The 57,671-nt window shown below is 70.4% G+C and carries 44 protein-coding genes (1 of these 44 only partly in view); 21 read left to right on the forward strand and 23 right to left on the reverse strand.

Features of this window, described 5'->3' with window-relative positions; translation table 11 throughout:
* From FHU35_RS11475 to FHU35_RS11500, 6 genes are all read left to right on the forward strand, one after another.
* Nucleotides 1-6,737, forward strand: the end of a protein-coding gene (locus FHU35_RS11475; RefSeq protein WP_186459382.1) for a non-ribosomal peptide synthase/polyketide synthase. It extends 11,851 nt beyond the left edge of the window; only the last 6,737 of its 18,588 coding nucleotides appear in the window; the start codon falls outside the window, past its left edge; its stop codon occupies nucleotides 6,735-6,737.
* A 29-nt stretch (nucleotides 6,738-6,766) separates the two neighbouring features.
* Nucleotides 6,767-9,949 carry a non-ribosomal peptide synthetase family protein gene (locus FHU35_RS11480; RefSeq protein WP_186459383.1) on the forward strand — a complete coding sequence of 1,061 codons (3,183 nt, stop codon included), beginning with the start codon at nucleotides 6,767-6,769 and terminating at the stop codon, nucleotides 9,947-9,949.
* Complete coding sequence (locus FHU35_RS11485; protein WP_186459441.1) at nucleotides 9,946-11,367, forward strand: FAD-dependent oxidoreductase; 1,422 nt, start codon at nucleotides 9,946-9,948, stop codon at nucleotides 11,365-11,367. The genes FHU35_RS11480 and FHU35_RS11485 overlap by 4 nt, the downstream gene beginning before the upstream one ends.
* Nucleotides 11,368-11,451: 84 nt before the next feature.
* Nucleotides 11,452-12,246: an enoyl-CoA-hydratase DpgD gene (gene dpgD / locus FHU35_RS11490; protein WP_145738484.1), complete on the forward strand. Its 795-nt coding sequence runs from the start codon at nucleotides 11,452-11,454 to the stop codon at nucleotides 12,244-12,246.
* 571 nt (nucleotides 12,247-12,817) lie between these two features.
* A complete protein-coding gene (locus FHU35_RS11495) occupies nucleotides 12,818-15,172 on the forward strand; it encodes an ATP-binding protein (protein ID WP_145738486.1) in 2,355 nt (784 codons plus the stop codon).
* A 67-nt stretch (nucleotides 15,173-15,239) separates the two neighbouring features.
* A complete protein-coding gene (locus tag FHU35_RS11500; RefSeq protein ID WP_222429345.1) occupies nucleotides 15,240-15,578 on the forward strand; it encodes a nuclear transport factor 2 family protein in 339 nt (112 codons plus the stop codon).
* 38 nt (nucleotides 15,579-15,616) lie between these two features.
* Here FHU35_RS11500 and FHU35_RS11505 read toward each other — a convergent pair whose 3' ends face one another.
* Nucleotides 15,617-16,816, reverse strand: a complete 1,200-nt coding sequence (locus FHU35_RS11505; RefSeq protein WP_246110248.1) for a macrolide family glycosyltransferase — start codon at nucleotides 16,814-16,816, stop codon at nucleotides 15,617-15,619.
* A gap of 107 nt (nucleotides 16,817-16,923) precedes the next feature.
* Here FHU35_RS11505 and FHU35_RS11510 point away from each other — a divergent pair, with 107 nt between their 5' ends.
* On the forward strand, nucleotides 16,924-17,694 hold the full coding sequence (locus FHU35_RS11510) for an FkbM family methyltransferase (protein WP_145738488.1): 771 nt from the start codon (nucleotides 16,924-16,926) through the stop codon (nucleotides 17,692-17,694).
* Between the two features lie 87 nt (nucleotides 17,695-17,781).
* Here FHU35_RS11510 and FHU35_RS11515 read toward each other — a convergent pair whose 3' ends face one another.
* A complete protein-coding gene (locus FHU35_RS11515) occupies nucleotides 17,782-18,726 on the reverse strand; it encodes a fumarylacetoacetate hydrolase family protein (protein ID WP_145738490.1) in 945 nt (314 codons plus the stop codon).
* Nucleotides 18,727-18,865: 139 nt separating this feature from the next.
* Here FHU35_RS11515 and FHU35_RS11520 point away from each other — a divergent pair, with 139 nt between their 5' ends.
* The 7 genes from FHU35_RS11520 to FHU35_RS11550 all read left to right on the forward strand — a co-directional run bounded on the left by FHU35_RS11520 (nucleotide 18,866) and on the right by FHU35_RS11550 (nucleotide 26,025).
* The gene (locus tag FHU35_RS11520) at nucleotides 18,866-19,771 is read left to right on the forward strand and encodes a LysR family transcriptional regulator (RefSeq protein ID WP_145738492.1); all 906 of its coding nucleotides are present in this window, start codon (nucleotides 18,866-18,868) and stop codon (nucleotides 19,769-19,771) included.
* A 74-nt stretch (nucleotides 19,772-19,845) separates the two neighbouring features.
* Nucleotides 19,846-20,802, forward strand: coding sequence for a fumarylacetoacetate hydrolase family protein (locus FHU35_RS11525; protein ID WP_145738493.1), 957 nt, complete (start codon nucleotides 19,846-19,848; stop codon nucleotides 20,800-20,802).
* The gene (locus tag FHU35_RS11530; RefSeq protein WP_145738494.1) at nucleotides 20,799-21,707 is read left to right on the forward strand and encodes an MBL fold metallo-hydrolase; all 909 of its coding nucleotides are present in this window, start codon (nucleotides 20,799-20,801) and stop codon (nucleotides 21,705-21,707) included. Before FHU35_RS11525 ends, FHU35_RS11530 begins: the two co-directional genes overlap by 4 nt.
* A gap of 26 nt (nucleotides 21,708-21,733) precedes the next feature.
* Complete coding sequence (locus tag FHU35_RS11535; protein ID WP_145738495.1) at nucleotides 21,734-22,771, forward strand: VOC family protein; 1,038 nt, start codon at nucleotides 21,734-21,736, stop codon at nucleotides 22,769-22,771.
* Nucleotides 22,768-23,895, forward strand: coding sequence for an FAD-dependent monooxygenase (locus FHU35_RS11540; RefSeq protein ID WP_145738496.1), 1,128 nt, complete (start codon nucleotides 22,768-22,770; stop codon nucleotides 23,893-23,895). Before FHU35_RS11535 ends, FHU35_RS11540 begins: the two co-directional genes overlap by 4 nt.
* A 35-nt stretch (nucleotides 23,896-23,930) precedes the next feature.
* Nucleotides 23,931-24,944, forward strand: coding sequence for an amidohydrolase family protein (locus tag FHU35_RS11545; RefSeq protein WP_145738497.1), 1,014 nt, complete (start codon nucleotides 23,931-23,933; stop codon nucleotides 24,942-24,944).
* Nucleotides 24,945-25,101: 157 nt separating this feature from the next.
* On the forward strand, nucleotides 25,102-26,025 hold the full coding sequence (locus tag FHU35_RS11550; RefSeq protein WP_145738498.1) for an aldo/keto reductase: 924 nt from the start codon (nucleotides 25,102-25,104) through the stop codon (nucleotides 26,023-26,025).
* Nucleotides 26,026-26,120: 95 nt separating this feature from the next.
* On the opposite strand, the gene FHU35_RS11555 is transcribed toward FHU35_RS11550, so the two are convergent.
* From FHU35_RS11555 to FHU35_RS11595, 9 genes are read right to left on the reverse strand one after another with little or no spacing between them, the layout of a single operon-like run.
* Nucleotides 26,121-27,044 (reverse strand): NADase-type glycan-binding domain-containing protein, encoded by a 924-nt coding sequence (locus tag FHU35_RS11555; protein WP_145738499.1) that lies wholly within the window; start codon nucleotides 27,042-27,044, stop codon nucleotides 26,121-26,123.
* A gap of 4 nt (nucleotides 27,045-27,048) precedes the next feature.
* Entirely contained in the window at nucleotides 27,049-27,609 is a 561-nt protein-coding gene (locus tag FHU35_RS11560; protein WP_145738500.1) for a phage tail protein, read from the reverse strand.
* Nucleotides 27,606-29,561 carry a putative baseplate assembly protein gene (locus FHU35_RS11565; RefSeq protein ID WP_145738501.1) on the reverse strand — a complete coding sequence of 652 codons (1,956 nt, stop codon included), beginning with the start codon at nucleotides 29,559-29,561 and terminating at the stop codon, nucleotides 27,606-27,608. Before FHU35_RS11565 ends, FHU35_RS11560 begins: the two co-directional genes overlap by 4 nt.
* Nucleotides 29,561-29,971, reverse strand: a complete 411-nt coding sequence (locus FHU35_RS11570) for a GPW/gp25 family protein (RefSeq protein WP_145738502.1) — start codon at nucleotides 29,969-29,971, stop codon at nucleotides 29,561-29,563. Before FHU35_RS11570 ends, FHU35_RS11565 begins: the two co-directional genes overlap by 1 nt.
* The gene (locus tag FHU35_RS11575; protein WP_145738503.1) at nucleotides 29,968-30,279 is read right to left on the reverse strand and encodes a PAAR domain-containing protein; all 312 of its coding nucleotides are present in this window, start codon (nucleotides 30,277-30,279) and stop codon (nucleotides 29,968-29,970) included. Before FHU35_RS11575 ends, FHU35_RS11570 begins: the two co-directional genes overlap by 4 nt.
* A 13-nt stretch (nucleotides 30,280-30,292) precedes the next feature.
* Complete coding sequence (locus FHU35_RS11580; RefSeq protein ID WP_145738504.1) at nucleotides 30,293-32,089, reverse strand: VgrG-related protein; 1,797 nt, start codon at nucleotides 32,087-32,089, stop codon at nucleotides 30,293-30,295.
* Nucleotides 32,089-32,799, reverse strand: coding sequence for a CIS tube protein (locus tag FHU35_RS11585; RefSeq protein ID WP_145738505.1), 711 nt, complete (start codon nucleotides 32,797-32,799; stop codon nucleotides 32,089-32,091). Before FHU35_RS11585 ends, FHU35_RS11580 begins: the two co-directional genes overlap by 1 nt.
* A gap of 10 nt (nucleotides 32,800-32,809) precedes the next feature.
* A complete protein-coding gene (locus tag FHU35_RS11590) occupies nucleotides 32,810-33,235 on the reverse strand; it encodes a phage tail protein (protein ID WP_145739927.1) in 426 nt (141 codons plus the stop codon).
* A 17-nt stretch (nucleotides 33,236-33,252) separates the two neighbouring features.
* The gene (locus tag FHU35_RS11595) at nucleotides 33,253-33,711 is read right to left on the reverse strand and encodes a hypothetical protein (protein WP_145738506.1); all 459 of its coding nucleotides are present in this window, start codon (nucleotides 33,709-33,711) and stop codon (nucleotides 33,253-33,255) included.
* Nucleotides 33,712-33,760: 49 nt separating this feature from the next.
* On the opposite strand from FHU35_RS11595, the gene FHU35_RS29255 reads away from it, so the two are divergent.
* Complete coding sequence (locus FHU35_RS29255; protein ID WP_186459384.1) at nucleotides 33,761-33,928, forward strand: hypothetical protein; 168 nt, start codon at nucleotides 33,761-33,763, stop codon at nucleotides 33,926-33,928.
* 1,905 nt (nucleotides 33,929-35,833) lie between these two features.
* Here FHU35_RS29255 and FHU35_RS29260 read toward each other — a convergent pair.
* The 9 genes from FHU35_RS29260 to FHU35_RS11635 all read right to left on the reverse strand — a co-directional run bounded on the left by FHU35_RS29260 (nucleotide 35,834) and on the right by FHU35_RS11635 (nucleotide 47,145).
* Entirely contained in the window at nucleotides 35,834-35,992 is a 159-nt protein-coding gene (locus FHU35_RS29260) for a DUF6760 family protein (protein ID WP_186459385.1), read from the reverse strand.
* Complete coding sequence (locus tag FHU35_RS11600) at nucleotides 35,989-36,444, reverse strand: hypothetical protein (protein WP_145738507.1); 456 nt, start codon at nucleotides 36,442-36,444, stop codon at nucleotides 35,989-35,991. Before FHU35_RS11600 ends, FHU35_RS29260 begins: the two co-directional genes overlap by 4 nt.
* A complete protein-coding gene (locus FHU35_RS11605) occupies nucleotides 36,441-36,881 on the reverse strand; it encodes a phage tail protein (RefSeq protein WP_145738508.1) in 441 nt (146 codons plus the stop codon). The genes FHU35_RS11600 and FHU35_RS11605 overlap by 4 nt, the downstream gene beginning before the upstream one ends.
* An 18-nt stretch (nucleotides 36,882-36,899) precedes the next feature.
* Nucleotides 36,900-38,411: a phage tail sheath family protein gene (locus FHU35_RS11610; protein ID WP_145738509.1), complete on the reverse strand. Its 1,512-nt coding sequence runs from the start codon at nucleotides 38,409-38,411 to the stop codon at nucleotides 36,900-36,902.
* Nucleotides 38,412-38,594: 183 nt separating this feature from the next.
* A complete protein-coding gene (locus FHU35_RS11615; RefSeq protein ID WP_246110249.1) occupies nucleotides 38,595-40,607 on the reverse strand; it encodes an eCIS core domain-containing protein in 2,013 nt (670 codons plus the stop codon).
* Nucleotides 40,608-40,674: 67 nt separating this feature from the next.
* Nucleotides 40,675-42,660 carry an ATP-binding protein gene (locus FHU35_RS11620; RefSeq protein ID WP_145738510.1) on the reverse strand — a complete coding sequence of 662 codons (1,986 nt, stop codon included), beginning with the start codon at nucleotides 42,658-42,660 and terminating at the stop codon, nucleotides 40,675-40,677.
* Nucleotides 42,657-43,331, reverse strand: a complete 675-nt coding sequence (locus FHU35_RS11625; RefSeq protein ID WP_145738511.1) for a Pvc16 family protein — start codon at nucleotides 43,329-43,331, stop codon at nucleotides 42,657-42,659. Before FHU35_RS11625 ends, FHU35_RS11620 begins: the two co-directional genes overlap by 4 nt.
* A complete protein-coding gene (locus FHU35_RS11630; RefSeq protein ID WP_246110250.1) occupies nucleotides 43,328-46,372 on the reverse strand; it encodes a hypothetical protein in 3,045 nt (1,014 codons plus the stop codon). The genes FHU35_RS11625 and FHU35_RS11630 overlap by 4 nt, the downstream gene beginning before the upstream one ends.
* Before the next feature lie 149 nt (nucleotides 46,373-46,521).
* Nucleotides 46,522-47,145: a helix-turn-helix transcriptional regulator gene (locus FHU35_RS11635; RefSeq protein ID WP_145738513.1), complete on the reverse strand. Its 624-nt coding sequence runs from the start codon at nucleotides 47,143-47,145 to the stop codon at nucleotides 46,522-46,524.
* 263 nt (nucleotides 47,146-47,408) lie between these two features.
* Between FHU35_RS11635 and FHU35_RS11640 the strand changes: the two genes are divergently transcribed.
* Both FHU35_RS11640 and FHU35_RS11645 read left to right on the forward strand, forming a co-directional pair.
* Nucleotides 47,409-48,668: a COG1470 family protein gene (locus tag FHU35_RS11640; protein ID WP_145738514.1), complete on the forward strand. Its 1,260-nt coding sequence runs from the start codon at nucleotides 47,409-47,411 to the stop codon at nucleotides 48,666-48,668.
* A gap of 306 nt (nucleotides 48,669-48,974) precedes the next feature.
* Entirely contained in the window at nucleotides 48,975-50,015 is a 1,041-nt protein-coding gene (locus FHU35_RS11645; protein ID WP_186459386.1) for an FAD-dependent oxidoreductase, read from the forward strand.
* A gap of 4 nt (nucleotides 50,016-50,019) precedes the next feature.
* Here FHU35_RS11645 and FHU35_RS11650 read toward each other — a convergent pair whose 3' ends face one another.
* Entirely contained in the window at nucleotides 50,020-50,658 is a 639-nt protein-coding gene (locus FHU35_RS11650; RefSeq protein WP_145738516.1) for a DUF2585 family protein, read from the reverse strand.
* A 292-nt stretch (nucleotides 50,659-50,950) separates the two neighbouring features.
* Here FHU35_RS11650 and FHU35_RS11655 point away from each other — a divergent pair, with 292 nt between their 5' ends.
* On the forward strand, nucleotides 50,951-52,051 hold the full coding sequence (locus tag FHU35_RS11655) for a glycoside hydrolase family 172 protein (protein ID WP_222429346.1): 1,101 nt from the start codon (nucleotides 50,951-50,953) through the stop codon (nucleotides 52,049-52,051).
* A gap of 59 nt (nucleotides 52,052-52,110) precedes the next feature.
* Here FHU35_RS11655 and FHU35_RS11660 read toward each other — a convergent pair whose 3' ends face one another.
* Nucleotides 52,111-52,692, reverse strand: a complete 582-nt coding sequence (locus FHU35_RS11660; RefSeq protein WP_145738518.1) for a TetR/AcrR family transcriptional regulator — start codon at nucleotides 52,690-52,692, stop codon at nucleotides 52,111-52,113.
* A 63-nt stretch (nucleotides 52,693-52,755) separates the two neighbouring features.
* Here FHU35_RS11660 and FHU35_RS11665 point away from each other — a divergent pair, with 63 nt between their 5' ends.
* Complete coding sequence (locus tag FHU35_RS11665; RefSeq protein ID WP_145738519.1) at nucleotides 52,756-53,991, forward strand: NADH:flavin oxidoreductase/NADH oxidase family protein; 1,236 nt, start codon at nucleotides 52,756-52,758, stop codon at nucleotides 53,989-53,991.
* 29 nt (nucleotides 53,992-54,020) lie between these two features.
* Entirely contained in the window at nucleotides 54,021-55,226 is a 1,206-nt protein-coding gene (locus FHU35_RS11670; RefSeq protein WP_145738520.1) for a saccharopine dehydrogenase family protein, read from the forward strand.
* 267 nt (nucleotides 55,227-55,493) lie between these two features.
* Here the strand turns inward: FHU35_RS11670 and FHU35_RS11675 are convergent, their stop codons facing one another.
* Nucleotides 55,494-56,414 carry a LysR family transcriptional regulator gene (locus FHU35_RS11675; protein ID WP_186459387.1) on the reverse strand — a complete coding sequence of 307 codons (921 nt, stop codon included), beginning with the start codon at nucleotides 56,412-56,414 and terminating at the stop codon, nucleotides 55,494-55,496.
* 101 nt (nucleotides 56,415-56,515) lie between these two features.
* On the opposite strand from FHU35_RS11675, the gene FHU35_RS11680 reads away from it, so the two are divergent.
* Complete coding sequence (locus tag FHU35_RS11680; RefSeq protein ID WP_145738522.1) at nucleotides 56,516-57,331, forward strand: SDR family NAD(P)-dependent oxidoreductase; 816 nt, start codon at nucleotides 56,516-56,518, stop codon at nucleotides 57,329-57,331.
* Nucleotides 57,332-57,671 lie beyond the last annotated feature (340 nt).

The raw sequence follows: 57,671 nt of genomic DNA on the forward strand, positions 1-57,671 counted from the left end.
ACCACATCGCCTCCGACGGCTGGTCGATGGCCCCGATGCTGCGCGACCTCTCCGCGGCCTACACCGCTCGCCGCGCCGGGAGCGCCCCGCGCTTCGATCCGCTGCCGGTGCAGTACGCCGACCACGCGCTGTGGCAGCGCGAACTCCTCGGCGACTCGGACGACCCGGGCAGTCCCCTCAACCACCAGGTGGCCTACTGGAAGGACGCGCTGGAGGGCATCCCGGAGGAGCTGTCGCTGCCCACCGACCGGCCGCGGCCCGCGGTCGCGAGCAACGAGGGCGGCTGGGTGCCGCTGCACGTGCCGGCCGAACTGCACGGTGCGCTGGCAGAACTGGCCGCCGCGCAGGGCGTCACGATGTTCATGGTCTGGCAGGCGGCCCTGTCCGTGCTCCTGTCCCGGCTCGGCGCGGGGGAGGACATCCCGCTGGGCAGCCCCATCGCGGGCCGCACCGACGAGGCCGCCGACGACCTGGTCGGCTTCTTCGTCAACACCCTCGTGCTGCGCACCGACCTCTCCGGCGATCCCACGTTCGCCGAGGTGCTGGGCCGCGTGCGCAAGTCCGCGCTGGGCGCGCTGGGCCACCAGGAAGTGCCGTTCGAGCGACTCGTCGAGGAACTGGCGCCCGCGAGGTCCACGGCCCGCCACCCGCTGTTCCAGGTGATCCTCTCCGTGCAGAACGTGCCCGCAGCCGCGGTGGACCTGCCCGGCGTGCACCTCGAACGGCTCGACACCGACGTGCCCGGCGCCAAGTTCGACCTCGACTTCCAAGCCGCCGAGCAGTACGACGACCAGGGCGCTCCCGCAGGCGTCGACGGCGGTCTCACCTACGCCACCGACCTCTTCGACCGCGCGACCGCCGAGGCGCTGGTGGCCCGGCTGCTGCACGTCCTGGGCGCCGTCGCCGCCGACGCCCGGCAGCGGGTCCACGGCATCGATCCCCTCGACGCCGTGGAACGGGGCCGCGTCGTGGGCGAGTGGAACGCGACCGACCGGTCCGAACCGGCCCAGACCGTGACCGCCGGGTTCCGCGCGCAGGCCGCCCGCACCCCGGACGCCACCGCTCTGGTCGCCGACGGGTTCCGCATGACCTACGCGGAACTCGACGCCCGCACCGACCGGCTCGCCGGGTACCTGCTGCGCCACGGCGCCGGGCCGGAGCGGACCGTCGCGGTCGTCATGGAACGCTCGCCGGAGATGGTCATCGGGCTGCTGGCAGTCCTGAAGACGGGTGGCGCGTACATCCCGGTGGACACCCAGTACCCGTCCGCCCGCATCGAGATGATGCTCGACGACGCCGCCCCGGCTCTCGTGCTCACCACCGCCGACGTGGTCTCGCGAGTGCCCGGCTCGGGGGTGCGCGTCGTGCTGGACGACCCGGCGACCCGTGCCGCAGTGGACGCCGAGGACGCCGCAGCGCCAGAACCGGTGCCGCACCTGGAATCCGCCGCCTACACGATCTACACCTCCGGTTCGACCGGAAAGCCCAAGGGCGTCACCGTCACCCACCGCGCCATCGACCGGCTGGCCCGCCCCGCCGACTACGCCGACGTGCGCGCCGGGGACGTGGTGTCGCACGTCGGGTCGGTGTCGTTCGACGCTGCCACCTTCGAGATCTGGGCGGGCCTGCTCAACGGATCCACCCTCGCCGTCGGCCCTCCCGGATCGCCGTCCGTGGCGTCGCTGCGCGAGTTCTTCACCACGCACGGAGTCACGGTCGCCCTGCTGGCCACCGGGTTGCTGCACCAGGTCATCGACGTCGACGTCCACGCGCTGCGCGGGGTGCGCTCGTTGCTGACCGGCGGCGACAAGCTCTCCGTCGAGCACTCCCGCACCGTGCTCGACGAGTTGCCCGGCACCGTCCTGTCCAACGGCTACGGCCCCACCGAGAGCACCACCTACACCCACACCCATCCCGTCGGCCGCGCGGACGTCGACAGCGGCCGGGACATCCCGCTCGGGCGCCTGCTGGCCCGCACCCGCGCGTACGTCCTCGACAGCGCCTTGCGCCCGGTGCCCGTCGGCGTGCCCGGTGAGCTCTACGTCGCCGGCGACGGATTGGCACGCGGTTACGCCCGGCGCCCCGGGATGACGGCGGAGCGCTTCGTGGCCTGCCCGTTCGAGGACGGGGGCTCCCGGATGTACCGCGTCGGTGACGTGGTGCGGTGGCGGGCCGACGGGGTGCTGGAGTTCGTCGGCCGTGCCGACGACCAGGTCAAGATCGCCGGTTTCCGCGTCGAACCCGGCGAGGTGGAGGCCGTCGTGTCCGCGCACGAGGACGTGGCGCAGGCCGTGGTCACCGTCCGCGAGCACGGCGTGAGCGACAAGCGCCTCGCGGCGTACGTGGTGCCGTCGGGCCGCACCGGTGGCGATGAATTGGCCGCCGGGGTGCGGGAGTTCGTGGCCGAGCGGGTGCCGAGCTACCTGGTGCCGTCGTACGTGACGGTGCTCGACCGGCTGCCGGTGACCGTCAACGGCAAGGTGGACCGCGCCGCCCTGCCCGATCCCGAGCCCGCCGCGCCGACCGACCTCGTGCGCGCTCCCGCCTCCCCGCGCGAGGAACTCCTGTGCACCTTGTTCGCCGAGGTGCTCGGCGTGCCCCGCGTCGGTCCCGACGACGACTTCTTCGCGCTGGGCGGGCATTCCCTGCTGGCCGTGAAGCTCGTCAGCCGCATCCGGGCGGTCTTGGGCGCGGAGATCTCCGTGCGAGCCGTGTTCGAGGAACCGGTCGTGGCCGGGCTCGCCGGGAAACTGGCCCAGTCCGGTGGCCCGGTCCGGCCGCCGGTGGTGCCCATGTCCCGGCCAGAGGTGCTGCCGGTGTCCTACGGGCAGAGCCGCCTCTGGTTCATCGACCGCCTGGAAGGCCCCAACCACCTCTACAACATCTGCCTGCTGCTGCGGCTTTCCGGACCGCTGGACACCGCGGCGCTGCGGGCCGCGCTCGGCGACGTGATCGCCCGGCACGAGAGCCTGCGGACCACCTTCCCGCAGGTGGGAGATCAGCCGTCGCAGCGCGTCCACCCCGTTGACGAGGTGACCGTCGACCTCCCGACGACCGCCGTGACGGCGGCGGAGCTGGAGCAACGGCGCGAGGAGCTGGCCGGCCACACCTTCGACCTCGCCGTGGAACCGCCGGTGAAGGCCGATCTGTTCCGCGTCGGCGACGGCGCATCCCAGGAGTGGGCGCTGTCGCTGGTGGTGCACCACATCGCGGGTGACGGCTGGTCGATGGGCCCGTTGTGGCGGGACCTCTCGGACGCCTACGGCGCCCGGCGCGCGGGGCGCGAACCGGGCTGGGAGCCGTTGCCGCTCCAGTACGCCGACTACACCTTGTGGCAGCGGGAACTGCTGGGAGACACGGATCAGCCGGACAGTCTGCTGGCCCAGCAGATCGGCTACTGGAAGGACAAGCTCCGCGGGGCGCCGCAGGAACTCGCCCTCCCCGTGGACCGGGCGCGCCCGACCGTGTCCGACCGCGAGGCCGGGTGGGCCGCGCTGCGGATCCCGGCCCGGCTGCACGCGCGGTTGGCGGAACTGGCGCTGGCCGAAGGCGTGACGATGTTCATGATCCTCCACACGGCGGTCTCGGTGCTGCTGTCGAAGAGCGGTGCGGGGCGGGACATCGTGCTCGGCAGCCCCGTCGCGGGACGCATGGACCAGGGGCTCGACGGGCTGGTCGGGTACTTCTCGAACACCCTGGTGCTGCGGACCGATCTGTCGGGCGACCCGGACTTCACCGAACTTCTCCACCGGGTGCGCACGGGCGTGCTGGAGGCGTTCGAGCACCAGGACGTTCCCTTCGAACGGCTCGTGGAGGAGCTGGCGCCCGCCCGTTCGATGGCGAGGCACCCGCTGTTCCAGGTCATGCTCGCCGTGCAGAACAACGCCCGGTCGACGCCGCAGCTGCCGGGCGTGCGGGTGACCGAGGACCCCACCGGACTGCTGTCGGCGCGGTTCGACCTGGACATCGAGGTGCACGAGCAGTTCGACGAGTCGGGTGCGCCCGCCGGCATGGACGGCGGCGTGGTGTTCGCGGCCGAACTGTTCGACAAATCCACTGTGGACACCTTGATGGCCAGGCTCGTCCGCGTCCTGGAGGCCCTCGCCGAGGACCCCGCCACGCCGGCGCACACCGTCGACCTGCTCGACCCCGCGGAACAGCAGCGCGTCCTGCGGGACTGGAACGACACCGCGCACCCCGTGCCTGACCGGACGCTCGCCGAACTGCTCCACCTCCAGGCCGAGCGGACCCCGGACGCCCTCGCCCTGCTGGCCGGGCAGGAGCGGGTCCTCTACGCGGAGCTGGAGGCGCGGAGCACCAGGCTCGCCCGGTACCTGATCACGCGCGGGGTGGGGCCGGACACCGTCGTCGGTGTGGCGATGGACCGGTCGGTGGAACAGGTCATCGCACTGCTGGCCATCGTCAAGAGCGGTGGCGCCTACCTGATCATCGACTCCGACCAGCCGCTCCAGCGCGTCGACCACATGCTCGCCGACGCCGCGCCGGTGGCCGTCGTGACCACGGCGAGCGCCGCGTCCTGGCTGGGTCGGCCCCGGTCCGCGGACACCGAGCTGTCGCCGGACATCGGGCTGTCGTGGGACACCGAGCCGGAGTGGATCAGCCTGGACGACAAGGCGGTTCGGTCGGCGGTGGCAGCGGCGGGCACCCGGGAGATCACCGACGCCGACCGGACGGCGCCGTTGCGCTCCGATCACCCGGCTTACGTCATGTACACCTCCGGATCCACCGGCACCCCGAAGGGAGTGGTCGTCCCGCACCGCGGGGTGGTCAACCAGCTGGCGTGGATGCAGGAGGAGTACCGCCTTCTCCCGCAGGACCGGGTCCTGCAGAAGGCTTCCTTCGGGTTCGACGCCTCGGTCTGGGAGCTGTTCTGGCCGTTGCTCAACGGCGCCGGGATGGTGATGGCTCGTCAAGGCGGGCACTGGGATCCCCGGTACCTGGTCGACTTGATCGAACGGGAGCAGGTGACGGTCATCCAGCTCGTCCCCTCCGTGCTGCGAACGCTCCTGGAGGAGGCGGCTCTGGAGCGGTGCACCAGCCTGCGCGCGGTCCTGTGCCTCGGCGAGGCGCTGCCCGCATCGGTGCGCGACCGCTGCCGGGACGCGCTCGGAGTGCCGTTGCACAACCTCTACGGGCCCACCGAGGCCTCGATCGCCGTCACCTCCTGGGAATGCGATCCGGAGCGGGACGGCCCGACCGTGCCGATCGGAGCGCCCCTCTGGAACGTCAGGGCTTACGTGCTCGACGACGGTTTCCGGCCGGTGCCGCCCGGCGTGGCGGGGGAGTTGTACCTGGCCGGTGACGGGCTGGCCCGGGGCTACCTGGGGCGTCCGACGCTCACGGCCGAGCGGTTCGTCGCCTGCCCGTTCGGGTCTGCCGGTGAGCGCATGTACCGCACGGGCGACGTGGCGCGGTGGGATGACGAGGGGCAGCTGCACTTCGTCGGCCGCGTCGATGATCAGGTCAAGCTGCGCGGCTTCCGCATCGAGCCCGGTGAGATCGAGGCGGCACTGGCCGGGCACGAGCGCGTGGCGCAGGCCGCGGTCGTGGTCCGGGAGGACGTTCCGGGCTCGCCGCGGCTGCTGGCCTACGTCGTCGGCGACCCGGGAGACGACCGGGCGCGCCTGGCGGCGGCGGTGCGGGAGTTCGCGGCGAGCACGTTGCCGGAGTACATGGTGCCCTCGGCGGTGGTCGTGCTCGACGAACTGCCGCTGACGGCCAACGGCAAGCTGGATCGCGCGACGCTGCCTGCCCCGGAGGAGTCCGCCGGAGCGGGCGGGCGCCGTCCGGTCACCCTGCGGGAACAGCTGCTCTGCTCGATCTTCGAGCAGGTGCTGGAAGTGCCGTCCGTCGGCGTCGAGGAGAGCTTCTTCGAGCGGGGCGGGAACTCGCTGCTGGCGGTGCGGCTGGTCAACCGCATCAGGGCGGTCCTCGACGCGGAGGTGCCGATCCGCGCGGTCTTCCAGGCGCCGACCGTCGCCGGGCTCCTGGACCGGATCGCGCGGGGCGGGCAGCGCAAGTCCGCGGACGTGCTGGTGCCGATGCGGTCGAGCGGCGACCGGGCACCGATCTTCTGCGCCCACACAGTGCTGGGTCTCGGGTGGGAGTACGGCTGGCTCGCCAACCGCGTGTCGGACCGCTACCCGCTCTACGCCCTGCGGCCGCGGGGCGCGGACTCGGTGACCAGCGACCTGCCCGATTCGCTGACGCGGATGGCCGCCGACTACGTCGCGCAGATCCGCACGGTGCAGGCCAGCGGCCCGTACCAACTGCTCGGCTGGTCCTTCGGCGGGAACGTCGTCCAGGAGATGGCCGCGCAACTGCGGGAAGCGGGCGAGGAGGTCTCGCTGCTGGTCGTCCTGGACGCCAGCCCGATGGACGGCGGCCCCACCGCCGAGCAGCGGGCGGGCTTCGCCGAGCAGGAGGAGACGGTGGCCGGCGTGCTCACCGGCGAGGAGCACGACGCGTACGTCCGGATCGTGCGCAACAACACCAAGATCCTGCTGGCGCACCGGACGCGGAAGACGGACGGCGACCTGCTGCTGATCTCCGCCGACTCGTCCCCGAAGGCCGACCTGTGGCAGCCCTTCGTCGCGGGCGGGGTCAGGGAGCACCAGCTCGACTGCTCCCACCGCGAGATGTTGATCAACCCCGACGTCGCCGGGCGGATCTGGGACGTCGTGGCCGCCGAGCTCGACAGGACGCAGCCGGAGTGACAGCGACCGAGCGAGGAAGAGGAGAACCCATGCGGGACACAGCATCCGGCGCCGAATTGGCCCGCTCCTGCGGCACCGAAGAGGAAGCGGTGCTGCGCGCCGCGCGGCTGAAGGTGGCGTCGGTGGTCGTGGGAGCGCCGGTGCTGCCGTCCGAGGCGACGTGGCGCGATCTGGTCCTGCGGGTGTCCACAGCAGACGGACGGATCGCGGCCGACGAGGCGTGGGACGGTGCCGTTGCGCAACCGCACATCGCCGCGGACCGCCTCGAGCACTACGTCCGACGCGCCGAGCGGCTCGCGATCGACGGTCCCGACGCGCCGCACACGCGGGAAGGGCTGCTCTCCGAGGCGGAGGCCGAGGAGGTCATCGCCGCCGGCTCCGGTCCCGTCAGACCGTTGCCGGGGCGTCGTCTCCACGAACTCTTCGAGGAGCGCGTCCGGCTCCACCCCGACGCGGTCGCCGTCGTGCACGGCGCGGCCACCCTGACCTACCGCGAGGTCAACGAGAACGCCAACGCGATCGCCTGGGCGCTGCACCGGCAGGGGCTGCGCGCGGAGGACGTGGTCGCCGTCGTCACCGAGCGCACCCCGGAGTGGCTGGCCGCCGTGCTCGCCGTGTTCAAGGCGGGCGGCTGCTACCTGCCCCTCGAACCGCACTTCCCCAGCGGGCGCATGGCGAGGACTCTCACCCGCGCGGAGTGCCGCTGGGTGCTCGCCGAGCGCGAGGTGCCGCCGCTGGACGAGGCGCTCGCCGACCGCGACGCGGTCCGCCGCGTGGACGTGCGCGAGGTGATCGACGGCGACGGGCCCCGCCACGACCCGGCGATCCCCGTCGCCGGTGACCAACTGGCGTATGTCTACTTCACCTCGGGCTCCACCGGGGAGCCCAAGGGCGCGCTGTGCGAGCACGACGGCTTCCTCAACCACGTCTACGCCAAGATCGAGGACCTCGGCATGCGGGAAGGCGACACCGTCGCGCAGACCGCACCGCAGTGCTTCGACATCTCCCTGTGGCAACTGGTCGCGCCGCTGCTGCTGGGCGGTCGTGCCCTCCTGGTCGAGCAGGAGGCCGTGGTCGACGTGCACCGGTTCGTCGACCTGCTGGCCCGGCAGCGCGTCGAGGTGGCGCAGCTGGTGCCGACCTACCTCGAACTCCTGCTCGCGGAGCGGCCCGACGCCGCGGCCGCGTTGCCGGACCTGCGGGTCATGGCCGTCACCGGGGAGGCGTTGAAGAAGGAGCTGGTGCGCCGCTGGTTCGGCGTCTTCCCCGGCGTCCCACTGGTCAACTGCTACGGGCTCACCGAGGTCAGCGACGACTCCAACCACGGTGTCATGCGCGCGCTTCCCGGGCACCGGTCGATCCCGCTCGGCGACACCATCCGCAACTGCCGCGTGCACGTGGTGGACGAGCAGCTGCACCTCGTGCCCATCGGGGCACCGGGCGAGATCGTGATGGCCGGGGTGTGCGTGGGCCGCGGCTACCTGAACGACCCCGACCGCACGGCCGCCGTCTACGGGCACGACCCGTACCGCCCCGGCGACCGCCTCTACCGCTCCGGTGACTTCGGCCGCCGGTTGCCCTCCGGCGACTTCGAGTACCTGGGGCGGCGCGACTCCCAGGTGAAGATCAGCGGGTTCCGCATCGAGATCGGCGAGATCGAGGACCGGCTGCTGCAGGTGCCCGGCGTGCTGTCCGGCGCGGTCGTCGTCGCCGGAACGCAGGACGATCCCCAGCTCGTCGCCTACTACACCGGCGACGACGCCCCCGACGGCCCGGGCGTGGCACGGTCTTTGGGCACCGCCCTGCCCGACTACATGGTGCCGCCCCGGCTGTACCGCGTCGACGAACTCCCCCTGAACGGCAACGGGAAGATCGACAAGATCGTCCTCGCCGCCCGCGCCAGCGACACCGAGGGCGCCGACGAGGCCGGTCCTGCACCGGAGCTCGTCACGGACACCGAACGGCGCGTCGCCGCCCTGTGGTCGGGCCTGCTGCACGTGCCCGTGGAGCGCATCGGCAGGGAGTCCCGCTTCGCCGAACTCGGCGGCACCTCGTTGTCGGCGATCCGGCTGTCGATGGCGCTCGACCGCGTGGTGAGCGTCGCCGACCTCAAGGACACCCCCACGGTCGCCGACGTCGCGGCCCTCGTCGACCGCAAGTCGGAGACGGGCGCGGGAGTCCCCACACCCGCAGTGCCGCAGGACACTCGACCTCGGGTCGTCTCGACCGAGCCCGAACCGCTTCGCGTGCTCGACACCGGTGACGGCCCGGATCCCGCGGGGCGCGCCGCGACGGCGCGTGCTGCGGGGCGCGCCGCGCTCGCCGAGTCCGGTGCCGTCCTGCTGCGCGGCCTCGACGTCCGCACGCCCGCCGACGTGGCCGACGTCGCCGCCGCGCTGGGGATCGAGGCGATGCCGGAACGCGAGAGCTTCGCGCCCCGCACCGCCTACCCGCGCGAGGTCTACTCCGGCAGCCATTGGCCCGCCGACGAGCCGATGTGCATGCACCACGAGCTGAGCTATGCCGACACCGTCCCCGGCACCCTCGTGTTCGGCTGCCTCACCGCCCCCGGCAGCGGCGGCCGCACCACCGTCGCCGACTCCCAGCGCGTCCTCGACGCCCTGCCGTCCGAGCTCGTCGCCCCGTTCGAGCGCCACGGCTGGCTGCTGCGCCGGGCGTACCACGACGTGGGAGTCGCCTGGCCCGACGCGTTCGGCACGAGCGACCGTTCGGCGGTCGACGCCTACTGCGCCGCCGCCGGCATCGAGAACACCTGGCTGTCCGAGGACCGGCTCGTCACCCGGCAGCACCGCGCCGCCGTCGTGCGCCACCCGCACACCGGAGAACGCTGCTGGTTCAACCAGATCGCCTTCCTCAACGGGCTCACCGTGGACCCGGCCGTGCGCGAATACCTCACGGACGTCTACGGCCCCGGCGGGCTGCCCTTCGACACCGCCGCCGGTGACGGCACCCCCGTCACGGCCGAGGTGGTGGACGGCATCAACGCCGTCTACGACCGGTTCACCGTCGGCGAGCGATGGCGGGAGGGCGACGTCCTGCTCGTCGACAACATCCGCACGGCGCACGCCCGCGAGCCGCACGACGGACGGCGCGACATCGCCGTCGTCCTCGGCGACCCCGTCGCGCTGCCGGGCCACGTGCTGCCGGTCAGCGACGCATCCATTCCCGGACGAAAGGCCGATCTCCCATGACCCATCCCGCCGAGGAGTACGACGTGCTGGTCGCCGGAGGTGGCCCGGGCGGGGCGTCCGTGGCGACCTTCGTGGCCATGCAGGGCCACCGGGTCCTGCTGCTGGAGAAGGAGGAGTTCCCCCGCTACCAGATCGGCGAATCCCTGCTGCCGTCCACGGTGCACGGGATCTGCCGCCTGCTGGGCGTCTCGGAGGAGGTGGAGAACGCGGGGTTCGTGCGCAAGCGCGGGGGCACCTTCGCCTGGGGCTCCGGCGCCGAGCCGTGGTCGTTCGACTTCGCGCTCTCCAAGAAGTTCGCCGGTCCGACCTCCTACGCGTACCAGGTCGAACGGGCCAAGTTCGACCAGCTGCTGCTGGACAACGCCCGCCGCAAGGGTGTTGAGGTGCGGGAGCGGTGCGCGGTGGGCGAGGTCATCGAGGAGGACGATCGGGTCCGCGGCGTCCGCTACACCGACTCCGACGGCGTCGAGCGCACCGCGCGCGCCCGGTACGTCGTGGACGCCACCGGCAACCAGAGCAAGCTCCAGCGGTCCATCGGCGGCCGGCGCCGCTACTCCGAGCACTTCCAGAACATCGCGCTGTTCGGCTACTTCGAGGGCGGAAGGCGGCTGCCCGAGCCCAACAGCGGCAACATCACCTGCGTGGCCTTTCCGTCCGGCTGGTTCTGGTACATCCCGCTGAGCGACACGCTCACCTCGGTCGGCGCCGTGGTCCGCAAGGAATGCGCGGACCGGTTGCGCGGCGACCGGGCCGAGGCCCTGTCCGCGATGATCGCCGAGTGCCCGATCGTCGCCGAGTACCTCTCCGACGCCGAGCGCGTGACCGAGGGCCGCTACGGCGAGGTGCGCGTCCGCAAGGACTGGTCGTACCTCCACGACACCTTTTGGCGGCCCGGCATGGTGCTCGTCGGCGACGCCGTGGGCTTCATCGACCCGCTGTTCTCCTCGGGCGTGCACATGTCCACCTACAGCGCGCTGCTGGCCGCGCGATCCATCAACACGGCGCTCCGCGGAGAACTGGGCGAGCGGGAGTGCTTCGCGGAGTACGAGGCCAGGTACCGCAAGGAGTACCAGACCTTCCACGACTTCCTGGTCACCTTCTACGACATCAATCGCGACGAGCAGCAGTACTTCGAGGACGCGAAGCGCGTCACGCGGGACACCGCACCCGCCGCGCAGGCGTTCGTCGGCCTGGTCGGCGGCGGCGCGTCGGACGAGGCGGTGCTGACCGCCGAGTCCTACCGCGACAAGCGCAAGGAGGACTTGCACGAACTGTCGCGCGGGGTCCACTGGGAGGGGCACAAGATCCAGCTGCAAGCGGCCTTCGGCGAAGCCGCCGACGACGTTCCGCTCAGCGCCGACGGCCTGATCGCCGGGCAGGACGGCATGCACTGGGAGCGCAGCGGCGCATCGGTGTAACGGCGGGCAGCGCGGATGCCGGGCGGCCGAACCGGTTCCTAACGTCGCGCTGACGGTGCACATACCCGTGATGGAGGTACCCGCATGGCGTCCCCTGTTCGTTACCGCAAAGACGGGCACGTCGCGCGGGTCACCCTCGACCGCCCGGAGGTGCTCAACGCGATGGACCTGCGGATGCACGCCGAACTGGGCGAGGTGTGGGACGACGTGGAGGCCGACGACGAGATCCGCGTCGTCGTGCTGGCAGGGGCGGGTGACCGCGCCTTCTCCGTCGGGCAGGACCTGCGGGAACGGGCTGCGCTCGATGCCGAAGGGGCGCAGCGGACGTCCTTCGGCAGCCGGGGTTTGCCGGGCTGGCCGCGGTTGACCGAGCGGTTCGACCTCACCAAGCCCGTGGTCGCGGCCGCGCGCGGTTACGCGCTCGGTGGCGGGTTCGAATTGCTGCTCGCGTGCGACATCGTGGTCGCGGCCGAGGACGCGGTCTTCGGCTTGCCGGAGGTGCGCCTGGGTCTCGTCCCCGGCGCCGGCGGTGCTTTTCGCTTGGCGCGCCAGCTGCCGCTGCGGAAGGCGATGGGACATCTCCTGACGGGCAGGAGGATGTCGGCTGCCGAGGCGGCCCGGTTCGGCCTGGTGAACGAGGTGGTACCCGCGGCGGAGCTGGACGCGTGCGTCGAGGGCTGGGTGGCCGACCTGCTGGCGGCCGCCCCGCTGGCCGTGCGCGCGGTGAAGCAAGCCGTGCTGCGGTCGGTGGACATGCCGATCGAGGACGCCTTCGCCGCGGAGTACCCGGAGGAGTCCCGCAGGCGGGCGAGCCACGACGCGGTGGAGGGGCCGCGCGCGTTCGCGGAGAAGCGTGACCCCGCGTGGCGTGGTCGCTAGCGGACCTCCGTGCTGTCGACGACGCCGTGAGCGCCGATTCCGGTCTTCTCGGATTCCCCTGTATCACATCGCAAGACGCCAATTCGGAAGTCGTGTTCTGCGGCACGCCGATTCGTGCGCATGCAGATGGCTTTTCTCCCGTAGCGGGATTGTGAATTTCGACATCCGGATTGATCTCATCTCCAGCGTCGATTCCGAGGAACGGTGAATCAGTTTATCGTGCGCGCTCGCACGCTACCTGCGCTGGTCTTTTGGGTCAAGATGGCGAAGTTTAACGTTTGATCAGATTCGGGCGAATCGGCCCGATCACTGTGGGTGATCGAGTGTGTGCAATCTCGGTTAGCTCCTTTTCTTCAATGAAACTACTAGTCTTGCGGCGTTGACTCGGCCAGCGGTTGCGGGTTCTATCTGCTTGTCATCTACAAATCGTCCTGTCTTCGGTGAGACCTCTCAAATCAGCTTGAATCCGCTCAGCTGGGCGTGAAAGAGGCGTAGGTATGGCGTGGTGTCCTGAAAGATCGCTCGGCTTCCTGGTTCCGCCTTCCGGCTGTGCTCCCGAGAGGTGCGGCCGGTGAGGCGAACATCCGGGGCACCAGGTGGCGGCCAGATCTGCCGCGCGTGCGGGTGCGAGATCGTCGCGCAAGCCGCAGGCGGACGGCACGACGCGAAGTTCTGCTCGAACGCGTGCAGGCAACGTGCTTATCGGCAGCGGGTGTCGGAGAGCAGGGCCGGCGCGGCCCCGACCGTCGGGCTGTTGGAGCAGCTGGGCAGCTTCGTCGGCCGCGAAGACGAGCTGCTCGCGCTGAGCAGGTTCATCCGCGACGACCGGCTGGTCACCGTCACGGGAGCACCCGGCGCGGGGAAGACCCGCTTGGCCGTCGAAGCCGCCGCGGCCGAGCAGCGCCGGGCGAGGCACCAGGTCGTCTACGTCGAGCTGGCGTCCATCAGCGATCCCGCTCAGGTGCTGTCGCGCGTCGAAGCGGAGCTGGCCGGCTGCGAGCACGACGGCGATGCGCGGCTGCTGGTCTTGGACAACTGCGAACACGTGCTGGGCGGGTGCAGCCGCACCGTCAACGCCATCCTGTCCCGCCACCCCGACCTCCGGGTGCTGGCCACGAGTCGTGAGCCGCTGCGCCTGCCCGGCGAAGTCGTCCACGTCGTGAACGGTCTGCCGTGGACTAGCGGGGACGATGCCGCGGTGCGGCTGTTCGTCGAGCGCGCGGTCGCAGTGGTGCCGGGCTTCGAGCTCACCGACGACAACGCCGAGGACGTGCGGGAGATCTGCGCCCGCCTGGACGGGCTGCCGCTGATGATCGAGCTGGCGGCGTTGCGGGTGCGCGCGTTCCCCGTCGCCGAGATCGTCCGCAGGCTCGGCGACAGCGCGAGCCTGCTGACGACCGGCTGGGCAACGGCCGCTCCGAGGCATCAGAGCCTGCGTGCCGCCGTCGGGTGGAGCTACGACCGGCTCGCTGAGCCGGAACGGGCTCTGGCGCGCACGGCGTCCGCGCTGTCCGGTGAGTTCGGCGTGGAAGCCGCCGCGACCGTCGCGGCCGCGGCAGGGGTCGAGGCCACGGCGGTGCCGGAACTGCTGGCCGCCCTCGAATCGAAGTCGTTGCTCGTTGCCGTGTCCGGTTCCGACGAGGCCCGGTTCAGGATGGCCGGGAGCGTCCGGCACTTCGCCCGCGAGCATCTCGCCGACCGCGGTGAGGGGGATCGTGCCCGGGAGCTGCTGGCGGACTGGATCGTCGATGCGACCGGTGACTTCTCGCAGCACGGCGTGATGGGCGGCGAGACCGCGGACTTCTTCCGGATCGAGCACCAGCACGTGAACCAGGTCCTGACGTGGCTGCGCTCGCGGGGCGACGATCGTGAGCTCCTGCTCGCCTCGGCGGCCGACGCCGCCGATCTGATGAAGGGCAGGCGGCCGACCGTCTGCGGTCGCGCGGCGGAGGCTCTCGAGTCGGCGAGCGCCGCCAACCCGTATCGAGGTGTCGCGCTGTCGACGGCGGCCGTCGTGTCCGGCGCGGCGGGCGATTTCGAGCGGGCGGAGTCCTTCGCCCGGCAAGCCATCGCGACTTCCTCGGCCGCACCGCACGATTTCCTCACCAGCCGCATGTCGGTGATGGCGTACTTCCTGTCCGCGTGCTCGACGGACTCGGCCGATCTGCGGGCGCGCCTTCGCGTAACCACTCAGCTCGGCGACACGATGATCATGGTGTTGTGTCTGTACGCGTCGATGCGGAGCGTGGTCGCCGACTTGGACCTGATGGCCCTGCGACGCTCGTCGTCCGTGATCGACGTTCTGGATCTGGTTCGGGAATCCGGGCTCACGGGCCCGACGCGGTGCGCGGATTTCGTGCACGGCCTGCTGCTGTGCGAGCAGGAGCGGTACGAGGAGGCCGAGGAGCGGTTCTCGGCGTTGCTCGACGAGAACGTGACCTGCGTCTTCTTCGGGTTCGTGCTGACCGCGCTGGGGAAGGGCGAGTACGCCCGCACGCTGACCTTGTTGGTGGCGGCCGAGTCACGCGGCCTCGACGAATCGCTAGCCGGCATCGGGTGGTTGTCGGAGCGGCTGGCCAAGGCGGAAGTCGCCGCCCGGGCGGAACTTTCGGAGTCCGCTGCCGAGAAGGCACTGGCGGTGGGCTCGGCCCTGAACGGCCCCGAAGCCGTCCGATTCGCGCGACGGGAGTCGGCGGACCTCGCTGCTGCGCCGAAGCGGGAAGGTAGGCCGCTGAGCGACCGGGAGCAGAAGATCGCGAGCCTGGTGGCGAAGGGCCTGACGAACCGGCAGATCGCGGCGCAGATGTACTTGTCGGTGCGGACGGTGGAAACGCACCTGCGCAACATTCGGACGGCACGCGGGCTGAACACGAGAGCGCACCTGGCCGCCTGGTACTCCCGCCACTACAAGCAACAGCGCGTCTGATGCGTCCGGGTGCGCTGGATTCGTGTGAGGTGGAACCGTTTTGCTTGAAGCAGGAGAAGGCGCGAGAGTGGTTCGCTCCTACTACGACATGGTGGACATCGGCGACCTCGAAGGTGTGCTCCAGCTGTTCTGCGAGGGTGCGGTCTACCGCAGGCCGGGATATGCACCTCTCGTGGGCAGGGGAGAGCTGCGCGCGTTCTACTCGTCGCAGCGGATGATCGACCACGGGAAGCACGAGTTGGCCGATGTGGTGTCGGAGGCGGGACGAGTCGCGGTTCGCGGCACGTTCTCCGGGACGCTCAAGGATCGACGCCGCGTCGACGTGGAGTTCGCCGACTTCTTCGTGATCGAGCCGTCGGGCCGGTTCTCCCGGCGCGACACCTTCTTCTTCGCGCCCGCGGTGTGAACGCGATCGGAGTGGCGGGTCGGCGCCCTCGGCGCCGGTCAGCCGGGAAGTTCCGCCTCGACGAGGTCCGCCGCGCGCGAGGAGCCGTCTTCCGCCGCGGTCCGCTCCCGCTCCGCGGCGCAACGCGCGGCGACGTCCGGGTCGTCGGCGAGCCGGGGAACGGCGGCGCGCAGCGCCTCCGCAGTGGCCTCGGCGGTGTCGAGCTGCTCGGCGACACCGAGCAGGACCAGCAGGTTGGCGTTGCCGAACTGGTCGGCGGCCTGCGGTACGCAGAGCATCGGGGTTCCGGTGGCCAGGCCTTCCTGGGCGCCGCCCGCCCCGGCGTGGGTGATGAAGAGGTCGGCTTGCCGCAGCACGTCCAGCTGCGGGACCCAGGAGTGCACCTCGACGTTGTCCGGTATCGGGCCCAGTTCCTGCTCGGTGACCTGCCTGCCCACCTGGAGCACCAGGTGCCAGTCGGGCAGCGCGTCGAAGGCGGCCGCGCAGGCTCGGTAGAAGCCGGGCTGCTTGGTGAAGTTGGAGCCGAGCGAGACCAGCGCGATCCGCTTGCCCTCGGCTTCGGCGGGACGCTGCCAAGGGCCCTGGTCCGCCCGGTCGCTCTGGCAGGCGCCGACGAAGCTGTAGCGGCGGGTGTCGACCCGGTCGGCGTGCGGCTGGAGGGCCGGGGGGATGAGCACGAGCGAACGCGGGGGATGAGTCATGAAGTCGTCGGGGTCGGTGCCCGCGAGGCCGTTCGCGGCGAGCCAGGCGTCCCACCGCGCGTAGTGGGCCCGGCCGCGAGCGGAGGACTTCATCTCCTGCGCCAGCCGCGCGCCGACCTCGTCCTCGTACCCTTCCCAGGGCACCAGGTTGGGGCAGAACTGGACGTAGGGCACGTCCCAGCGATGCGCGAGAACCCGCGCCGCCCAACCGGAGATGTCGCTGAGCACCAGGTCGGGAACGTCGTCCCGGTACAGCGCGTCGAGCTGCGGCAGTGCCTGCATCGCGTCCCGCAGGAACAGCTCGGCGAGGTCGAGCCGGGACTCGCCCCACGCTTCCGGCGCGTCCCCGGCTTCGGGCAGCGTGGACTCCCACACGCGTGGTTCGGCGCCGGTGGCGCGCACCCGCGCGACGAAGTCGCCCTCGTCGGGGATGGCGTAGCTGACCCGGTGGCCGCGCGCGACCAACTCCCGCACCGCCCCCAGACTCGGATTCACATGACCGTGGTGGGCGATGCTCACCATCGCGAGATGGCTCATGGCGCCGACGTTAAGCGAAACAGCTTGCGTCGCACAACTAGCAGATTCACCAGTGACATCGCTCGCGGCCGTTCGGCGCGCGGGGAACCACGTTCCAGGAGGAGTCCATGACCGACATCAGATCAGTCCAGGTCGCCGACGGTTTCTCGGTTGCCGTGCCGCAGCCGGAAGACGCGCTGTTCTCCGAGGTTCAGTTCATCTACAACGAGATATTCGTCGAACGCACCTATCTCAAGCACGGCATCCGGCTGTCCGAATCCGCGCAGATCGTGGACGTGGGTGCGAACGTGGGGATGTTCTGCCTGTTCGTCGAGCAGGAGTTCCCGGGCGCGCGGATCTTGGCCTTCGAGCCGATTCCCGCGACCCACCGGGCGCTGCTGGAAAACCTGGAGAACCACGGCGCGAAGGGTGTGGAAGTGGTGCGGGCGGCGCTGGGCAGGCAGCCCGAAGCGCAGGTGAGCTTCACCTTCTACCCCGCTCTGCACGGGAACTCCACGCGATACCCGGAGCAGAAGAAGATCAACCAGGAGCTGATCGTGGAGCAGATCGGCCCGGCGGCGGTGGAGCGCATCATGGGGGGCGTCGAGGTGGAGGCCGAGGTGTGCCGGCTGTCAGACGTGCTGCGCGACTGGGCGCCCGAGGGCCCGATCGACCTGCTCAAGATCGATGTGGAGGGCGCGGAGCTGGAGGTCCTGGAGGGTCTCGACCCGTCGGACTGGCGGCGAGTGCGGCAGTGTGTCCTCGAAGTGCAGGATCTGGACGGCCGCTTGGACGCGGTCCTCGGACTTCTCGACGCCCACGGATTCACCACGACGACGGAGCGGGCGCCCGACATCCCGGACGTTCTGCGCCAATCGATGGTGTACGCCACGCGGTAGTGCGGCCGTCGCCGGACTTCCTTCGGCGAAACGGAGATCAGCGCGATTCCGCACTTCTCGCTTGTGCGGTGCGGACCAGCAGGTGCGTCACGTCCTGCTTCCGGGACGGATGGGGTGCGGTGCCGAGCCCGGTACGACGCGGTTCCGGGTGCCGCCGAGCAGCTCCACTTCGGTGGTGACGACATCGCCTGGTCGCAGCGGCCGGTGGAAGTCCTGGCCGTACCTGCCCCACAGCTCGGCGAGGCAGCCGTTGCGGCACGTTCCGGATCCGAGCAGGTCGCCGGGGCGGATCTCGGTGCCGCGCGAGGCGTAGGCGGCCAGGGCCGGGAAGCTCCAGGCCATGTTGTCCAGCTGGTCGGTGCCGATCTCCTCGTCGTTGACCAGGACCCGCATGGTCAGGTCGTAGGAGGTTCCCGAGGCGCGGTGCAGGAGCTCGTCCGCGGTCACGAACACGGTGCCGAGCGCGGTGGCGGTGTCCTTGCCCTTGGCGGGCCCGAGCCGCAACCGCATCTCGTGGAACTGGACGTCGCGTGCGGAGAAGTCGTTGAGCACGACGAACCCGGCGATGTGCTCGGCGGCTTGCTCGACGGTCAAGTCCCGTCCGGGGCGGCCGACCACGGCGGCCACCTCCAGCTCGAAGTCGAACCGCTCGCAGCCCGGGGGAACGGGAATGGTGTCGTGCGGTCCGGCGGTGGCGTACGGGTTGGAGAAGTAGAACGCGGGGATCTCCCAGAACTCCTCCGGGACACCGGCGTTCGCGTCGATGTTCCGGGCGATCCCGGCCGTGTGCTCGGGGAAGGTGGAGAAGTCCCGCACGGTGGGCGGGTCCAGCGGCGCCATGAGGTCCGCGTCGATGAGCGGCACGCCCGGGGAGGCGGCGCGCAACGCGGTGTCGGCTGCCGCGGCGGGCCCGCCGTCGTCGGCGAGCAGCGCCGGAAGATCGAGTCCTTCCGGGAGGTCGATCAGGACGTCTTCGTCGTCGAGCACGGCGAGCCTGGGTCCCTGGGGTGTTCTGTGCCGGGCGAATCGCATGATGCCTCCTCCGGGCTGTGCGGGGATGCTAAGCAGGTGCGCGACCTCGGCGGAAATGCACAGGTCGGCTGGCTGGTATTCGCGCGGTGGATGGCTCGTAGGATCGCGGTGGTGATGACGCAGGAAGGGGTGACCGGTCGTGCAGCTGGGACAGCTCGATCTCAACCTCCTGGTCGTGCTCGACGCGCTGCTGCGCGAGCAGAACGTCACCCGCGCCGCCGAGCGGCTGCACATGTCGCAGCCGGCGACGAGCACCGCACTGGCCCGGCTGCGCAAGATCCTGGGTGATCCGCTGCTGGTCAAGCAGGGACGGCACCTGCGGTTGACGCCGCGCGGTGAAGCGCTCATCGAGCCGGTGCGCGAGGTGCTGGCCACGATCGAGCAGCACATCGTCACGCCCCCGGGCTTCGACCCCGCCCACGACGAGCGGACCTTCACCATCGTCGCCAGCGACTACGTGGGCGTGATCATCATGCGGCCGCTGCTGACGCGGGTGAACGGCGTGGTGCCCAACGTCAGGCTGGAGCTGGGATCGCTGTCCGCGGATGCCGCGCGCATGGTGGAACGCGACGAGATCGACCTGGTGATCCTGCCCGAGGTCCTGGCGGAGGGCATGCTGTCGAGCTCGTGCTCGAGCGCGCGGGTGGTCCGCGACCGGTACGTGGGCGCCGTGTGGTCGCAGCATCCGCTGGCCGGTGGATGGCTGTCGCTGCGGGCGCTCGCCGAGTACCCGTACCTGGCGTTCGCGCCTCCGAGCGGCTGCAGCCTGATGGATGAGGATCTCGACCGGGCGGGGGTGGCCCCGAGGGTCGAGGCGAGCTCGGTCAACTTCATCACCATGCCGTTCCTGCTGGCGGGCACGGACCTGGTCACGATCATCCCGGAAAGCCTCGGGAAGCAGCTCGCCCACGCCGCCGACATCGTGTTGCTGGAACCGGAGTTCTCCCTGCGCCCGGTGCGCGAGTCCGCGTACTGGCACAGCCGCCGGGACGCCGACCCCGGGCACCGCTGGTTGCGGGAGCAGCTGCTGGCCGTGGTGCGATAGCTGGTATTCACGCCGCGCATTTCCGCGCTCACCGGTGCCGCTCGTAACGTCGGACGCGTCTGAAGGAGGACGCGATGACGCGATGGGTCGACGGCTACGCGCTGGGGACCTTCTCGGACGGGAGCCGGGAGTTCGCCGGTCTCGTCTCGGGTGACCGGGTTCTGCCGCTGGACGAGGCGGGGACCGTGCGGGATCTGCTGGAGGACTGGGACGCCGTGCGGGCCCGGCTCCCGGAGCTGGCCGCGACGCTCGGCGGCGGGGGTGGCAGGCCGCTGGGGGAGTTGTCGGTGCGGGCGCCGGTGGTGCCGCGGCAGATCATCCAGGCGGGCGCGAACTACCGCAGCCACGTCGCCGAGATCGTGCTGTCGGGCCGGGAACCCGATGACGCCCGCAGCGACGACGAACTGCGTCGCGAGGCCGAGAAGATGATGGACGACAAGGCCCGCACCGGGAGCCCCTTCTTCTTCGCCGGGCTGCCCGCCGCGATCTGCGGCCCGGACGACGACGTGCTGCTGCCCGCCGAATCCTCGAAGGTGGACTGGGAGGTGGAGCTGACCGCGGTGATCGGCAAGACCGCGCACCGGGTGCCGCGCGAACGCGCGCTGGAGCACGTCGCGGGCTTCACCGCGTGCAATGACATCAGCGCCCGCGACCTGCAGTTCCCGCCGGAGCACCGGCCGTTGGGCGGGGACTGGATCCGGGCGAAGAACCGGCCCACGTTCCTGCCGACCGGGCCGTTCATCACCCCCGTCGAGGTGCTGGGGGACTACCGGGACCTGCAGATCACGCTCGACCTCAACGGCGAGCGCAAGCAGTCGGACGTTCCCGCGAACCTGCTCTTCGACGTCGAAGCGATCATCGCGGCCGCATCCGCGGCGACGACCCTGTACCCGGGGGATCTGGTCCTCACCGGCAGCCCGGCGGGCAACGGCGGCAAGTGGCAGCGCTGGCTCGAACCCGGCGACGTGCTGGAAGCCGCCATTTCCGGCATCGGCGCGCAGCGCAACACCTGCGTGCAGGAGCCCCGATGAGCCGGCCGGGACCGGGACGGGTCGAGGAGGTCTCCGACGGCGTCTACGCGTTCGTGCAGCCCGACGGCAGCTGGATGATCAACAACAGCGGGTTCGTCACCGGTGCCTCCGGGGTGCTGTGCATCGACGCCTGCGCGACCGAACGACGCACCCGGGACCTGCTCGCGGCGATCAACGAGGTGACCGCCGCGCCGGTGCGGACGCTGGTCAACACTCACCACCACCCCGACCACACGGCGGGCAACGGGTTCTTCCCGAACGCCACGATCGTCGCCCACGAGCAGGCCCGCCCGGAGATGCTCGCGCTCGGCCTGCCCGCCAACGGCGGGTTCTGGTCCGATGTGGACTACGGCTCGCTCGAACTCCGGCTCCCCTCCTTGACCTTCACCGACCGGATCACGGTGTGGGTCGACGACGTGCGCTGCGAGCTGATCCATCCCGGACGTCCTGCGCACACCACCAACGACGTCGTGGTGTGGCTTCCGGAGCGCTCCGTTCTCTTCGCCGGGGACCTCCTGTTCCACGGCGGCACCCCGTTCCTCCTGTCCGGATCGGTGCGGGGCTCCGTCGAGGTCCTCGAACACTTCCTGAAACCGCTGGGTGCCACGACCATCGTGCCCGGTCACGGCCCGGTCTGCGGGCCGGAGGTCATCGACGAGGTGCTCGACTACTCGCGCTTCGTGCTCGACGTCGCAGAACGCGGCCGGGAAGCCGGGTTGAGCCCGCTGGAGGTGGCGCGCCAAACCGACCTCGGCAGGTTCGCCGCCTGGACCGACGGAGAACGCATCGTCGGCAACCTGCACAGCGCGTTCGCCGAGTCCGCCGGACAGCCGCTGGATCCCGTCGCCGCGCTGCGCGACATGGTCACCTACAACGGCGGCCGACCGCTGACCTGCCGGGCCTGAAACCCGTTGACTCCCGAGGAGTTCTGATGTCCGAGATCTTGCTGTCCCAGCTCTCGCACGTGGAGCTGATCAGCCCGAAGCCCGCCGAGACCGTGCAGTGGATGAAGGAGGTCTTCGGGCTGGAGGAGACCACCCGCGAGGGCCAGTCGGTGTACCTGCGCGGCTGGGCGGAGTGGCTGCACTCCAGCCTGATCATCACCGAGGGGCTCGAACCCGGCGTCGGCCGGATCGGCTGGCGCACCTACGGCCCGGGGGATCCGGAGATCGTCGCCCAGCGCCTCGCCGACACCGAAGAGGCCGTCGGCTGGGTCGACGACTGGCCCGGGCACGGCGCGACCTACCAGTACCGCGCCCCGCACGGCCGCCATCTGCACGAGGTGTTCTGGGACGTCGACCGCTACCAGGCTCCCCCGGAGAAGCGGGAACCGACGATCAAGAACCGGCCGCAGCGCTTCTCAGGAACGGGAATCGGAGCCCGCTACCTCGACCACGTCACCATGCCGACCCGGAACATGCGCGGCGACATCGACTTCTACACGAACCTGGGCGCCCGCCACACCGCGCAGACCGAGGTCGAACCGGGCTTCGAGGTGTTCTCCACCTTGACCTGCAACGGTATTCGCTCCACCCACGACCTCGCGCTCGTGCCCGACTTCAGCGGCATGACCGGACGTGCTCACCACATCGCCTTCCGCGTCGACCAGCGCCAGGACGTGGAGCGGGCGGCCGAGATCTTCCTGGCCAACGACACGCCGATCGAGTTCGGCCCGGGCGTCCACGGCATCGACGAGATCACCTACCTCTACGTCCGCGAACCCGGCGGGTTCCGGATGGAGATCAACGCGGGTGGCTGGATCAACAGCATGCCGGACTGGGAGACGACCACCTACCAGGCCGCCGGCGGCAACCCGGGGCAGAGCATCTGGCGCAACGTGGAGGCGCCCGAGGGCTTCCACGACGCCTGGCCGCTGCCGGCGGGGGAGGCCGCGGTGCGGCAGGACGCGGCAGTGGCGGCCGAGAGCGTGCGGGACTTCTTCGGCGACCAGGTGGGCGGCGCGCGATGAGCGTGCGACGGGTGCTGGTCGTCGGCGGTGGGATCGGTGGGCTGTCGGCGGCGGTGGCGTTGCGTCGGGTCGGTGTGGAGGTCGACCTGATCGAGAAGGACGCCGAGTGGTCGGTCTACGGGGTTGGGATCATCCAGCCCGGCAACGCGTTGCGCGCGTTGGATCGGCTCGGCCTCGCCGAGGACTGCGTGGTGCAGGGGCATCCGATCGTGGGGATGCGCAGGTGGAGCGCCGACGGCACCACCGTCCTGGGGGAGACCGACTTCCCACCTGCGGTGCCGGGTCTTCCGCCGAACAACGGCATCACCCGACGGCGCCTGCACGACATCCTGGTGGCGGCCGCGGACAGCGCAGGCGCTCACGTCCGCACGGGTGTCAGCGCGACCGCGGTGGAGCAGGACTCGGAGGGCGCGCACGTCGGGTTCAGCGACGGGCAGCACCACAGCTACGACCTGGTGGTGGGAGCGGACGGGCTGTACTCGCGGCTGCGCGAGCAGATCTTCGGCGACGACGTCAAGGCGAAGTTCACCGGTCAGGTCGCCTGGCGCATCAACCTGCCGCGGATCCCCGGACTCGACCGGCTCTGGATGTACCGGGGAGCGCGGGGGAGCGCGGGGTTCGTCCCGCTGGCGCATGACCTGATGTACATGCTCACGATCGAGAAGGTGCCCGACGGCGCACCGGTCCGCCTGCCACGGGAAGGCCTCGCCTCCGAGTACCGCAACCGGCTCGCCGAGTACGGGGGAGCGGTCGCCGAACACCGCGAGCTGGTCCGCGACGACGCGGAGGTCGTCTACCGCCCGGTCGAGAACATCTTGCTTCCCGCGCCCTGGCACCGAGGACGCGTCCTGCTGATCGGCGACGCGGCCCACGGCACCTCACCGCACTGCGGTCAAGGTGGCGCCCAAGCCATCGAGGACGGAGTCGTGCTCGCCGAGGAGGTCGCGACAGGACTCCCGATCGAGCAGGTCCTCGACGGCTTCATGAACCGGCGCTTCGACCGCTGCAAGGCCATCGTCGAAGGCTCCGAACGCATCGGCTCGTGGGAACAGGACCACACCCTCGACATCGACCCCGATGCGGTGGCCTACGAGGTCGCCGTGGCCGCGATGGCCCCGCTGTGACCGGCCCGGCTCAACCGGGGGTCGGAGGAGAGCCGATGCCCCGCACCGTCCCGGCGGTCGACGTCCACGCCCACCTCGGGGTGCCCGCGGTCGACGAGTTGATCGCCGACGAGCCGGGTCTCGCCCGGCAGCGAGCGATCGACGGAGCGTCTCTGGGACCGGAGTCGGCAGCCTGCAACGCGGAGCAGATCGGCGCTCTCGCCGCGAAGCTGACCGACGTGGACCTGCGCATCGCTGCGATGGACCGCGCGGGTGTGGATGTGCAAGCGGTGAGTCCGGTGCCGCTGCCGCACACCTGGGCGCCTCGGGAGCTGGCCACGCGCATCGCTGCGCTCACCAACGAGGCGGTCGCCGAGTTCTGCGCACGACGACCGGACCGGTTCGTGGGCATCGGTGCGGTCTCGCTGCAGCATCCCGATCTCGCCGCCCGCCAGTTGCGAACCGCGGTGCGGGAGCGGGGAATCCGCGGGGTGCAGATCTCCACCGTGGCAGCGCCCGGCATCGAACTCGACCACCCGTCCCTGGCTGAGTTCTGGGCAGCCGCCGAGGAACTCGACGCGGCCGTGCTGATCCATCCGTGGGGCTGCACCCTGGGCGAACGGCTCAACGCCTACTACCTGTTCAACACCGTCGGAAACCCCGTCGAAACGGCCCTCGCCCTGTCGCGGCTCGCGTTCTCCGGCTTGCTGGAACGGCACCCGCGACTGCGGATCTGGTCAGCGCACGGAGGCGGATATCTCGGCAGTCACCTCGTCCGCGCCGACCACGCCTGGTCGGTGCGCGGCGATGCGCGCACCACCGAAGCACCACCGAGCGAGCTGCTGCGCCGCACCTTCGTCGACTCCCTGGTCTACACGCCTCACCAGCTGCGTCACCTGGTGGAGACGATGGGCGCCGGGAGCGTCACGCTCGGCAGCGACTACCCCTTCGACATGGGCGTCGAGGACCCGGTGGATCGCCTGCTCGCGGCCGGATTGGACGTCGAGACCAGCGAGGCGATCCGAGGTCGCAACGCGGAACGACTGCTCGGCCCTCTGCCGGGCCGATGAGTTCACTCGAGGCCGCCTTAGCGGGCAGCCCGACCAGACCCGATTTCCACTCCGGGCAGTCCCCGGGTTCTACAGTGGCGCGGTGGGGCGCTGCGGTGCCCCCCCGGCGACCGCGAAGGCCGCCACCGTCAGCGACGAGCGAGCGGAAGGTTCGACGATGGAAAAACGTCGGCTCGGTGCCGAGGGGCCAGAGCTGTCCGTGATCGGCCTGGGATGCAACAACTTCGGGATGAAGCTGGAGCTGGAGGATTCCCGCGCCGTGCTGGAAGCGGCCCTGGAGAACGGGATCACCCACCTCGACACCGCCGAGATGTACGGCGGCGGCCGGTCCGAGGAGATCATCGGCGAGTGCCTGGGGTCTCGCCGTGACGACGTGGTCATCGCGACGAAGTTCACGCCCCGGCCCCAAGACGAGCCCTACACCCCGGGAGCGCTGGCCAAGCGCATTCGCGAGGCCTGCGAGGGCAGCCTGCGACGGCTGCGCACCGACCGCATCGACGTCTACTACCAGCACTACCCGGACGCCGAGGGCCCGCAGGAAGAGGCGCTCGTCGCCCTCGACGAACTCGTGCGGGCCGGCAAGGTCCTGCACGTGGCGTCGTCGAACGTCTCGGCCGAGCAGATCGACCAGGCGCAGGAGATCGCCGATCAGGGGTCGCTGTCGCGGTTCATCGGCACCCAGATCGAGTGGAGCCTGCTCAACCGCGACGTCGAAGCCGAGATCGTGCCCGCCGCGCGCCGCAACGATCTCGGTGTGGTGCCCTACTTCCCGCTGGCCTCGGGCCTGCTGACCGGCAAGTACCGCAAGGGCGAGGCCTTCCCGGAGGGCAGCCGCTTCGACAAGCTGAAGCCTCTGGCAGACCGTGTCGTCAGCGACGAGAACTTCGACCAGGTCGAACGCCTGACCGCCTTCGCCGAAGAACGCGGCCACACGATCCTGGAACTCGCCGTCGCCTGGCTCGTGGCGCAGGAACCCGTCACCTCGGTGATCACCGGCGCGACCCGCCCCGAGCAGGTCCGCGCCAACGTCGCCGCCGCGCAGTGGCAGATGACCGCGGAGGACCTCGCCGCCATCCCGTGATCGCAACCGATGCCCGGGGGCGGGCCTGACCGGTTCGCCCCCGGGTCCGCACGTTCTCGTGGTGCCGGTGAGCGTCTTCGCCGGGCCGAGCGGTGTCAGCCGCGCTGGAAGAATTCGACCAGGGACGTGGCGATGTGCTTGCCCTCGGTGAGGTCCGTTGCTTCGCGCACGACGATGCGGACGCGGGTGACGTCGCTGGTGCCGATGTAGATCTTGGGCTGGCTTGGCTGGTCGGCGAGGCCGGTGCTGATCGTGCGGGTGCTTCCGTCGGCCTGGGTGATGATGATGTCCAGCTTGGACGGCCTGGCCTGCGCGGCGAATCCGTCCGGCTTCGATGACGGGCCGATGTGCACCAGCATCCCGACCAGGCGGAACGGCTGGTCGAAGTCGAAGTCCGCCCATGCGCCGGGACCGGGGGCACCCCAGTAGACGTCGGTGCGCACGTCGGTGAGGGCGCCTGCCGGGTGGCCGGGGACCGAGTCGCTGGCGGTGACCGACGTCGGTGCGACGGGCACCGCCTCGGAGGTCTTGTCCAGCACGTCCTGCACCGCCTCCTTGCCCAGCGGGTAGAGCAGCAGAGCGGCGACCACCAGCAGGATCACCGCGGCGAGGATCACCAGTCGCCGCCAGAGCTTGTGGCGGTCGTGGTTGCTGAGCCGCCTGGACTGCTTTCGCGGGGTGGCCGGCCCGGTCGGGTGGAGCTGGTGGGCGCAGCGTCGGCAGAACCGCCGGTCCGGCGGATTGGCGGTCCCGCAGGACGGGCAGGGCGGACCGTCCTGCACCGCCTCCTCGACCGGGGCGGTCGATTCGGGGCGCGGTGCGACCGGTTCGGCCGGCTGCACGGCCTCGGGTTGTTCCGGCTGCGCGACGGGGATGCGCCGGGTCGGAGCCTCCGATGACGGCGGCGAGGTGGTTCCGGTGCCGGCGCCTTCGGCCTCCCAGCCCAGGTAGGTACCGCAGGTGCCGCAGAAGTCGTCGTCGCGGGCGACCTGCGCGCCGCATGTCGGGCAGGAACGCATCGCGCTATCCCCTTCGCTGCTGAGGTGGACCGGGCAGGACCTCGACGGTGCAGGTGAGGTGCACCGGGCGGGCGGACTCGACCAGCGCGGTCACCTTGTGCCGGTCCACCTCCGACCGGCCGGGCCAGACCTGCACCACCACACCGGTGACGGCGGTGCCGGGAAGTGCCGTGCCGGGCCGGGTGGACCACGCCGAACCCGGACCGTCGAGGACGCGCGCCTGCACGCCCGCGCACAGCCGCAGCAGATCGACGAGCCCGTGCGCGGTGCCGCGCTGCCGGTGCAGCTCGACCGCTCTGCGCAGCACCGCCCGGCGCAGCTCCAGCGGCCACGCCGGGTCGAGCTCGACGGCGACCCACTCCGCCAGCCAGCCCGCGAAATCCGCCGGGGTCACCCGCGGATCGAAGTAGTGCGCCAGGTTGTCCAAGGTCGACAGGATCGGCGCGAGGACCTGGTCCAGGCCCGCGGTGAAGCGTTGTGCGAAGTCGTCCTCGGCGTACATCGCCGGGAGCAGCGTGCCCAGCGGGTAGCGGCTCGGCAGGCCGGGGACGGCGTGCCTGGTCATCCGGTCACCTCGCCCGCGGGCTGCACCATGACCTGGTGCTGGTGGGAGAAGACCAGCGCGTGTGCGGCCAGATCCACGCGGTCCACCGGCGATCCGCGCTGGCCGGTGATCGGGTCGGCGGGGAACAGGCGGACCTCGTCGACCAGATCCGCGCCCGGAACCCGCTGCAGCACCGCGAACACCTCGCCCAGCTGCACCGGACGGCCGAACGGCCAACCGGTTTCGTCGATGCCACCGCGCAGCGGGTTGAGGTAGTGGTACAACGCTGCCAGGGCATCGTGTCGCACCGGGTTGAGGTCGGGGCGTGCGGATCGGATCCGCGCCACGACGGTGATGCCCTGGAAGAACGGCGGTTCCACGATCAGCCGTGTCCCCAGCAGCCTGCGCTCGTCCAGCCGGGCGGCGATCGTGGCGAGCAGCTGCTCGGTCGGCACCAGCTGCTCGAAGCGCAGCTGGTCGCCGGAGTCGGCGACCACGTCGGGCACGACCAGCACCCGCGCCGCACCGGGCTCCTGCCCGGCGGGCAGGCAGCGGATCCGGGCGGCGGCCGGGGCCGCCTGCCGCGCGATCTGCTCGTAGTCGTCGGCGGTCACCGCGCGCTCCTGCACGCGGAGCTGGTTCGGTGCGCGCACTTTCGCCTCCGCGACGGTCTCGCCGTCCACGCCGCCGGACGCGGCCTCGCGATTGTCGACGCTGGAGATGTAGGGCACCGAGCTGCGCAGCACCGAGATCGCGCCGCGAGCGACGTTGCCCGCCCGGCCTCCACCGGTGCGGTAGGTCGGCACCCTGATCTGCGCTCCCTTCGGCGGCACCGCGCCGAAGGCCGTCAGGGAGCCGTCGGGGGCGCGCACCGCAGGCGGGAAGCCGAACTCGCCGTTGGTGGCGTCCAGCGTGACGTGCCGGTCGGTGGGCGCGGACTCGCCGAAGTGCTCCACGACGCCCCAGTCCTGCCAGCCCTCGCCGACCGAGACCTGGACGACCACCGGTTCGCCGTCGGTGAGCACCGGAGCCCGGTCGAGCCGGAAGTGCTGCCCTGCAACGCCCTCCGACACTCCCAGCGGAGCGTCGGTGATGGTCTCCGCGTGCTCGACGCGGGTGATGCCGCCGATCGTGAATGCCTCCGCCACCCGCACCGTCGGCGACTCCGAGTAGAACGGCTGGTCCTCCACCGGCTCGACGACCCGGCAGCGCAACCAGCCCGCCTGCACCCCGGCCACCACCGACGGGCTGTGCCCGGCGGGCACGTGCAGCAGCACCTCGCCGGGCCGGTTGAGCCCGCCGGTGGCGTCGTCGAACACCGCGCACTCCGTCCAGCGCATCCCGTCCCACGACTCCCAGGCCAGCGGCGGCTGCCGGGGATCGACGCCGATGCCCTCGACCTGGCTGTCCAGCCGCACCGCCACCACGCAGCGCGGCACCGCGTTGGACAGCCCGAACAGCATCGCGTCGCCGACGGCCGGTTCGGCTTGGAAGCACGGCACGTCCCGGCCCACGTCCAGGTCCTTCGTCCGGTTCGCCTGCTCGCCCGCCGCCGAGATCGTCACCAGCGACTTGAGCTCGCACGGCACGATCGGCAGGTCCTCGGTGGTGCCGAACACCACCGCGTCCCCGGTCTCCGACCGCGCGGTGGCGACCTCCGTCCCGCTCGGCAGCAGCACCGTCTCCGCCTGCGCCGCCGACAGCCAGAAGGTCACGTCCGCGCGCGCCGCCGCCGGCGGGAACAGCCGCACGCCCAGCAGGTCCAGGAACGCCAGGTAGTTCTTCTCCGGAACCCGGTTGAGCCGGTACACCAGCTGGTCCACCATCTGCGCGAACGTCTCGATGAGGGTGACGCCCGGGTCGGAGACGTTGTGATCGGTCCACTCCGGTGCCCGCTGCTGCACGTAGCGCTTGGCCTCGTCGACGAGCTGCTGGAACCGGCGATCGTCCAGGTTCGGCGTGGGCAGTGCCATCAGTCGGCATCTCCGTCGTTGTGCGGGATCGTGTAGAAGGGGAAGACGAGGTTGCGGCGATCGTTGGTGGCGCGCAGCGTGTAGTGCACGTCGATGTAGAGCACGCCGTCGTCGACGGCGTCGAACGCGATCACCACGTCGGACACCTCGATCCGGGGTTCCCAGCGCAGCAGTGCGGCCCGCACTTCGTAGGCGATGCGCCCGGCCGTGGCGCCGTCGCCCGGGGCGAAGACGTGGTCGTGGATGCCGCAGCCGAACTCCGGGCGCATCGGGCGCTCGCCCGGTGCCGTGCCCAGCACCAGGCGGATCGCCTCCTCGATCTCCTGCTCCCGCTCGACCATGCCGATCCCGCCGGTCGCGCCCACCCGCAGCGGGAAACCCCAGCCACGGCCGATGAACCGATCGCTCACATCGGCCCCCCGATCAGCACGTTCACCGCACCGCCCAGGACCTGGGCCCCGCAGGTGGTCTTGTCGCCGAAGCAGGCCGCCGGGAACCCGCCGATGAGCACCACGTTGAGACCCGGAGCGCTGGGCATGATCACGTTGCCTCCGCTGATCACGGCGTGCGGCGGGACCGGGCACACGATCTGACTCCCCACCACCGCAGCGGGTTTCCCGCCGATGAACACGGTGGCGATGGCCTGCGCGTTGACCCGGGGCGGGCCGACGGTGCCGCCGTGGTTGGTGGGGTCGCCGACTCGAGCGGCAGGGGGCATCGCGAGCTCCTCGTCAGTTGATGCGGACCAGTCGGCCGCGCAGTGAGGCGGTCGCGCCGCCGTCGATGTCCACGCTGGTCCGACCGTTGATCGACACCGAGGTGCTGGCGTCGATGGACACCGATTTGCCGGACAGGGTGATGTCACCGGTCCCCGCGTCCAGCTCGATACCGCGGGAGCTCAGCGACATGCGGGTCAGCACCCTGCGCCCGCCCGCGGCGCGCACCGTGATGTCGATGGTCTGCTTCTGCTCGTCCATCCGGACGTCGAGCTTCTTGTTGCCGCTGGCCAGGTGGACTCCCGGCGAGCGAGTGGTGGCGTCGATCAGCTCCAGCCGATGTCCCTTGGGGGAGACCAGGGAACGCCGGTTGACCTTGCCGCTGGTGCCGTCCACCAGCGGCACGTCGTGCTCCGAGGGCGCGTCCATCCCGTTGTAGAGCCCGCCGAGCACGTAGGGGTGGTCGAGGCTGCCCTGCTCGAAACCGACCAGCACCTCGTCGTCGACGTCCGGGCTGAACACCCCGCCGCCGCCCTTCCCGCCGAGCTGCACGGTGCGGACCCAGTCGGTGGTGTAGTCGTCGGCGAGCCAGGGGAACTTGAGCTTGACCCAGCCGCGCTCGGACTTCCCGGGTTCCTTGATGTCGGTGACGATCCCGGTGGCCAGGCCCGGGATGCGCGGACCCCGGTCCGGCGCGTTCGCTCCGGTGGCCAGCCCGGTCAGCGACCGGTCCGGCGAGGAGCTGACCAGCACCGTCGTTCGATAGCCCTGCCCGGGTTCCAGGACGTGGTGCACGGCGGTCGCGGTGTACTTCCCGGCGAAGTCCTTGCCGACGTTGCCCAGCGCCACCGGCACGCCCGCTCGCAGCTTCGGGTTGCCCTCGGCGACCGCCTCGATCTCACCGAGCGCGGATCGCATCGACGACGCCAGGGACTTCGCCGTCGTCCTCGCCTCGGCCTGCGTCCCGTAGGGCATGTCGGTGACCAGCAGCTCGGGCTTGCCGAACTTCGAGCTCGCCTTCGCCGCCGTCAGACCCGGCTGCACGACGTCGCTGCCGGCGGTGGTGTCCCTGGCGACCAGCGGTTTCTTGGTGGAGACGTTCCAGCCGCGCACCACGACGGCGTCGACCTGGTCGGCCGCGGTGAGCACCGCGCGCAACGCCATCAGGTTGCGGCCGTACTCCAGCACGAACGGGCTCTTGTTCGCCGGCGTCGACGGCGACGGAGCCCGGGAAGCTGGGGTGAGCTCGGCGAAGTCGAGGAGGCCCTTGCCGTCGACGCGCACCGCGACACCGTGCTCCTGGGCGAGGTTCTGCAGGAACTCCCAGTCCGAGACGTTGGCCTGCGAGAGCTGCGTGTAGGTGATCGCCTTGGCCTTGATCCGGCCCGGTCGCAACCCGGCGCCGGTGGCGATCGTGCGCACGATCGCGTCCGCGGTCATGTTGCGGAACGCCTTGACCTTCCGGCCGCGCATCAACCGGTGCGCCTTGCTCATCGCCCTGACCACCGTGAACGAACCGGTCCCGTCGGAGTCCAGCTCCAGCGCCGTGACCTCGCCGGCGAAGATCTCCTCGGCCGCCGAGCTCGCGGTGGTCGTCACCTTCACCGTCAGCTCGGAGCCGATGCCGATGCTCGTGGCGGTCAGCAGCTCGTGGTTCGGGTCGCGGAACACCAGCGTCGCGGCGTCGGGCAGCCCGACGTTCTCGTCCACCACGCAACTGGTCAGCTGCTGCTGCCACGCCGCGGGCAGCGCCGCCGGGGTGCCCACGATGGGATCGGCGGCCACCGACCTCCCGGAGCTGTCGTTGCCCATCACGCGTCCCTCTCATCGTCGAGCGCGGGAACCAGCAGTTCCGCGCCGGGGGCCAGGATCATGGGGTCGTCGATGTCGTTGGCCTCGGCGATCACCCGCCACGCGGTCGCGTCGCCGTACTCCTGCCAGGCGATGTGCGCCAAGCTGTCCCCGGCGACCACCCGGTGCGTGCGGCGGGCGTTCTCCGAGCCCGACGTGGGGTTCTGGCCAGGCGTGTCGGCACCGGCTTCGTCGATGCCCAGCGAGCACGTGGCGCGCAGCGGCTTGCCGTCGACGTCGAAGAGCGAGTACTCCACCGAGAAGCTGGACAGCACGCCGTTGAACGAGGTCGTCTTCGCGGTGCCCCACTCGAACCGCACCCACGGGCTGGCCGGCTTCTTCGCGGCCAGGCTCTTGGGCGTGGGCACGCAGGCCACCATCAGGTCCTCGACCTTCTTCTCCACCGACCCGTCGTGCTTCTCGGTGGCGTCGAGGAACACCTCCAGCGACAGCGAGCGCGGGCCGCTGCCGACGAACTCGGGCGTCGCCGAATCGCTGGCCATCCGCGTGGGGTTGCGGCGCCACTCGGTGCTCTTGGTCAGGCTGAGGCGGTTCGGGTTGAACTGGAACCGGACCTCCTTGATCTTCGCGCCGGGCCGGGCACCGACCTTCGCGGGCGGTTCCATGATCAGCAGCTTGGCGCGGGCCAGGTTCCTGCCTGATGCGGCCATCGGTTCCTCCTCACGCCGGTCGCAGTCCCTCGTGGGCGATTTCCAGCGTCTCCACCGCGGCCTGCGCGGTCGACGGGTCGAACGACGGCCCCTGCCAGCTGACCGGGATGATGCCGAGAACCTGCCAGCGCGCGAGGGGTGTGCGGTCCGGTCTCAGCGCGACGATCTCGCCGTCCTTGCGCTCCGCCCGCTGGATGATCTTGGAGATCCAGCGGGAGATCTTGGTCGTGTCAGTGGTGACCGGCCTGGTCAGCGTGATGTTCGACCAGGTGATCCGGGTCGGCAGCTGCCAGGTGAAGCCGTTGTTGCCGCCCTCGTTGAACTGCTCGACCTCCACCTGCGCGCCGAGCCCGGAGCAGGTGTGGAACGGGCCCAGGTCGTTGCCGGCGATGCTCAGCCGGAAAAACACGCTGGACGCGAAGATGTCCGTCGACATCGTCATCACTCCTTCCGCTACCTGCGACGATCGTTCAGGCGGCCGATCCGCTCCCGTCCGTGGCGCAGCTCGGTGCGCAGCAACCGGCTCACCGGTTCGACCAGCTTGCGAGCGAGTTCATCGGTGTCGGGCCGGGAGGCTTCCTGGGGCTCGTCGGACTGGGTTTCCGGTTGTGGGGCGGGTTGTTTCGCGTCGCGTTGGACGACCGTGACCGGGACTCCGGCGGGAACGCCGGGGATCGGGCCGGATGCCTGCGACGGGGTTGTGCGTGGGGTGCGTTGGATCGGGCGAATGCTCGGCGGACGGTGCGTCGGCACGTCGTCGGCTGCCGGGCTCGTGGAGCGGAGCCGGGCGGTGGCCGGGACGAGATCGCTGGTGGACGTGGGTGGTGGAGCGGCGGGGCGTGGTCGGGTCGTCGTGGTGCGCTGGACCGCCGGGGGAGTCGGGTGCGTCGGGTCGGGTCGCTTCCACTGCACGGGGGGAGTAGCCGGGGGAGCGGGGTTTTCCTGGTGCGGGGGAGCGGGGGTGAAGTTCCGGCCGGTTCTGAGGGGCAGCGGGCTCGTCGCGACCAGCGGCCGGATCCGCTGGGCCGGTGGTTTCGGAGCCGGAGCGGTCGGGTTGGTCTGCGGTGTTGCGGGGCGCGGGGACGACGCCTGGCGCTGGACGGCGACGAGCGGCCCGGTCTCGGCGTGAGCGGCCGGGGTCGTCGGAACTCGCTCCTGCGCGGCAGGGCTTTCCGGTTGCGTCGGAGATCTCTGGACGTGGGTCTGCGGGACGGCAGGTCCGGTATGGCTCGGCGTTGAGGATTCGGGGCTGAGTTTGACCGGGAGCGGATCTGACGACGAACTCTCACCGGCGGTGGAGGGTTCGTCGGCCGTCGGTGTCTGTTCGGACGGAATGCGTTGCACAGAAGGCAGATCCGAAATGATGGGAACGACCGGATCTGAAGCGGCGATGGCCGGTGGAACGATGACGTGCGCCTTCTCCACCACCGTCGGCTCGCTCGAGGCCGCGCTGCTGCGCGAGACCGGCGACGCCCCACCTCCCTCAGACACCTGCTTCACCACGGGCGGTGCCTCGTCAGATCCAGGATCCGCGGGCTCAGTCGCAGCCACCCGCTGAACAGCGTCCGCACCGACGATCGGGCTCACCACGTCGGGTCCAGCATCCGCCGCCTTGAGAGTCCTATGTAGACACTCAGGTGCCGAATCGGGCGAAGGCTTCGCTCGCTCCGAAACCTCGGAGGATTCTGCTCCAGGACTCTGCGTCCGCTGCACGATCGGAGGTGGGTGGGGGAAGTTTTCATGAAAACTTCCCTCTTGAGCACGACGATCGGAGGGGGAGGGGTTTTCATGAGAACTTCCCCCACCTACGGAAGGCGTCACGGGGCCGACAACGGACGAATCACCGGAGCCGGCCTCGGGACCCGTGATCGGCCTCGCGGAGTCCGGAAGCCGCGAGATCGGTGTTCCGATCCCCAGCCGTGGCCGCACCTCGGGAGCCGAGGCGTCGCCCGATGCGGACGAATCCTGGCCCGGTGGAACCGATTCCCTCCCCGAAGGAGCTGACTTCCGGCCAGGCGAAGCTGACTCTCCCGACGGGGACGGATCGTGGGCCGACTCGTGACTTGATGAGCTTGGTTGACGGCCCGGCGGGGGCGAACCGGTCGAGCGTTGGATCGCCGGAGGGTGGCTGCCTGCCCGGTGCTCCGGCGACGGACTCGCCTGGTCGTGCGAGTGGCGTGTCCGGTGGACCACGGGCGGGGCGGCGTCGTGCGTCCGATCGGACCCGGCATCGGGATCGGCTCCGAGCTCGGTCTCGGGCACGACCACGGCGCTGGGCGGGAGGCTCAGCAACGGCTCACCCGGTGCGCTACCAGCGGATATGCGGCGCTGCACGACTACATTCGGATCCCGCGAATCTCCACGAGCAGGCGGCCGGGCGGCAGGTGACGAGTCGTCGGTCCGGACCAGGCGCACCGGACGGGGCGGGACGGACCGCGCCTGCCGGGCGACGGTCAGCGGAGGCGACAACCGCTGCGGCCGAACCAGCGGAATACCGGACCCGGTCCCGGGATCGGCCGTCGGACCCGGAGAACCGGCCACCGGAGAAGCGGACTCGTGCACCCGGGCATCCGGAGACGGGCGATCAGCAAACTGAGCCGAGGGTGCGGCACCAGGGCGCGCGGCAGGAGCCACCCGCCGAGCGGGCTCCACGACCGGCTCCTCCTCCGGCTCGACGTTGCGGACCGGCAGCTCCGCACCCACCGACCGCTGCACCGGAAGTCCGACCGCCGGGCGCAACAACCCGTGCACCAGCCCGGAAGGCCCGGCCGGATCGAGGAGGTGCCCCAACCTCGTCATCACCCCGTGCTCGCGATACGAGGTCACCGAGTCGCGGAACCGCCCACCGGTCACCCCGCACCCGGCGCGCTGGATCACCCCGAGGTCCCCGGAGGCATGCCGCCAACCCCCGTCCCAGCCGGGCACGGCGACCGGAGCCGCGGTGTCCCCGGAACGTCGGGTCTCCCGGGGAGGACGGGTGTCCTCGGCGCGGCGGGTGGACCGCCGGCGGAACAGGTCGAGCAGGCCCACCGGCTCATCCCCCTTCGTTCATGCGGGTGTTGATGTGCGCGATCTCGCGCACCCACCGGCGGCGCTCGTGGTGGTCGAGATCGAGGATCTCGGCCCGCGTCCAGTGGAAGTGGTAGGCGACGTACGCGACCTCCGCGTGCAGCCGCTCCGGCGCGTACGTCACGATTCCCCCAGGCGACCACCTGCCAGGTCGACCTCGAACGCGGTGTCGCACGAGGGACAGGTGACCCCGGCCCGGGTGTGCCCCTCGCTGTTGATCCGCCGGTAGAAGTCCTGGAGGAAGGCGACGTCGGTGGCGTACATGTTCTCCACCACGCCCGTGTGCACGTCGGTGATGTCGCCGAGCTTGGTGATCACCTGCCCGAGCAGGACCACGCTGAGGTACGCCGGGTTCTCCTTGACCCGCAGGTCGATCTGCGTCCGCAGCTCGTCGCGGGCCGTGGCCAGCCGCATCCGGCCTTGCCGGTGCACCGTGCCGTCGCCGTGCACGTAGCCCCGGGGCAGCTCGAAGTCGAACTGGTCGTGCTGCGCCGCCGGTGTCTCCGGCGCGTCGGGGGCGCGGTCCTTGCCCGCGACCTCGTCGAGGTCGTCGAGCGAGGTGATGCGACGCCTCATTCGACTTCGATCCGCTCGAAGACGATGGTCACCTGCTCGGTGGCCGGGTTGGACTCGCCCGCGCTGACCCCCGGCCCCTCCCACTTGCTGACCCAGCAGTCGAAGAGCTGCATGCGGCGCACCGTTTCGCCCTGGGAGTCCTGGATCTCGATGGTCAGGTTCTCCCGCGCGCCCTCCACGTCGCCGTCGATGAGCGTCTTCTTGATCCAGGCGGTGAACTCGGTGCTCTTGTCCAGGCCGCGGGTGATGGTCACCTCGCCGCCCTTCTGCCCGCCGGGCTGCTTCTTGTTGATGCGCTCACCGGTCAAGGTCACCTGCTGGGTCTCGATCACGTCCTGCTCGACGGTGAGACCGGAGACCTCCTTGACCGATTCCACCGTGACGCTGCCGAGTTCCACACCGAACCGATGGGTGGAGAGAGTGTCGCCCTGTGCCATGTCCCGTCGCCTTCCCTGTTACTCGCTGACCAGGCTGGTGCTGTCGGAGTACTGCGAGAGCCGGAAGATCACGAACTCGGCGGGTTTCACCGGCGCCACCCCGATCTCGCACACCACCTGACCGAGATCGATCGACTCCTGCGGGTTGTTCTCCCGGTCGCACTTGATGAAGAACGCCTCATCGGGCGTGCGGCCGAACAACGCCCCGTCGCGCCAGGACTGGTGCAGGAACGCGCCGATGTTGCGCCGGATGCTCGACCACAGCCGGTCGTCGTTGGGCTCGAAGACCACCCACTGGGTGCCGACGAGGATCGACTCCTCCAGGAAGTTGAACAGCCGTCGCACGTTCAGGTACCGCCACGCCGGGTCCGACGACAGCGTCCGCGCGCCCCAGATCCGGATGCCGCGCCCGGCGAACGCGCGCACGCAGTTCACGCCGATGGGGTTGAGCAGGTCCTGCTCGCCCTTGCTCAGGTTCGTCTCCAGGTCCACCGCGCCCCGGATGACCTCGTTCGCGGGAGCCTTGTGCACGCCGCGCTCGGTGTCGCTGCGCGCCCACACCCCGGCGACGTGACCGCTCGGCGGGACCATCGCGTTGCGCCCGCTAGCGGGGTCGAACACCTTGATCCACGGGTAGTAGAGCGTCGCGTACTTCGAGTCGTAGCCGGCCTCGTCCATCCGCCAGGTCCGCACCTGCTGGGCGTTCAGGCCCGGCGGCGGGTCGAGCAGCGCGACCCGGTCTCCCATCTGCTCGCAGTGCGAGATCGCCGCGAGCTGCACGGTTTTCACGCCTTCTGCGTCGATCAACCCGCGCTGGTGGGCGCTCATCAGGTCAGGCACCGCGACCATCGTGATCTCGTCGATGGTCTCCAGCCCGCCGAACCCGGTCCGCGCGGCGAGGTCGCCGACGTACTCCTGGGCGTCGATCTTGGCCGGCACGGGCGCGCTCGGCGGCGCAGCCACCGACACCGACTGGTTGTCGGGCCTGCTCAGGGTTCCCGAGGGCTCGGTGATCTCGATGAGCTTGGACCGCTCCCGGACCTGGGTGACGACATAGCTCTTGACGTTCTTCTTGGCCGAGACGTCGAACGTCTCCGCGACCTTGCCGTCCTGCTTGACCAGCAACCGGAACCGGTCCTCCGGCGGGCTCTCACCCTCGGCGTCGGCGACCTCGACGGTGACGCCCGACCCCGCACCCGGCAGCGCCGACACCCGCAGACCGCCGAGCTCCACCGGCTGCGGCGCAGGGGCTGGGGAGGACTGCGCCGACGGACCACCGATCCGCACGACGTAGGCGGTCCCGCCCCCGTTGGCGAAGTACCCGTACACGGAGTGGGCGAGGTACCCGTCCCCGAACCCGCCGAAGGTCTGCACGAACTGGCTCCAGTTCGTCACCAGCGTCGGTTCGTGCAACGGCCCCTGGGACGCGAACCCGACGAAGGCGGCCACAGCGGTCCCGACCCCTTCGATGGGCCTCGACCCGTTCTGGACCTCCTCGACGTAGACGCCAGGAGACAGGTACGACGGCATGTTCGCTCCTTCAGCTCAAGGCACGGCCAACCCAGAGCCTCGCGCTTCGCCGCACCCGCGAACATGTCCACGTGACCCCCACCGGGGGCAACAGCTCTGCCTCAGAGGGCAAGAAATGCGTCGGACTTCCTCGCGCAGGCCCGTCTCGGCTGACGAGGATGAGGTGCCCGGGGTGCTGACGCGCTACTGTGCGCGTCGGTAGGTCGGTGTCTGCTTCTCGTTCTTCTTCCCGACGTGCCACCGCCTCTTCTTCTTGTTGATCTGGATGATCAGGTCGAAGACACCGAGCAGTACCGGCTTCCACTCGTCTACGGGGAGGGACTGGCGCATGCGGCGAAGTTCGACGACCGGAGCCTCGATCCGGTCCTTGGTGAAGTCGGTCTTGTCCTTGAGGGAGCCCATCGACTCGAATTCTTTCGCCTTCAGGGAGTTTTGGGGGAAGATCTCTGGATATCCGTGTTGGGTGAGAACATCCGTACCCTTGGTGATGTGGCGAAGCCACACATCGCGGGTGAGTTCGGGGAAGGCGACCGGTGGCGAAGGCGGAGATCCCGCACGTTGCAGCACCGGCTCTCCTGCCGGGTAGGGGCTGTCCGGATCTGCGCAGCGCAGCGCCAGGTCGACGAAAAGCCTCCCGTCGTTGGCGGCGAGTTGTTCCCGCTCGGAATCGCCGAGGAGTTTGAACATGGCGGCGAAGTCCGTACGCCCCATCATGGGAGCGATCATCTTGAAGTACGGACGTGTGGGGCTGTGGGCTCCGCCCCGGAGGTAGGCGGCGATCAGCCTGAGCAGTCCCCGCAACTCGTCGCTCTTCGGCTGGTTCTCCGGTTGTTCCTTGAGCACCCGATCGACGTTGCGCTGAGCGGTGGCGATCAGCTGACCGCCGGTGAGATCTTTTTCGGACAGGTCTTTGACATCCGTGTTGTAGTTCTCCTTATCGATCTCGGCCGCGGCGAACAGAACTGAGAGGTTCTTGAGCGGGACTCCCACCGTTGCTTGCGGATTTCCGTCCCTGACCTGGCCATCTGCGATGAACTCGGCTCGGGTGTCGCCGCTCGGCGGGGTCGGCGTTAGCGCGTTCCCGCGTGCCGCACGGGCGAGGTTGTCCGCTGTGAGCATCCTGCCGTCCAGTTGGTCCGCAACTCTCTTGATGCGGTCCAGGGCCTTGATGAGTTGTCTGCGTCCCTTCCTTGACTCGGGGAAGGGCACGGTGACGAACTCCAGGTTGGAGCCGCCGCTGGAGGCATCGTCGGCTTCTACATTGAAGAGTCCCGGTACGGTGACCAGGCTTTCCTGCTTCGCTAATCGCCGAGCCCTGACTCGCGGATCTTGGTTCAGGTCGTGCCAGTCGGCCTCGGAGCCGTTGAGCCCACCGGTTGTCGCGATCGCGTTCCTCAGGTTCCCTACGCCGGGATTCTCGGTGACCTTCTCCAACGGGGGAGTCATGGCGAAGGTCCTGGGGCCTACTTCGATCTCGAATCCGACGTCGCGTTGGACGAATGTGTCTCCCGGGGTCGGCTTCCGGTCGGCGTCCTGCGCCGCGTCTTCCCGGTGCCGTTGCACCGGTTCGGCCATGGCCCGGTCGGCGTTGGCTTCTGCGGCGCGTTCGAAGGAATCCGATGGATCGGAAACCTTCAGCCCATCAGAGGTGCTGGTACCTGCCACCGGGCCGGATCGCTGTTGGGCGACGTGCGTCAACTCATGCGCCAGCATGTGCTTGCCCGAAGTCGAGGATGTGTCGTACCGCCCCTTCTGGAAGACGATGTGAGAGCCGGAGGTGAAGGCGTGGGCCTGCACGGATTCGGCCGCGGTGTGGGCTGCGCCGTCGGTGTGCACCCGCACGTCGGAGAAGTCGTCGCCCAGTCGCGACTCCATCTCCGTGCGCACCGGCGGGTCGAGCGGTCGCCCTGAGGAACGCAGCACGTCGTGCACGGTTGAACGTTGCACCTCCGCAGCTTGAGCTTGCTCGCCGAACATGCTGTTCACGGCTGCATTGCCGGCGGCGCGCTGCAGCGATCGGATCGAGGCCGGCGTCAACGGTGAGCCGCGCAGTGCGGCTGCTGCAGTCGCGCGATCGGATTCTCGGTCGTCCGCGACCTGGGATCGCTGGTGCGGCCGTTCCGGTCGGCAGTCGTGGTCGTTAAGCCGCACGTCGTCCCCTATCGCCATGTGGTCGTGACCGAGGAGACCCTTCACGGTGTCCTTCTCGGCTCTGCTGGGAAATGGCGCACGGGCAGAACCCAGGGCAGCATTCTTGCCCGGGTCATGCTGGCTCGAAGTCTGATTCCAGCACGAGTCGTCCCAGCTTGGTGTATTCCTGCCGCACCGCCGTGATCAGTTCGTGGAAGCCGACCGGGCGGGTCGTCTCCGCTGCCAGATAGGCGGCGGTGATGGCGCAGGATCTGATCGATCCTCCGGAGAGTTCGAAGCGTTCTGCGCAGAAGTCGAGGTCGAGGTCGTCAGCTCGGGGAAGAGCAGTTCCGAGGCAGCGGTGCCAGAGGGCTCGGCGTTGGATGGGTTCCGGCATGGGGAAGTCGGTGATGATGTCGAGGCGGCGGGTGAAGGCTTCGTCGAGGTTGGCTCGGAGGTTGGTGGTGAGGATGGCGATGCCGTTGAAGGTTTCCATGCGCTGGAGCAGGTAGGCCGATTCGACGTTGGCGTAGCGGTCGTGGGCGTCCTGGACTGCGGAGCGCTTGCCGAAGATGGCGTCGGCTTCGTCGAAGAGGAGGACTCCGTTGACGCCGGCGGCTTCGGTGAAGATGCGCTCCAGGTTCTTCTCCGTCTCGCCGACGTACTTGTCGACCACTGTGGACAGATCCACCACGTAGAGGTCCATCCCGAGGTCGGCTGCGACGACCTCGGCCGACATGGTCTTGCCCGTTCCCGACTCGCCCGCGAAGAGCGCGAGGACGCCGCGTCCGCGCCCGCCGCCGGGGCGCATCCGCCAGTCGCCGAGCACGCGGTCGCGGTGGCGGGCGCGCAGCGACAGCTCGGTCAGCTGTCGCTGCGTGGGTTCGGGAAGCACCAGGTCGTCCCAGGTCACGGTTGGGGTGATGTGGCGGGCGAGGCGGTCCAGGCCGGCGCCGTTCTGGGCTCGCGCGCCCGCGCGCAGGTCGTCTGCGCTCACCGGGCGGTTGTCGAACGCGGCGAGCCGCACGGCGACCGACGCCGCGCGGCCGACCGCCTCGGTGTCGAGCTGGTAAGTCCCCACGGCCTCGGACAGCGCGTGCTCGGGCATGTCGGCAGAGACGGCGGTCAGGGCTCGCCGCCACTCCTGCGTCCGCTCCTCCGCGTTCGGCGGTGCGACGCGGATCGACACCGGTGCGCGCTGAGACCACGCCGGGTCCCAGCTGCCGGATCCGTTCAGCAGCAGCGGGACGCGCTCCGCGGCGCGAACGAGGTCCCGCAGCAGGCGGGCTCGTTCCGGACGGGCGGGGTCGAGCTTCTCCAGCGGTCCCAGCGTGATTCCGGCGCGGAGCAGGGCCGCCTCCCGGACGAGCACCGGCACGGAATCCGGCTCAAGATCGGCGATGTCGACGACGAGCGCTGCCCTGCCGCTGACCGAAAGGGCATCCAGCGCGACCCGCGAGGCACCCTCCGCGCCGTGGAGGTGCACCAGCCGCACGCCGGAGTCCAGTGCCGCGCCGATCTGCTTGGCCAGTTCTCCCGGTGAACTGGGCGCACCGTGCACCAGGCGTCCGATGCTCGGATCGTCGTTGCCCAGCAGGTGCGCGACCACCCGGTCCGGCACCCGGAGCGTGCGCGAGAGCGTCGGACGTTCGGACTCCAGCACTTCCAGCAGACCTCCGGTTACCAGAGGCGCAGTCGCGCTGAACCGGAAACGGCCATCACCCGCCGACGGCATCCCGCACAGCTCCAGCGCGAGCCCGGTCGTCGCGCGGCGCCGGGTCACGTCGTCGTTGAGGTAGCCGTAGAGCGGTTCGAACCGGACGTCGACGTCCGGTGCCAGCGCCACCAGCAGCAGCTCCACGTCCAGCTCGGTGAGACCGAAGTCCTCGGCCAGCCGCCGCAACCTCGGGCCGGGATCGGCCGAGTTCAGGCCGTCGCCCGACCAGGACTTCGCGGGCGTGGCCAGGATGCGCTCGACGTGGTCGGGGGTGAGGTACAGGCCGCGGTGCGGGTCGTCCGGCTGCGGGTCGGTGGCCCGCCGGGCTGCGACCGCCGACCGGACCCGCTGCTCGACCAGGCCCAGCCGCGCCCACAGGTGGTGCAGGTCCGACGCCGTCACGAGACCGGCCCTCGCCGTCGTCGCTTCGGGTCCGGGCGCGGCCGGGCCGGGGCGAACGCCTCGCCCTCCGCGGTGGACTCGTCGTAGCGCAACCGCCGGGCGTCGTCCTCGGCCGCGCGCAGCACCACGCCTTCGGTGACCGGCGGGCCCGCCGGGGTCCGGTCCCCGCCCAGCGGGGCCGTGACCTGCAAGTTGAGCGACGGTTTGAGCTGACCGCCCAGCGCCGACCACACGTCGGCGGCCGAGCGGCCCTCGGCCATCGCCCCGCCCGCCTCGAACGCCACCGTCAGCCCGAGCTCCGCGAGCGTGCCGGTCAGCCACCTCGGCGCCAGGGCGTCGTGGCGCACGACGCAGCGCAGCACCTCGGAGAGCAGCCGGTGCTCGTCCTGCGGCCGGTTCGTCCACACCGTGACCAGGTAGGCGAGGTGGAACCAGTGCGGGGGCGAATCCCAGCCCGTCACCGCGCCCGAGTCGTCGCGACGCTCGAACCGGCCGCCCTGCCGCAGTTCCGGAACCTCCCGGATGTCGTAGAGGAACGCGCTGATGGTGGGGGCGTTGCGCTTGGCCGCCCAGTCCGTGGTCGGCGCCTCGAAACCCAGCTCGACGCCCGCACCGGGCAGGTCGTGCTCGGCCAGGAGCAACCGCAGCGCCTCGTCGACCTCGTGGATCACCGCGGTCCCACCATCCCCGGTGGCGTGATGGCGGGAGCGACGACCAGGAACCTCGCGGTCACCGGGCTGAACCCGGGACCGGAGGCGGTGATGGTGCGCGGACCGGTCTCGTCCTTGGGCAGGATCAGCAGCTGCGCCGCGAACCGCCCGTCCGGACCGGGCAGCGTCGGCGCCGCCGAGGCCGTGATGCCCGGCGACCACGCCAGCCGCACCGGAGCACCGGGCGGGAAGTCGACGCCGCGCACCGAGGTCACGAACCCGGGCTCGCCGACCTCCGGCACCGACACGATCCGGGGCTGCAGCACCCGGTAGGGCTTGGCAGCCCGGTTGTCACCGGGATCGGAGTCCGATCCGCTGGTGCGCACCGTCGCCGCGATCTCCGCGGCCAGCGCCGCATTCGGGGCCAGCACGACTCGCCGGTCGACCACACCGCCGGGCGGCAGGTCGGGCAGCGGACAGCGCGCGTCCACGCAGTCCGGCGGCGCGCTCTCCACCGGAACACCCGGTGGCAGCGCCACGTCCAGCTCCAAGCCGGTCGCCGTGGCCTCACCGCCGTTGCGGATCGAGAAGACCACCTCGGTACGACCGCCCACATAGGACGGATCAGGAGCACTGGTCAGGCTGACAATCGGATTCGCCTGCAGCGGTGGCGGTTCCGGCCGCACCGGAACCACCGTTCGTGAGGTGTTGTCGCCAGGCCGGCTGTCGCGCACCGACCCCGTGGCGGTCCACCCCAGCGCGTGATCGCCCGGGGACTCGCCGACGAGCTCGGCCGTGACCCGCACGGACTGACCTGGTTCCAGCACACCGAGGTCGCACCGCGCGCCGCCGCAGCTGCCCTGCTCGGCGCGCAGCCGCGTCAGCTTCACCCCCTCCGGCACGTCCACCGCCGCGGTGGTGCTCGGCGAGGTCGCCGGGCCGTTGTTGCGCACCACGCCCGTGACGTTCACAGACTTGTCCACCTGGATCTGGTTCGCCGACTGCGGCGCGGACATCGTCAGGTCGACCGTCGCCTGCCAGCTCGGCTCCTTCTGCCTGCCGGGTAACCGGTCGCTGAGCGAGGTCACCTCGCGAGTCGCCGGATCGAGGATCGACAGGTGTTCGGGCGCGTTGTTGTTGCTGTTCAGACGCCGCGACAGCACCAGCCGTTTGCCGTCGGGTGACCAGGTGGCATCCCGCGGCTGGTAGGTCCCGGAACCCTCCTGCTGGTCAGGGATGTCCACGCAGCTGCTCTGCCCCCGGGGCAGCAGGACCTCGCACCGGTTGCCGTCGAGGTAGATCCGGTAGAGCCCGTCGCGCTCCCGGTTGAACACGATGCTGCGCCCGTCCGGGGCGAACACCGGGCTGTCGTCGACCACCTCGCACTGGCAGATCGTGTCGCTGAGGTCCTGCTGGGCGCCCAGGTCGTCGGCGCGCGCGATCCAGATGTGGTTGCGCCGCTGGTCGTCCGGCACGTCGGAGACCCTGCCGCGGCTGAACGAGAACCGCTTGCCGTCCGGCGACCACGCCGGCTGGGTGTCGTCCAGCGCCGGATCGGAGTTGCCCAGCCGCTTGGTGATCTGGCCGGAGTCGACGTCCACGACGACGATGCGACTTCGGCCGCGCTCCTCGGCCGGGGTCAGCGCACCCGGCGACCGGCGCGCCACCGCGAGCGACTCGCCGTCGGGCGCCCAGGCCACGTCGGACTCCCAGTCGTCGGCCTGCCGGTCGGCGATCGGCAGCCGCCGGGGGTTGGAGCCGTCGGCATTGACCAGCCAGATCCGCTGGACGCGCTGCCCACCGGAGTCCTCGAAGCGGCTGACCGCGATCTGGCTGCCGTCGGGGGAGTAGGCCTGCCGCTCCGTCCACGGGTCGTAGCCCGCGCTCGGCGTGAAGATCAGGCGGGAGTCCTGGAAGGCGTTGGGGTCCTCGGTCATCACGGTCACGCCGAGATCGCGCGGATCGACCCCGTCGGAGCGGATGTCCTGCAAGCGCACCACGTTCCGCGACGAGGCGGTGGTGCGGGCGACCACCAGGCGCCCGACCCCGTTGCCGGTGAGCCAGGTGGGCGAGTCGATCCGGCGGTCCTCGGAGAGCATCCGCGTCGCCGAGGACGACACCGGAGCCGACGAGGCGTCGACCTGGAAGACCTGATCGCCCATGTTCGATGCGTTGGGCTGCGGGTTGGCCGCGGGATGGGTGGGGCTGAGGAACAGCAGTCGCCTGCCGTCCGGGAGCCAGCTGGGCTGCCGGGTCTGCCAGCCCGGATCCTCGGCGAACAGCGACGTTCCCGTGCCGGTGCCGTCGAGGACCCGCACCTGGTGCACCGCGTCGTCGTCCGGGGCGTCGGCGTCGTAGTGGGTGTAGGCGATGCGGCCCTGATCGGCCGGGTTCCAGGACGGTTCGCTCGCGGATCCGGACTGCTCGTCGGTCAACCTCCGCAGCGCACCACCGGACGCGGGCTGGTCGTAGATCTGCCAGCGGCCGCCCGCGTCGCAGGCGAAGGCGATCCGCGTCCCGTCCGGTGAGAACGTCGGGTGCGTCGCGTTGTTGGCGGTGTCGGCGAGCCGGTGCGCCCGGCTGCCGTCGACCCGCACCAGCCAGATGTCGCGCTTGCCGTCGGATCCGGCCGAGTCGAACGCGACCCACTGCAGGTCCGGCGAGAGCTCGGGATGGGCGGCGTCCATCCCCCGGGTGAGCCTGCGGACCTCGCCGTCGGTGTCGCGCAGGTAGACCTGCGGGGTCCTCTCGTCGCGCAGGCTGGTGAACACCAGCAGCCCGTCCCGCGAGGAGACCTCCTGGTCGAAGTGCTGCCTCGGCTCGTCGAACAGCGGTGACGTCGACGTCTGCCCGGGCAGGCCGGGCGCTGCGATCCCCAGGCTGCGGTGCTCGGTCCCCGCGTAGGCGATGCGGCTCGCCTCGGGCGCGGCCACCGGAGCGACCGGAGTTTGGGCGGACGTCGTCGGCAGGCTGATCAACCCGCACAACAACAGCAGAACACCGATCAGGACGGTTGCCCAGCGGGTCGTACCGCGCCGGAATCCGGGCACTTCGCCGACCACGATTGACCTCCGCCCGATCGACATCTCACGCAGCTTCGCCGGGTTCTGGCTCCCGTGCCCAGAAACCGACAGGCACCGGAGCGGGAAGACCCCGAGCCCTTTCGGGCAACCGCCCTTTCAGAACCGTCATTTCAGGAAGGGCAGCGGTGTCAGATCAGGCCTTGCCGCATGGCGTATCCGACCGCGTGCGCCCGATTGCGCAACTGCAGGCGCGTGGTGACCTCCTGGAGGATGTTCTTCACCGTCCGTTCGGAGTAGGACATCTTGGTCGCGATCTCCTTGGTGTCGAATCCGTCCGAGATCAGGCGCAGCACTTCGCCTTCCCGCGCCGACAACGTTGACAGCGTGGCGCCTGCGGCGGCCGAAACCCCGCGCTGCAACCGGCCCACGTGATCCAGCAGTCTGCCCAGCATGTCGCCGGGCAGAACCCCCTCGCCGCGGATCAACGCGGTGATCAGCCCGACCAGCCGGTCCTGGTCGGCGTCGCGCCGTCGCAGCACCGCCGCCACCCCGCACTCGATGCTGGTCTGCAACGCGTCCTGCTCGAACTCGCCGATGATGAGCCCGGTTCTGACCGACGACGTGCGCTGCAACCTGCGGAGCAACTGCTCGGATTCCTCGTCCAGCCGGTCGACCACGACCAGCGCGACCTCGGCGCGTCCCTCGTCGCGGGCTCCGAGCACCTCCACCTCCGGGCGCGGGCGCAACTGGTGCGTGACGCCGGTCTCAAGAATCGGGTCGGCCGCGCATATCGCGACCGGCACTCTCGTCATCGGCTCTCCTCCCTAGAACCATCCCCTTTTCAGTGTTACGCGAATCTCGGGCGCTGCGGGACGGCCATTCGGGGAGAAAGTTACCGAATCCGCTCTGATGAGCGCGCTTTCCGGACTTCTGAACAGTTCTCAGTTCTTCTCGTGCTGAATTCCGCAAAAACGGCCCGGGCAGATTTCGAAGGTGTTATGGGCAACCGCGTTGCCTCCGCGTTGCCCTCGCCGCTCTGCCCCCGGACGGCGCGCGGCGCCTAGGTTTTCGACCTGTGACGACTTATGCCGAATTCGACGGCGAGCGGGTGGAGGTCGGTCCGGGCGGTGAGGCGACGGCGACGTTCACCGTGCGCAACGACACCGACATAGTCGAGGCCTACGAGTTCGAAGTCGTCGGCGAGTGCGCCGCCTGGACGGCGGTGGTGCCCGAGCGGCTCCCCGTCTACCCGGGCGAGCAGGGCACCGTCACCCTCATCCTGCGCCCGCCGCTGTCGGCCGACGTGCGCGCCGGCGAGGTTCCGCTCGCCGTCCGGGTCGTCCCCGCCGAGCAATCCGATCTGGTGGCCGTACCGGAGACGACCGTCGTCATCACCCCGTTCCACCGGTTCCGCGGTGTGCTCACCCCGCAGCGGCGCCGCGCCTGGCGCAGCGGCCGGTTCCTGGTGTCGCTGCACAACCAGGGCAACACCCCCGTAGAGGTCCCGCTGTCGGCGACCGATCCCGCGGAGGAACTGAGCTTCTCGTTCAAGTCGGAGCGCATCGGGCTGGAACCCGGCGAACGCACGGACGTCCGGCTGCGCGCGCGGGCCGGCGGGCTCATCTGGTTCGGAAAACCCGCCGGAAAGCCGTTCCACGTCAACACCTCCACCGGTGCCGAGCCAGGCACCGGCGACCCGCTGGGCCAGGAGGAGATCGACGGCGAACTCGTCCAGCTGCCCCTGCTCCCGAAGTGGTTGCTCGCCCTGCTCGCGCTGCTGCTGGCGTTGCTGCTGTTCTGGTTCACGCTGGCGCTGCCGGTCCTGACGTCCGCCGCGCAGGAAGCCGCCGAGCAGAAGGCGGAACAGCTGGCCGCCGACGGTAAGCTGGCACCGCCGCAACCGCCCGCCGGGGAGCCCCAACCCGAGGAGCCGGCTGGGGGGCCACCGCCCCCGCCGGTGAACCCGGCCGAGACCGGGGCTCAGCACGCGGCCACCATCGAGGTGCGCACCCGGCCCGGCGGCACGGGCGCCTCGCCTTACGTCGTCCCGGAAGGCCAGGACTTCTACGTCACCGACCTGGTCCTGGCGAACTACCAGGGTGACGAAGGTCTGCTCACGATCGAGTTCGACGACCGGACGATCACCACGATCGCCCTGGAGACCTTCCGCAACCAGGACTACCACTGGGTGACGCCGATCAAGGTCCCGAGCGAGGCCAGGATCGAGGCGACGGTCCGCTGCGCCCGTCCCGGAACCCCGCCGTACGGACCGACGGCGTCGCGCTGCGTCCAGCAGCTCAACGTCAGCGGGACCCTGGCCGCTGCCCCGCGTTGAGGCCCTTTCGTCCCCTTCCCCGCCCGCCCCGACGGTCGTCTGCCGATGACGGCGCGGCACGTCAGGCCTGCAGCCGGGGGCAGAGGGCCCCGGAGTTGGCCGTGCGGGTTCCCTTGTCGTGGCGGTGCGCAACGCGGTCGGCGAGCTCCGAAATTCGGTTGCACGGGGCGGTCGTCGCCCGCACAGTCGGCTACCAGGATGACGGCACGTCCGCGCCCGTCCCGATCAGCGCGTGAGGGGGTGCGTGATGGGAACCCAAGCCGCCGGCTCGGGCACCTGCCGTCTCTCGCGGAGGGAGCAGCAGCCGTGAGGGTCGTGGTCTGCGGCGCGGGAATCGCCGGGCTGGCCTCGGCGTGGTGGCTGGAACGCGACGGACACGACGTGATGCTCGTCGAGCGGGCTCCCGCGCGGCACGGAGCGGGATACATGCTGGACTGCCAGGAGTCCGGCTACGACTCCGTCGAGCGGATGGGCCTGCTCCCGCGGTTGCGCGAGCGCGCGTTCCGGCTGTCCGAACTCGTCTACCACCACGACGACGGCAGCGTGCGGGACCGGTTCACCGATGAGGGCCCCGCTGCCGACCGGATGATCTCCCTGCTGCGGGGAGATCTGGAGGAGAGCCTGCACGACGCCTTGACGGCCTCTGATGTGCGGTTCGGCACCAGCGTCGCGGAGCTGGCCTACGACGGCGACGGTGTGACCGTGACGTTGACCGATGGTTCCGTCGACCGGGCGGACCTGGTGGTCGGCGCGGATGGCGTCCGCTCGTGGATCCGCGAGCTGGTCTTCGGGCCCGCACGACGCTTCGTCCGCGACCTCGGCTTCCGCACCGCCGCCTACGTCTTCTCCGACGAGACGACGGCTCGTGACCTGGGCGACGCACTGCACATGCTGGACGCTCCCGGTCTGCAGGTCGGCGCCTACCCCGTCGGCGGGAACCGGGTGGCGACGACGTTCACCCACCGAGTGCCCCCGGGAGCGATGCTCCCCGACGACGCTCGGGCGGAACTGCGCCGGGTCTACCGCGGGATCGGGTGGATCGTGCCCCACCTGCTCGAGCGCTGCCCGGGACCCGCCGAGCTCTTCTACGATCGCGTGGCGCAGGTCCAGATGCCCAGGTGGGGCAGCGACCGCGTCGTGCTCGTCGGTGACGCCTGCCAGGCCCCGTCCTTGCTGACCGGCCGAGGCGCGGGCATGGCGCTGACCGGAGCCGAACTCCTCGCCGACGAACTGCGCCGCCACGACCACGTTCCCACCGTGCTCGCGCGCTACGAGCAACGCCTCCAACCCACGATCCGGCGTGTGCAAGCCGAAGGACGCGAAGCAGCAGAGAATTTCATCCCGTGAGGAGCTAGGCGCCTGATTGCCAGATCCTGATCGATTCGACGGGGTGGATCAGCATCAGGACGTTGAGGATCAGGCCGTCGCGGATGAAGTACATCAGCAGCAGCTCGAGAGTCGCGGTGACGGCGATGGACACCCAGACGGGCGCCTTCTTCGCCAGCACGAATCCGGTCACCATCGCGAGAACGTCCGACACGGAATTGAGCACGCTGTCGCCGTAGTAGTCCAGCGACACCGTGGCGGTGCGGTAGCGATCGATGATCCACGGAGTGTTCTCCAAGGCCTCCCAGCCGCATTCGAGCAGGACCGCCAGCAGCAGGAGCGTGCCGAAGGACAGCCGGGTCTTCTTGTTGAGCAGCCAGAGCAGGAAGTAGAACCCGACACCGTGCATGATGTGGGTCAACGTGAACCAGTCGGTGAAGTGCTGCGAGTTCTCCGAACTCATGACCACGCCGTGCCAGAGCTTGACGTACCCGCACGAGCAGTACGGCACCCGGCCCATCGCCCATTCGGCGGCTGCCATGAGGGCCACGACCAGAACGCAGAGTTGCAGGTCGGCACGCAGGAGCAACGCCCTGGGCGCCCGCCGAGCGGTGTCGGAGAGCGTTGTCCTGGTGCTCGGCGCTGATGCAGGAATCTTCTTCATCGGTCCTGGGTTCCTCCGCGTGGTCGGGGCGCAGGTGCGTTTCAGCCGCGTCCCGCTCAACCGGCACAGCGTGCCAGGTCCGCAGGCCTCTGTCCGGCGCGTGTGGCAACCATGACCGAGGAGCGCGCCTGGCCATGAGAAGCGTCACGAAAGGCGCGGAACGCCCTTCGCAGGACCGCGGAAACCTCTCGATCGGCTCGGTGCGGAGGTGGCGTCCCGCGCGGGTTTGTGGTTCCGCTTCACCTGACCTTCCATGGGGGTGTCGAGGACGCGGGCGGTCACTGGAGGAGTGGTGGACGAGCTCTGGCAGCTGTCGAACATGCGCACGAGGTCGGTCTCGCCGGAGAACCCGACCGGGGCGAAGGGAGCGGGCGCGCAGGCCACCGAGGGCACCGGCGCGTCCGCGGCACGGGAGCTGGGCGCCGGGTGGAAGGTCTCGCCCTCGATCGACCTGGAGGCCGGCACGACGACGACGCTGGCCGACGTGGCAGGTCCCGGGGTGGTCCAGCACATCTGGCTGACGACCGAAGTCGCGAGCGTGCGGCAGCTGGTGCTGCGGATGTACTGGGACTCCGAAGAACATCCGTCCGTCGAGGTGCCGCTCGGCGACTTCTTCTGCAACGGGTGGGCGGAACTGGCGCTGGTCGACTCCGAGGTCGTGGTCGTCGCCCCGGCGGGCGGGTTCAACAGCTACTGGCCGATGCCGTTTCGCACCCGAGCCACGATCACGCTGGAGAATGCGACCGATCGGAGCGTTCGGCTGTACTACCAGGTGACCTACCAGGAGCAGGAGCTGGGAGAGCGGATCGGCTATTTCCACGCGAGTTGGCGGCGCAGCAACCCGCTCGGCGATCCGGCGGTGCACACGATCGTCGACGGCATCGCGGGTACCGGCCGGTACGTGGGCACCTACCTGGCCATCCGGCCGGGTGCGCCGGGGTGGTGGGGCGAGGGCGAGGTGAAGTTCTACCTCGACGGCGACCAGGAGCACCCGACGATCTGCGGGACCGGCACGGAGGACTACTTCGGCGGGGCGTGGAACTTCGACGTGGGCGGTCGCTACGTGCCCTACTCGACCGGCCAGCTGGGCCTGCACCAGGTGCTGCCGCCGCACGAGATCTACCGGCCGGACCAGCGGTTCGGCATGTACCGCTGGCACCTGCGGGATCCGATCTGCTTCGAGCGGGACCTGCGGGTCACCGTTCAGGCGCTCGGGTGGAAGGCGGGCTGGCGCTACCTGCCGCTGACCGAGGCCGACATCGCCACCACCGCGTTCTGGTACCAGTCCGAACCGCACACCCCGTTCCCGCCGCTGCGCACCCAGGAGGGCGCGGGGTCGGGCGCCGGCCGCGTCGCCACGTGGTTCCAGAACCTGCTGCGCGGCCGCGGGTAGCGCGACCGAATCGCCGACCGACCTCGGGCCGGTGTCCTGATCGACGACGGTCCGGTGAGCTACGGCGTGCCCCGGGCGGTCGTGATCGCCAGGAACGCCGAGCGGACCCGCTCGGCGACCTCTTCGGGGGAGTCGGCCGGGAGCTTGCCGTCGAGGTGCAGGGAGGCGAGCCCGTGCGCGAGGCTCCAGCCCGCGCACGCCAGGGCCGTGGTGTCCGACCGGGGCGCGACGTTCGCCAGGGCTCGTGCGAGGAGTTCGTGCACCGCGTCGGCGGCCCGCACGCGCTCGTCGTCGGATCCGTCGCAGGGCTTGCCGAACATGAGCCGGAACAGCGCCGGTCGCCGCAGCGCGAAATCGACGTAGGCGACGCCGAACTCCGCGAGGTCGGCGGTCGAGGTGGGAAGGTCGCGACCGGAGGTCAGGTCGTGCTCGAGGTCGCCGAACCCCTGGACGGCCAGCGCGGACTCCAGGGCGTCGCGGTCCGGGAAGTGCCGGTAGGGGGCGGTGGCCGAAACGCCCGCGTTGCGGGCGACGGCGCGCAGCGAGAAGGCCTCCCCGTTCTCGAGCATCTGCATCGCGGTGGTCAGCAGTGCCGCGCGCAGGTCTCCGTGGTGGTAGCCGCTCCTCGCCGATGTTGACACTGCTAACTCTCCTCCTTAGGCTCGCGTGAGCACTGTAAACATACCGCATGAACCGGAGATCGGATGGCCTCTCTCTTCGCGCCCCTGACGTTGCCGAGCGGGGAGGTGCTCCCGAACCGGTTGGTGAAGGCCGCGATGGAGGAGAACATGGCCGTCGGCGGGCAACTGCCCGGCGACCGGCTCCTCCGGCTCTACCACCGCTGGGGCCAGGGCGGTGCGGGACTGCTCGTCACCGGCAACGTCATGGTCCACGCCCAGGCGCTCACCGGGCCCGCGGGCGTCGTCCTGGACGAGCGCTCGCCGATCGAGCCGTTCCAGCGCTGGGCCGCGGCCGCCCGGAGCGGTGGGGCGAAAGTCTGGATGCAGATCAACCACCCCGGTCGCCAGATCATGGCGAACATGCCGGGAGTCGCCTGGGCGCCCTCGGCGATCCGCGTCGACATCGGGAGGAACGGCAGGAGGCTGGCGCAGCCCGTGGAGATGACGTCCGCGCAGATCGCGGAGACGGTCGCCCGGTTCGCGACGACCGCGCGGCGAGCCGAGGCCGCCGGTTTCGACGGGGTCGAGGTCCACGCGGCGCACGGCTATCTGCTGTCGCAGTTCCTCTCGCCGCTGTCCAACCAGCGCACCGACGAGTGGGGCGGTGCTCTGGAGAAGCGCGCCCGCTTCCTGCTCGACTGCGTCCGCGCGATCAGAGAGCAGGTGCGGCCCGGGTTCGCGGTCGCGGTGAAGCTCAACTCGGCCGATTTCCAGCGGGGCGGCTTCGACGCCGACGACGCGAGGAAGGTCATCGAACTGCTCGCTCCGCTCGGCGTCGACCTCGTCGAGCTGTCCGGAGGCAGCTACGAGAGCCCGGCCATGACGGGGCAGGCGGCGGACGAGCGCTCCAGCGCGCGGGAGGCCTACTTCCTCACCCTCGCCGAGGAGCTGGCGCGGACCAGCCCGCTCCCGCTGATGCTCACCGGTGGCATCGTCCGGCGCCCGGTGGCCGAGGAAGTCCTCGCCGGCGGCATCGACCTGGTCGGGATGGGAACGGCGCTGGCCGTCGACCCCGATCTGCCGGACAAGTGGCGTTCTGAGAGCGACAGCAGCGTCCACGTCGAACCGGTCGGGTTGAAGGACAAGGCCATGGCCTCGGCGGTCGGCATGGCCCGGATGCGCTACCAGCTCCGCCGCCTCGGGCGCGGCCGCACGACCCGGCCGGGCATCAACCCGGTCCTCGCGTACCTCCGCGAAGCACCGCTCCGGCACACTGCCCTGCGGCGCTACCGCAGCTGGCTGAACTCGGAACCGACCTGATCCGCCGCCGCTCGACCCTGGAGAAGACCATGCCCGACAGCACCGCCCGCCGCTCCTACGACCTGGTCCTGTTCGGCGCCACCGGATTCGCCGGTGGGCTCACCGCGGACTACCTCGCCCGCCACCTCCCGTCAGGAGCGCGGTGGGCGCTGGTCGGTCGCAATGAGGCCAAGCTCCGAGGAGTGCGCGACCGGCTCGCCGAAGCGCATACCGACAGTGCGCCTGCCGAGCTGCTGGTGGCCGACGCGACGGACGAGTCCTCGCTGCGCGAGGTCGCCGAGTCGAGCCGTGTCGTGATCACGACCGTCGGGCCCTACCTGGAGCACGGTGAACCGCTCGTCGCCGCGTGCGCCGCCGCCGGCACCGACTACCTGGACCTGACCGGGGAACCCGAGTTCGTCGACCGGATGTACCTGGCCCACCACGCCACGGCGTCGCGCACCGGGGCCCGCATCGTCCACGCCTGCGGGTTCGACTCCATCCCGCACGACCTGGGCGCGCTGTTCACCCGCCGGCAACTGCCCGAAGGCGCACCGGCGGCGATCCGCGGCGTCGTGCGCGGCAGCGGCATGTTCTCCGGCGGCACCTTCCACTCCGCGCTGGGCCAGTTCGCGCGGCTCAAGCAGATGCGCGAGGCGATGAAGCGGCGCAGCGAGGTCGAGCCGCGACCGGAGGGGCGGCGCGCCCGGGCGAAGTCGGACCGGCCGCGGCGCGACCGCGACCTCGGTCTCTGGCTGCTGCCCCTGCCGACCCTCGATCCGTTCATCATCAAGCGCTCCGCGGCGGCACGTCCCGATTACGGTTCCGACTTCAGCTACACCCACTTCGCGGGCGTCAAGAGCCCGGTCACGATCGTCGGCGCGGCGGTGGGCATCACCGCGCTGATGGCGGCCGTGCAGGTGCCGCCGCTGCGGCGGTTCATCGCCTCCCGCGTCCCGCAAGGCGAGGGGCCGTCACCGCAGCGACGTGCGCGCTCGTGGTTCACCGTGGACTTCCTCGGGGAATCCTCCGGCCGCACGGTGCGCACGCGGGTCAGCGGCGGCGATCCGGGCTACGACGAGACCGCCAAGATGCTCGCCGAAGCCGCCATGTGCCTGGCCTACGACGACAACCCGAGCACCGCCGGTCAGGTCACCACTGCCGCCGCCATGGGCGAGAACCTCACCTCGCGGCTCATCGACGCCGGAATCACGTTCTCCGTCCTCGACCCGGCCACGAACGTCGAGTCGAAGTAGGGGACTCGCCTTCGGGCGTTCTGGTCGGACCGAGGAGGAACGAGAGCCGAAGCCCGCCCTCCGGGCATGAGTTCGGCTGCCGCGACGTCTGCGACCAGCGGGTGGACCGAGTGGTGTATCTGCTGGTCGCATCGCCACGCTGCGTTCGGAATCGGTGAAGTCGAAACCGTTGTCCGGTAACGCTTCCAGGTGCGCTGTCCATAGTGGAACAGAAGTTCCTCTGAAGCGGCGAGACGGGAGGCCGCTGCCGAGTGGTGCGCGCGGGACTCAGTCCTGAAGCCCGGCGGTGCGTCCGGCGATGGCGCGGGCTTCCCCGACCAGTGCTGTGCGCACCGTGGCGGTCGGCTCGGTCAACGGCCCGATTCGTGCGAGGGTCGTCGCCCTGCCGGTCCACCGGGGGTCGTCGACCTCGATCGCGGTGACGCTGGGCGGGAGCAGGCTCTCGGCGAGCGTGGGCACGACCGTGATCCCGAGTCCTGCGGCCACGAAACCGAGGCGGGTGCTCCAGTCGGCGAGGTGGGCCACGTGGTGCGGATCCGACAGGGTGGGCCAGGCGCCGAACTGCGGCGCGCCGCGCGCCCCGCGTCCGACCACCCAGCTCTCCTCCGCCAGTTCCGCGACGTCGACGCGGTGCGCGCGAGCCAAGCGGTGCTTCGCGCCGACCGCGACGAGAAGCGGACCGGAGGGCAGCGGCTCGGTCTCGATACCGGTCAGGTCGTAGTCGGGCAGGCCTTCGCCGACGGCTAGGACGGCCAGGTCCAGGCGACCGGCCCGGAGCCGGCGGATCTGCACCGGGGTGGATGATGCGGCGAAGTCGATGATGACGGAGGGGTTCTCGCCCCGGACCCGCGAGATCGTCCTCGGGATCAGGCTCATGGCCGCGGTAGGAAAGGCGCCGAGCGCGACCTTGCCACCCACGGGCGAAGCGACCAGCTCGCGCTCAGCGGCGTCGAGCTGATCGAGCACGACGATGGCGCGCCGCGCCAGCTGATGAGCGGCGGGGGTCGCCTCCACCCCGCGCGGTGCCCGGCGGAAGAGGACCGCTCCGGTCTCCGATTCCAGAGCGCTCATCTGCTTCGACAAGGCGGACTGGGTGAAGCCGAGGCGGTCGGCTGCCGCGGTGAAGGACCCGGTGTCCAGGACCGCCAGCAGGGCCCGCAGCGACTGCGGATGCACATCGAGAGCCACCGGGTCATGGTATTCCAGGTCGGAATGTCTTGAGTGCTGAACATTCGCTTGTGGCTCGGCTGCTCGCTTCGCAGACTCGAAGGTGAAGGGAGCGAACATCCATGAGCAAGATCTGGTTCATCACAGGTACTTCCAGCGGTTTCGGCCGGTTGTGGAGCGAGGCCGCCCTCGATCGCGGCGACCGCGTGGTCGCCACCGCGCGAGATGCCTCCACGCTCGACGACCTGGTCACCACCTACGGGGACGCGGTCCTGGCCCTCAGCCTGGACGTCACGGATCGGGAAGCCGTCTTCGACGCCGTCGCGCACGCCGTGCAGCGGTTCGGGCGCATCGACGTCGTCGTGAACAACGCTGGTTACGGTCACTTCGGGATGGTCGAGGAGCTGACCGAGCGCGAACTGCGCGAGCAGATGGAGACCAACTTCTTCGGCGCCACCTGGGTCGCGCAAGCGGTACTGCCGGTGTTGCGGCGCCAGGGCGGCGGGCGCCTCCTGCAGGTCTCCAGCGAGGGAGGCGTCCGCGCCTACCCCGGAATCGGCGCCTACCACGCGTCGAAGTGGGCTCTGGAGGGTCTTTCGGAGTCGCTGCGCCAGGAGGCGGCGGGTTTCGGCATCCACGTGGTCTGCGTCGAGCCCGGTCCGTACGCCACCGACTGGCTAGCACGCGGTTCGCGTCAGAGCGCCGAATCGCCGGACTACGCTGCTGCGCGCGCAACCAACCAGGTGGAGTTCGACGTCGGTGACCCGGCTGCCACCGGCTCGGCGATCCTCGAGATCGTCGACGCACCGGAGCCGCCGAGCAGGGTGATCCTCGGGCGACTGTTCCCCGACATCGAAGCCATCTACGAGGAGCGGCTCAAGATCTGGCGTGACTGGCAGCCCCTGTCGCTGCGCGCGTTCGGCTCCCCGGCGGCCTGAACGGTCTCCGGACCGGCAGGAGCACGTGACGAAGGAGGGCTGAGGTTCTCGCGCCTCGTGCCATCGAGCCCGGGTTGCCCCGCTGCGGATCGTGACACCCGCGAACCGCAAGACCGGTCCGCTGTCGCCTCCCAAGGGGGCGACGCGCTGCTGGGGGGTGCGTACCGAATGTCCTCAATGGACAGAGGTCGTTGTTCTTCATCGCGAAGTTCGATCAAATGGAATAAGAGGTTCCTTTTGATCTGTGCTCGTTCACATTTCTGCTTCGCCCTTAAGGGTGAAGTAAACCTCATTGCCGGGGCTTGTGGATCTACCCGTCATCCCGTTACGGTCGGTTGTC

The organism is Saccharopolyspora dendranthemae, assembly GCF_007829955.1.
In the GTDB taxonomy this organism is placed as follows: Bacteria; Actinomycetota; Actinomycetes; order Mycobacteriales; family Pseudonocardiaceae; genus Saccharopolyspora; species Saccharopolyspora dendranthemae.

Coding starts and splice junctions, on each gene's coding strand:
- FHU35_RS11540 (WP_145738496.1), top strand. CDS start 22,768: ATGAGCGTGCGACGGGTGCTGGTCGTCGGCGGTGGGATCGGTGGGCTG.
- FHU35_RS11560 (WP_145738500.1), bottom strand. CDS start 27,609: ATGACCAGGCACGCCGTCCCCGGCCTGCCGAGCCGCTACCCGCTGGGC.
- FHU35_RS11590 (WP_145739927.1), bottom strand. CDS start 33,235: ATGTCGACGGACATCTTCGCGTCCAGCGTGTTTTTCCGGCTGAGCATC.
- FHU35_RS11600 (WP_145738507.1), bottom strand. CDS start 36,444: ATGAGGCGTCGCATCACCTCGCTCGACGACCTCGACGAGGTCGCGGGC.
- FHU35_RS11580 (WP_145738504.1), bottom strand. CDS start 32,089: ATGGGCAACGACAGCTCCGGGAGGTCGGTGGCCGCCGATCCCATCGTG.
- FHU35_RS11525 (WP_145738493.1), top strand. CDS start 19,846: ATGACGCGATGGGTCGACGGCTACGCGCTGGGGACCTTCTCGGACGGG.
- FHU35_RS11485 (WP_186459441.1), top strand. CDS start 9,946: ATGACCCATCCCGCCGAGGAGTACGACGTGCTGGTCGCCGGAGGTGGC.
- dpgD (WP_145738484.1), top strand. CDS start 11,452: ATGGCGTCCCCTGTTCGTTACCGCAAAGACGGGCACGTCGCGCGGGTC.
- FHU35_RS11610 (WP_145738509.1), bottom strand. CDS start 38,411: ATGCCGTCGTACCTGTCTCCTGGCGTCTACGTCGAGGAGGTCCAGAAC.
- FHU35_RS11480 (WP_186459383.1), top strand. CDS start 6,767: ATGCGGGACACAGCATCCGGCGCCGAATTGGCCCGCTCCTGCGGCACC.
- FHU35_RS11510 (WP_145738488.1), top strand. CDS start 16,924: ATGACCGACATCAGATCAGTCCAGGTCGCCGACGGTTTCTCGGTTGCC.
- FHU35_RS11535 (WP_145738495.1), top strand. CDS start 21,734: ATGTCCGAGATCTTGCTGTCCCAGCTCTCGCACGTGGAGCTGATCAGC.
- FHU35_RS11670 (WP_145738520.1), top strand. CDS start 54,021: ATGCCCGACAGCACCGCCCGCCGCTCCTACGACCTGGTCCTGTTCGGC.
- FHU35_RS11530 (WP_145738494.1), top strand. CDS start 20,799: ATGAGCCGGCCGGGACCGGGACGGGTCGAGGAGGTCTCCGACGGCGTC.
- FHU35_RS11575 (WP_145738503.1), bottom strand. CDS start 30,279: ATGCCCCCTGCCGCTCGAGTCGGCGACCCCACCAACCACGGCGGCACC.
- FHU35_RS11665 (WP_145738519.1), top strand. CDS start 52,756: ATGGCCTCTCTCTTCGCGCCCCTGACGTTGCCGAGCGGGGAGGTGCTC.
- FHU35_RS11550 (WP_145738498.1), top strand. CDS start 25,102: ATGGAAAAACGTCGGCTCGGTGCCGAGGGGCCAGAGCTGTCCGTGATC.
- FHU35_RS11515 (WP_145738490.1), bottom strand. CDS start 18,726: ATGCGATTCGCCCGGCACAGAACACCCCAGGGACCCAGGCTCGCCGTG.
- FHU35_RS11505 (WP_246110248.1), bottom strand. CDS start 16,816: ATGAGCCATCTCGCGATGGTGAGCATCGCCCACCACGGTCATGTGAAT.
- FHU35_RS11680 (WP_145738522.1), top strand. CDS start 56,516: ATGAGCAAGATCTGGTTCATCACAGGTACTTCCAGCGGTTTCGGCCGG.
- FHU35_RS11545 (WP_145738497.1), top strand. CDS start 23,931: ATGCCCCGCACCGTCCCGGCGGTCGACGTCCACGCCCACCTCGGGGTG.
- FHU35_RS11555 (WP_145738499.1), bottom strand. CDS start 27,044: ATGCGTTCCTGCCCGACATGCGGCGCGCAGGTCGCCCGCGACGACGAC.
- FHU35_RS11650 (WP_145738516.1), bottom strand. CDS start 50,658: ATGAAGAAGATTCCTGCATCAGCGCCGAGCACCAGGACAACGCTCTCC.
- FHU35_RS11635 (WP_145738513.1), bottom strand. CDS start 47,145: ATGACGAGAGTGCCGGTCGCGATATGCGCGGCCGACCCGATTCTTGAG.
- FHU35_RS11565 (WP_145738501.1), bottom strand. CDS start 29,561: ATGGCACTGCCCACGCCGAACCTGGACGATCGCCGGTTCCAGCAGCTC.
- FHU35_RS11605 (WP_145738508.1), bottom strand. CDS start 36,881: ATGGCACAGGGCGACACTCTCTCCACCCATCGGTTCGGTGTGGAACTC.
- FHU35_RS11585 (WP_145738505.1), bottom strand. CDS start 32,799: ATGGCCGCATCAGGCAGGAACCTGGCCCGCGCCAAGCTGCTGATCATG.